General features: G+C 72.3%; 56 protein-coding genes (1 of these 56 running past the window's edge). 28 read left to right on the forward strand and 28 right to left on the reverse strand.

The genetic code is table 11. From position 1 onward, the window contains the following. Positions 1 to 929 (reverse strand): arginine deiminase (locus tag IEZ08_RS30565; RefSeq protein WP_189243493.1); only part of this gene is annotated, 929 nt, incomplete at its 3' end. Between the two features lie 185 nt (positions 930 to 1114). Between IEZ08_RS30565 and IEZ08_RS30570 the strand changes: the two genes are divergently transcribed. Continuing rightward, on the forward strand, positions 1115 to 2086 hold the full coding sequence (locus IEZ08_RS30570; RefSeq protein WP_068923874.1) for a LysR family transcriptional regulator: 972 nt from the start codon (positions 1115 to 1117) through the stop codon (positions 2084 to 2086). 188 nt (positions 2087 to 2274) lie between these two features. Continuing rightward, the gene (locus tag IEZ08_RS30575; protein ID WP_189243494.1) at positions 2275 to 5502 is read left to right on the forward strand and encodes a M28 family peptidase; all 3228 of its coding nucleotides are present in this window, start codon (positions 2275 to 2277) and stop codon (positions 5500 to 5502) included. Positions 5503 to 5607: 105 nt separating this feature from the next. Here IEZ08_RS30575 and IEZ08_RS30580 read toward each other — a convergent pair whose 3' ends face one another. Together IEZ08_RS30580 and IEZ08_RS30585 are read right to left on the reverse strand one after the other, a co-directional pair. Next, positions 5608 to 6480 (reverse strand): SMP-30/gluconolactonase/LRE family protein, encoded by an 873-nt coding sequence (locus tag IEZ08_RS30580; RefSeq protein WP_189243495.1) that lies wholly within the window; start codon positions 6478 to 6480, stop codon positions 5608 to 5610. 80 nt (positions 6481 to 6560) lie between these two features. Further along, positions 6561 to 7721, reverse strand: a complete 1161-nt coding sequence (locus IEZ08_RS30585; RefSeq protein ID WP_189243496.1) for a saccharopine dehydrogenase family protein — start codon at positions 7719 to 7721, stop codon at positions 6561 to 6563. A 184-nt stretch (positions 7722 to 7905) separates the two neighbouring features. Here IEZ08_RS30585 and IEZ08_RS30590 point away from each other — a divergent pair, with 184 nt between their 5' ends. The 4 genes from IEZ08_RS30590 to IEZ08_RS30605 all read left to right on the forward strand — a co-directional run bounded on the left by IEZ08_RS30590 (position 7906) and on the right by IEZ08_RS30605 (position 14271). Continuing rightward, a complete protein-coding gene (locus IEZ08_RS30590; RefSeq protein ID WP_189243497.1) occupies positions 7906 to 8520 on the forward strand; it encodes a hypothetical protein in 615 nt (204 codons plus the stop codon). A 57-nt stretch (positions 8521 to 8577) separates the two neighbouring features. Next, entirely contained in the window at positions 8578 to 11217 is a 2640-nt protein-coding gene (locus tag IEZ08_RS30595) for an ATP-binding protein (RefSeq protein ID WP_189243498.1), read from the forward strand. A 280-nt stretch (positions 11218 to 11497) separates the two neighbouring features. Then, entirely contained in the window at positions 11498 to 11839 is a 342-nt protein-coding gene (locus IEZ08_RS30600) for a histone-like nucleoid-structuring protein Lsr2 (RefSeq protein WP_068923880.1), read from the forward strand. A gap of 245 nt (positions 11840 to 12084) precedes the next feature. Continuing rightward, a complete protein-coding gene (locus IEZ08_RS30605; RefSeq protein WP_189243499.1) occupies positions 12085 to 14271 on the forward strand; it encodes a class I SAM-dependent methyltransferase in 2187 nt (728 codons plus the stop codon). Between the two features lie 36 nt (positions 14272 to 14307). Here IEZ08_RS30605 and IEZ08_RS30610 read toward each other — a convergent pair whose 3' ends face one another. Further along, complete coding sequence (locus IEZ08_RS30610; RefSeq protein WP_229803684.1) at positions 14308 to 15075, reverse strand: alpha/beta fold hydrolase; 768 nt, start codon at positions 15073 to 15075, stop codon at positions 14308 to 14310. A gap of 66 nt (positions 15076 to 15141) precedes the next feature. Between IEZ08_RS30610 and IEZ08_RS30615 the strand changes: the two genes are divergently transcribed. From IEZ08_RS30615 to IEZ08_RS30630, 4 genes are all read left to right on the forward strand, one after another. After that, positions 15142 to 15615, forward strand: a complete 474-nt coding sequence (locus IEZ08_RS30615; protein ID WP_068923882.1) for a MarR family winged helix-turn-helix transcriptional regulator — start codon at positions 15142 to 15144, stop codon at positions 15613 to 15615. Positions 15616 to 15770: 155 nt separating this feature from the next. Continuing rightward, positions 15771 to 16277 (forward strand): cation:proton antiporter regulatory subunit, encoded by a 507-nt coding sequence (locus IEZ08_RS30620; RefSeq protein WP_373294390.1) that lies wholly within the window; start codon positions 15771 to 15773, stop codon positions 16275 to 16277. Positions 16278 to 16285: 8 nt separating this feature from the next. Beyond that, positions 16286 to 17446: a cation:proton antiporter gene (locus IEZ08_RS30625; RefSeq protein ID WP_068923883.1), complete on the forward strand. Its 1161-nt coding sequence runs from the start codon at positions 16286 to 16288 to the stop codon at positions 17444 to 17446. A 40-nt stretch (positions 17447 to 17486) separates the two neighbouring features. Continuing rightward, entirely contained in the window at positions 17487 to 18443 is a 957-nt protein-coding gene (locus IEZ08_RS30630; RefSeq protein WP_229803704.1) for a hypothetical protein, read from the forward strand. A 31-nt stretch (positions 18444 to 18474) separates the two neighbouring features. Here the strand turns inward: IEZ08_RS30630 and IEZ08_RS30635 are convergent, their stop codons facing one another. Further along, positions 18475 to 18882 carry a RidA family protein gene (locus IEZ08_RS30635; protein WP_068923885.1) on the reverse strand — a complete coding sequence of 136 codons (408 nt, stop codon included), beginning with the start codon at positions 18880 to 18882 and terminating at the stop codon, positions 18475 to 18477. Between the two features lie 72 nt (positions 18883 to 18954). Here IEZ08_RS30635 and IEZ08_RS30640 point away from each other — a divergent pair, with 72 nt between their 5' ends. Beyond that, positions 18955 to 19620: a TetR/AcrR family transcriptional regulator gene (locus IEZ08_RS30640; protein WP_189243501.1), complete on the forward strand. Its 666-nt coding sequence runs from the start codon at positions 18955 to 18957 to the stop codon at positions 19618 to 19620. 82 nt (positions 19621 to 19702) lie between these two features. On the opposite strand, the gene IEZ08_RS30645 is transcribed toward IEZ08_RS30640, so the two are convergent. Then, positions 19703 to 20065: a DUF2203 domain-containing protein gene (locus IEZ08_RS30645; protein ID WP_229803685.1), complete on the reverse strand. Its 363-nt coding sequence runs from the start codon at positions 20063 to 20065 to the stop codon at positions 19703 to 19705. 213 nt (positions 20066 to 20278) lie between these two features. Between IEZ08_RS30645 and IEZ08_RS30650 the strand changes: the two genes are divergently transcribed. Continuing rightward, positions 20279 to 20626, forward strand: coding sequence for an STAS domain-containing protein (locus IEZ08_RS30650; RefSeq protein ID WP_068923887.1), 348 nt, complete (start codon positions 20279 to 20281; stop codon positions 20624 to 20626). A gap of 79 nt (positions 20627 to 20705) precedes the next feature. Here IEZ08_RS30650 and IEZ08_RS30655 read toward each other — a convergent pair whose 3' ends face one another. After that, on the reverse strand, positions 20706 to 20942 hold the full coding sequence (locus IEZ08_RS30655; protein ID WP_068923888.1) for an HGxxPAAW family protein: 237 nt from the start codon (positions 20940 to 20942) through the stop codon (positions 20706 to 20708). A 393-nt stretch (positions 20943 to 21335) separates the two neighbouring features. Between IEZ08_RS30655 and IEZ08_RS30660 the strand changes: the two genes are divergently transcribed. Continuing rightward, positions 21336 to 21518: a hypothetical protein gene (locus tag IEZ08_RS30660; RefSeq protein WP_068923889.1), complete on the forward strand. Its 183-nt coding sequence runs from the start codon at positions 21336 to 21338 to the stop codon at positions 21516 to 21518. Between the two features lie 103 nt (positions 21519 to 21621). Next, a complete protein-coding gene (locus tag IEZ08_RS30665) occupies positions 21622 to 21813 on the forward strand; it encodes a DUF5302 domain-containing protein (protein ID WP_068923890.1) in 192 nt (63 codons plus the stop codon). Between the two features lie 115 nt (positions 21814 to 21928). On the opposite strand, the gene IEZ08_RS40560 is transcribed toward IEZ08_RS30665, so the two are convergent. Continuing rightward, positions 21929 to 22831, reverse strand: coding sequence for an NAD(P)/FAD-dependent oxidoreductase (locus IEZ08_RS40560; protein ID WP_068923891.1), 903 nt, complete (start codon positions 22829 to 22831; stop codon positions 21929 to 21931). Positions 22832 to 23037: 206 nt separating this feature from the next. Between IEZ08_RS40560 and IEZ08_RS30675 the strand changes: the two genes are divergently transcribed. Together IEZ08_RS30675 and thrS are read left to right on the forward strand one after the other, a co-directional pair. Further along, positions 23038 to 24603, forward strand: a complete 1566-nt coding sequence (locus tag IEZ08_RS30675) for an amidohydrolase family protein (protein WP_084780167.1) — start codon at positions 23038 to 23040, stop codon at positions 24601 to 24603. 231 nt (positions 24604 to 24834) lie between these two features. Next, positions 24835 to 26109 carry a threonine--tRNA ligase gene (thrS, locus tag IEZ08_RS30680; RefSeq protein ID WP_189243503.1) on the forward strand — a complete coding sequence of 425 codons (1275 nt, stop codon included), beginning with the start codon at positions 24835 to 24837 and terminating at the stop codon, positions 26107 to 26109. 33 nt (positions 26110 to 26142) lie between these two features. On the opposite strand, the gene IEZ08_RS30685 is transcribed toward thrS, so the two are convergent. Both IEZ08_RS30685 and IEZ08_RS30690 read right to left on the reverse strand, forming a co-directional pair. Next, the gene (locus IEZ08_RS30685; RefSeq protein WP_189243504.1) at positions 26143 to 26769 is read right to left on the reverse strand and encodes a S8 family serine peptidase; all 627 of its coding nucleotides are present in this window, start codon (positions 26767 to 26769) and stop codon (positions 26143 to 26145) included. Beyond that, on the reverse strand, positions 26736 to 27335 hold the full coding sequence (locus tag IEZ08_RS30690; RefSeq protein ID WP_068923893.1) for a S8/S53 family peptidase: 600 nt from the start codon (positions 27333 to 27335) through the stop codon (positions 26736 to 26738). Before IEZ08_RS30690 ends, IEZ08_RS30685 begins: the two co-directional genes overlap by 34 nt. Before the next feature lie 154 nt (positions 27336 to 27489). Between IEZ08_RS30690 and IEZ08_RS30695 the strand changes: the two genes are divergently transcribed. Then, positions 27490 to 27684: a hypothetical protein gene (locus tag IEZ08_RS30695; protein ID WP_068923894.1), complete on the forward strand. Its 195-nt coding sequence runs from the start codon at positions 27490 to 27492 to the stop codon at positions 27682 to 27684. Positions 27685 to 27792: 108 nt separating this feature from the next. Here the strand turns inward: IEZ08_RS30695 and IEZ08_RS30700 are convergent, their stop codons facing one another. From IEZ08_RS30700 to IEZ08_RS30720, 5 genes are read right to left on the reverse strand one after another with little or no spacing between them, the layout of a single operon-like run. Beyond that, positions 27793 to 29205: an ABC transporter substrate-binding protein gene (locus IEZ08_RS30700; RefSeq protein ID WP_229803688.1), complete on the reverse strand. Its 1413-nt coding sequence runs from the start codon at positions 29203 to 29205 to the stop codon at positions 27793 to 27795. A 2-nt stretch (positions 29206 to 29207) separates the two neighbouring features. After that, a complete protein-coding gene (locus IEZ08_RS30705; RefSeq protein ID WP_229803690.1) occupies positions 29208 to 30230 on the reverse strand; it encodes a branched-chain amino acid ABC transporter permease in 1023 nt (340 codons plus the stop codon). A 46-nt stretch (positions 30231 to 30276) separates the two neighbouring features. Continuing rightward, positions 30277 to 31155 carry a branched-chain amino acid ABC transporter permease gene (locus IEZ08_RS30710; protein WP_068923895.1) on the reverse strand — a complete coding sequence of 293 codons (879 nt, stop codon included), beginning with the start codon at positions 31153 to 31155 and terminating at the stop codon, positions 30277 to 30279. Between the two features lie 6 nt (positions 31156 to 31161). Beyond that, a complete protein-coding gene (locus tag IEZ08_RS30715; RefSeq protein ID WP_084780171.1) occupies positions 31162 to 31941 on the reverse strand; it encodes an ABC transporter ATP-binding protein in 780 nt (259 codons plus the stop codon). Further along, positions 31938 to 32699: an ABC transporter ATP-binding protein gene (locus IEZ08_RS30720; protein ID WP_068923896.1), complete on the reverse strand. Its 762-nt coding sequence runs from the start codon at positions 32697 to 32699 to the stop codon at positions 31938 to 31940. Before IEZ08_RS30720 ends, IEZ08_RS30715 begins: the two co-directional genes overlap by 4 nt. 222 nt (positions 32700 to 32921) lie before the next feature. On the opposite strand from IEZ08_RS30720, the gene IEZ08_RS30730 reads away from it, so the two are divergent. Together IEZ08_RS30730 and IEZ08_RS30735 are read left to right on the forward strand one after the other, a co-directional pair. After that, positions 32922 to 35987 (forward strand): helix-turn-helix transcriptional regulator, encoded by a 3066-nt coding sequence (locus tag IEZ08_RS30730; RefSeq protein ID WP_229803691.1) that lies wholly within the window; start codon positions 32922 to 32924, stop codon positions 35985 to 35987. Positions 35988 to 36201: 214 nt separating this feature from the next. After that, positions 36202 to 37107, forward strand: coding sequence for an alpha/beta hydrolase family protein (locus IEZ08_RS30735; protein ID WP_068923897.1), 906 nt, complete (start codon positions 36202 to 36204; stop codon positions 37105 to 37107). A 39-nt stretch (positions 37108 to 37146) separates the two neighbouring features. Here the strand turns inward: IEZ08_RS30735 and IEZ08_RS30740 are convergent, their stop codons facing one another. After that, complete coding sequence (locus IEZ08_RS30740; RefSeq protein WP_084780177.1) at positions 37147 to 38112, reverse strand: DMT family transporter; 966 nt, start codon at positions 38110 to 38112, stop codon at positions 37147 to 37149. 74 nt (positions 38113 to 38186) lie between these two features. Here IEZ08_RS30740 and IEZ08_RS30745 point away from each other — a divergent pair, with 74 nt between their 5' ends. Then, positions 38187 to 39101: a LysR family transcriptional regulator gene (locus tag IEZ08_RS30745; protein WP_068923898.1), complete on the forward strand. Its 915-nt coding sequence runs from the start codon at positions 38187 to 38189 to the stop codon at positions 39099 to 39101. Positions 39102 to 39104: 3 nt separating this feature from the next. On the opposite strand, the gene IEZ08_RS30750 is transcribed toward IEZ08_RS30745, so the two are convergent. Genes IEZ08_RS30750 through IEZ08_RS30760 form a run of 3 tightly spaced genes read right to left on the reverse strand, consistent with a single transcriptional unit; the run spans position 39105 to position 40440 of the window. Beyond that, the gene (locus IEZ08_RS30750; RefSeq protein WP_084780179.1) at positions 39105 to 39584 is read right to left on the reverse strand and encodes a VOC family protein; all 480 of its coding nucleotides are present in this window, start codon (positions 39582 to 39584) and stop codon (positions 39105 to 39107) included. Beyond that, complete coding sequence (locus IEZ08_RS30755) at positions 39581 to 40087, reverse strand: SRPBCC family protein (protein WP_229803693.1); 507 nt, start codon at positions 40085 to 40087, stop codon at positions 39581 to 39583. The genes IEZ08_RS30750 and IEZ08_RS30755 overlap by 4 nt, the downstream gene beginning before the upstream one ends. Beyond that, positions 40084 to 40440 carry an ArsR/SmtB family transcription factor gene (locus tag IEZ08_RS30760; protein WP_068923899.1) on the reverse strand — a complete coding sequence of 119 codons (357 nt, stop codon included), beginning with the start codon at positions 40438 to 40440 and terminating at the stop codon, positions 40084 to 40086. Before IEZ08_RS30760 ends, IEZ08_RS30755 begins: the two co-directional genes overlap by 4 nt. A 146-nt stretch (positions 40441 to 40586) precedes the next feature. On the opposite strand from IEZ08_RS30760, the gene IEZ08_RS30765 reads away from it, so the two are divergent. Then, entirely contained in the window at positions 40587 to 41243 is a 657-nt protein-coding gene (locus IEZ08_RS30765; RefSeq protein ID WP_229803695.1) for a hypothetical protein, read from the forward strand. Here IEZ08_RS30765 and IEZ08_RS30770 read toward each other — a convergent pair. Continuing rightward, positions 41231 to 41905: a response regulator gene (locus IEZ08_RS30770; RefSeq protein ID WP_189243505.1), complete on the reverse strand. Its 675-nt coding sequence runs from the start codon at positions 41903 to 41905 to the stop codon at positions 41231 to 41233. The two genes, IEZ08_RS30765 and IEZ08_RS30770, sit on opposite strands and share 13 nt — an antisense overlap. After that, positions 41902 to 43029 carry a sensor histidine kinase gene (locus IEZ08_RS30775; RefSeq protein ID WP_068923901.1) on the reverse strand — a complete coding sequence of 376 codons (1128 nt, stop codon included), beginning with the start codon at positions 43027 to 43029 and terminating at the stop codon, positions 41902 to 41904. The genes IEZ08_RS30770 and IEZ08_RS30775 overlap by 4 nt, the downstream gene beginning before the upstream one ends. Positions 43030 to 43255: 226 nt before the next feature. On the opposite strand from IEZ08_RS30775, the gene IEZ08_RS30780 reads away from it, so the two are divergent. Continuing rightward, on the forward strand, positions 43256 to 43696 hold the full coding sequence (locus IEZ08_RS30780) for a DUF6223 family protein (protein ID WP_068923902.1): 441 nt from the start codon (positions 43256 to 43258) through the stop codon (positions 43694 to 43696). A gap of 53 nt (positions 43697 to 43749) precedes the next feature. Here the strand turns inward: IEZ08_RS30780 and IEZ08_RS30785 are convergent, their stop codons facing one another. Further along, positions 43750 to 44235: a VOC family protein gene (locus tag IEZ08_RS30785; RefSeq protein ID WP_068923903.1), complete on the reverse strand. Its 486-nt coding sequence runs from the start codon at positions 44233 to 44235 to the stop codon at positions 43750 to 43752. 86 nt (positions 44236 to 44321) lie between these two features. Further along, positions 44322 to 44864, reverse strand: coding sequence for a bifunctional GNAT family N-acetyltransferase/class I SAM-dependent methyltransferase (locus tag IEZ08_RS30790; protein ID WP_068923904.1), 543 nt, complete (start codon positions 44862 to 44864; stop codon positions 44322 to 44324). A 143-nt stretch (positions 44865 to 45007) separates the two neighbouring features. On the opposite strand from IEZ08_RS30790, the gene IEZ08_RS39935 reads away from it, so the two are divergent. After that, positions 45008 to 46027, forward strand: coding sequence for a DUF3152 domain-containing protein (locus tag IEZ08_RS39935; protein ID WP_229803697.1), 1020 nt, complete (start codon positions 45008 to 45010; stop codon positions 46025 to 46027). Positions 46028 to 46080: 53 nt separating this feature from the next. Here IEZ08_RS39935 and IEZ08_RS30800 read toward each other — a convergent pair whose 3' ends face one another. Next, entirely contained in the window at positions 46081 to 47193 is a 1113-nt protein-coding gene (locus tag IEZ08_RS30800; RefSeq protein WP_189243506.1) for a LacI family DNA-binding transcriptional regulator, read from the reverse strand. A 164-nt stretch (positions 47194 to 47357) separates the two neighbouring features. Here IEZ08_RS30800 and arfA point away from each other — a divergent pair, with 164 nt between their 5' ends. Genes arfA through IEZ08_RS30820 form a run of 4 tightly spaced genes read left to right on the forward strand, consistent with a single transcriptional unit; the run spans position 47358 to position 52010 of the window. Further along, positions 47358 to 48863 carry an arabinosylfuranosidase ArfA gene (gene arfA, locus IEZ08_RS30805; protein ID WP_189243507.1) on the forward strand — a complete coding sequence of 502 codons (1506 nt, stop codon included), beginning with the start codon at positions 47358 to 47360 and terminating at the stop codon, positions 48861 to 48863. Between the two features lie 3 nt (positions 48864 to 48866). Next, positions 48867 to 50207 (forward strand): ABC transporter substrate-binding protein, encoded by a 1341-nt coding sequence (locus IEZ08_RS30810; protein WP_068923908.1) that lies wholly within the window; start codon positions 48867 to 48869, stop codon positions 50205 to 50207. A gap of 31 nt (positions 50208 to 50238) precedes the next feature. After that, entirely contained in the window at positions 50239 to 51177 is a 939-nt protein-coding gene (locus tag IEZ08_RS30815) for a carbohydrate ABC transporter permease (protein ID WP_068923909.1), read from the forward strand. Beyond that, positions 51174 to 52010, forward strand: coding sequence for a carbohydrate ABC transporter permease (locus tag IEZ08_RS30820; protein WP_068923910.1), 837 nt, complete (start codon positions 51174 to 51176; stop codon positions 52008 to 52010). Before IEZ08_RS30815 ends, IEZ08_RS30820 begins: the two co-directional genes overlap by 4 nt. 15 nt (positions 52011 to 52025) lie before the next feature. Here the strand turns inward: IEZ08_RS30820 and IEZ08_RS30825 are convergent, their stop codons facing one another. Then, positions 52026 to 52460 carry a GNAT family N-acetyltransferase gene (locus IEZ08_RS30825; RefSeq protein WP_068928863.1) on the reverse strand — a complete coding sequence of 145 codons (435 nt, stop codon included), beginning with the start codon at positions 52458 to 52460 and terminating at the stop codon, positions 52026 to 52028. A gap of 83 nt (positions 52461 to 52543) precedes the next feature. Then, the gene (locus tag IEZ08_RS30830; protein WP_189243508.1) at positions 52544 to 53350 is read right to left on the reverse strand and encodes an SAM-dependent methyltransferase; all 807 of its coding nucleotides are present in this window, start codon (positions 53348 to 53350) and stop codon (positions 52544 to 52546) included. A 145-nt stretch (positions 53351 to 53495) separates the two neighbouring features. Between IEZ08_RS30830 and IEZ08_RS30835 the strand changes: the two genes are divergently transcribed. Further along, positions 53496 to 53939 carry a nitroreductase family deazaflavin-dependent oxidoreductase gene (locus tag IEZ08_RS30835; RefSeq protein ID WP_068923912.1) on the forward strand — a complete coding sequence of 148 codons (444 nt, stop codon included), beginning with the start codon at positions 53496 to 53498 and terminating at the stop codon, positions 53937 to 53939. A gap of 12 nt (positions 53940 to 53951) precedes the next feature. Here IEZ08_RS30835 and IEZ08_RS30840 read toward each other — a convergent pair whose 3' ends face one another. Beyond that, positions 53952 to 55289, reverse strand: coding sequence for an MFS transporter (locus IEZ08_RS30840; protein ID WP_229803699.1), 1338 nt, complete (start codon positions 55287 to 55289; stop codon positions 53952 to 53954). A 222-nt stretch (positions 55290 to 55511) separates the two neighbouring features. After that, positions 55512 to 56219, reverse strand: partial view of an N-6 DNA methylase gene (locus IEZ08_RS30845; RefSeq protein ID WP_229803700.1) — the end only. It continues 1239 nt past the right edge of the window; the window shows 708 of its 1947 coding nt (coding positions 1240-1947); its start codon lies off the right edge, out of view — the gene reads right to left on this strand; its stop codon occupies positions 55512 to 55514.

Here is a 56219-nt window from a genome sequence, read left to right on the forward strand (position 1 = left end):
GTGTCGCCCGGCTCGATCGTGTAGGACGGCAGCATGCCCAGACCGGCGAACTTGGTGAAGACGTCGACGTCCACCTGCGTCATGACCGTGTCCAGGTGCATGAACGCCCGCGTCTTCGGCAGGTTCAGCGCGACGATCCGCTCCGCCGCTCCCCGGGAGAACAGGCTCATGGCCAGCATCTCCACGGCCTGCGGCTGGGTGCGCTCGCTCATCCCGACCAGGACGGCGCCGCGCCCGATGACCAGCACGTCCCCGCCCTCGATGGTGGCCGGGGCGGCGGCCATGCCGGGCATCCACACGTGGTAGCCGCCCTCGGTGTCCGGCCGGTCGTAGCCGGAGGCGAACATCGGGTGGTAGCGGTAGATCGCCTCGTAGTTGACCGTCTCGCGCCGGCGGGCCTTCTTGCGCATGGCGTTGATGGACACCCCGCCGTAGATCCAGCAGGAGGTGTCCCGGGTGAACAGGTGGTTGGGCAGCGGCGGCAGCACGAAGTCGTCGGGACCCATCGCGTGGAAGACCACGCTCTCGGGCTCGCAGCCCAGTTCCATGACCTCCCGTTTGGTGATGCCGCCGGTCAGGAACCGCGCCAGCATGGCGGTGTCCAGGCTGTCCAGGGTGTTGCGGATGGCGTCGGTGGCCATCGGCCCGAGCCCGCGCTCGTCGACGCCGCCGTCGAGGATGTGCTTGCGGGCCTCGGGGATGTCGACCGTGGTCCGGAGCAGGTCCGACAACATGTGCACGGTGATGCCGCGGTCCCGCAGCACCTGCTGCCATTCTTCGTGCTCCTCCACCGCGCGCTGCACCCACAGCACCTCGTCGAAGAGCAGGTCGTCCTTGTTGGACGGGGTCAGCCGCTTGAGCGCCAGATCGGGCCTGTCCACGATGACCTGCCGGAGCCGGCCGACCTCGGAGCCGACGTGGAAGGTCATCGTGCCCCTCCAGTGGTTCGCATCCTCTTCCTCCGCCTCCCGCTGCCGAAGACCGTCCAGAGGTCACGTCCCCTCCCCCGGCGGCTCTAATCCCGTGGGCCACGGCGGTCCGGACGGGCCCGGCAGCGGCGGCGCCGCGAAAGTTGGGCCTTACCGGAAAGAACCTTTACTATTAGCCTCTCGGTGTGGATCTCGAGATTCGTCACCTCCGGGCGATCTGCGCCATAGCCGAGGCCGGCAGCATCTCCAGGGCCGCGGTCGGCCTCAAGATGTCCCAGCCCGCCCTCGCCGCGCAGCTCCGGCGCATCGAGCGCATGTTCGGCGGCGCGCTGTTCGAACGGGGACGCGACGGCGCCCGTCCCACCCAGCTCGGCGAGTGGGTGCTGATGCGGGCGCGGTCCCTGCTCCCCGCCTTCGACGAACTGCGGCGCGACGGCATGCGCTACGCCGGGCGGACGGCCGAGCGGCTCACGATCCGGGTCGGCTGCATGTCCAGCCACCTGGCGATCAGCGTCATCTCCTGCCTGGGCGACCTGTTCGCCGACGCCGACATCGTGGCGCGCACCGAGGAGGCCATGGACCTGCTGCCCGGCCTGCTGGAGTCCCAGCGGCTGGAGCTGGCCACCCTCGGCGACTATCCCGGCCACGAGCTCTCCCCTCCGCCGGGGGTGGCCTACGCCGGCATCGCCGACGAGCCCATCTTCGTCGGGCTGGCCGCGTCCCACCCGCTGGCCGCGCGGGAGGAGATCGAGCTGCGGGACCTCGCCGGCGAGGACTGGAGCATGCACGCGCTGGCCGAGGCGGGACACCGCGAGCATTTCTGGACGGCCTGCGCCGAGCAGGGGTTCGAGCCCCGGGTCGCCTACTCCGCCGACCTCAGCCTCGCCGTCGACCTGATCGCCTCGGCCCGGTGCGTGGGCATGTTCCAGGCGACCAGCAAGGGCTACGCCGGGATCGCCATCCGCCCGCTGGCCGGGACCCCGCTCCGGTTCCGTCACCTGCTCGGCTGGACCGAGCAGGGACCGGTCGCCCCGCACGCCGCCGAACTCGTCCGGGCGGTCACCCGGTCCTACTGGGCCGAGGTACGGCAGGCCCCCGTCTACGCCGCCTGGCTGGACCGGCACGGCCCGCTCGGCGACAGGCCGCGCCACCCGTGATCCATATGACGGCGTTATGGAATTTCGTGGGGTATCCGGCTCCGTACCCGGACTGTCAGCTTTGGTCCAGCCCAAACCGTCGGGGGAAGGCCGGCCGGTCACGCGGCGCAGTGGCGTGACCGGCCGTTCTCCCTCGGGCTCCTTGTATCCCTCAACCCCCCAAGGGACATCGAGAGGAGTCACCCCGAGTGAACCCCAAGGCCAGGCTGGGCGCGGTCGCCGTACTGACGGCCGCCGCCCTGACCACCACCTCGGTCGTGAGCGCCACAAGCGCCACCGCGACCCCGGCCGGCACCGGCTCCCGGGCCCCGGCCGCGCAGGCGTTCGCCCCACCGGACCCCGAATCCCGCACCCGCGCGCTCAACAACGCCCACAGCGCCCTGATCGTCGAGGCGGACGCCCTCTTCGCGGGCGCGGACGACGAGTTCCGGCTCAAGGAGAGCACCTCGGGCCCCGGCGGCCTGCAGTTCCTGAACTACACCCGCACCCACCGCGGGCTGCCGGTCTACGGCGGCGACGTGGTCGTCACCACCGACAAGACCGGCCGCCAGGTGGGCCTCGTCGACACCGCCCAGACCGTCAGGCTGAAAGTGAACACCACCGCGAAGGTGACCGCGGACGCGGCGGCCGTGACGGCCCGCGGGCAGCTGGCCTCCGTCGAGAGCGTGAGCACTCCCGTCCTGCTCGTGCACGCCGCCACGGACAGGCCGCGGCTCGCCTGGGAGGTGGTGGTCACCGGCCAGGGCGAGAAGGCCCCGAGCGTGCTGCACGTCTTCGTGGACGCCAGAACCGGAGCCGTCATCGACTCCTGGGACGAGGTCCGCGCCGGCACCGGCCACGGTTTCTACAACGGCGCCGGGCTGAACATCACGACCTCCGGTTCCGGCGGTTCCTACTCGATGACCGACACCACCCGCCCGGGTCTGCGCTGCGGCGGCCAGAACGGCTCGGCCTACACCGGCACCGACGACAACTGGGGCAACGGCCAGGGCACCAACCTGGAGACCGCCTGCGTCGACGCGATGTACGCGGCGCAGAAGGAATGGGACATGCTCCGCGAGTGGTTCCAGTACAACGGCTTCAACGCGGCCGGCGGCGCCTTCCCCGCCCGCGTCGGCCTGAACCAGGTCAACGCCTTCTGGAACGGCTCCTACACCAACTTCGGCCGCAACCAGGCCAACACCCAGCAGGCCACCCCGATCGACGTGGTCGCCCACGAGTACGGCCACGCGATCTACCAGTTCGCCGGGACCGACGGCGCGGGCGGCGGCAACGAGGCCGGCGGCCTGAACGAGTCCACCGGCGACATCTTCGGCGCGCTGACCGAGCACTACGCCAACAACCCCAACGACCCGCCGGACTACCTGGTCGGCGAGGAAGTGAACCTGGTCGGGCAGGGTCCGATCCGCAACATGTACAACCCGGGCGCGCTGGGCGATCCCAACTGCTACAGCTCCTCCATCCCCAACACCGAGGTGCACGCCGCGGCCGGTCCGCAGAACCACTGGTTCTACCTGCTGGCCGAGGGCACCAACCCGCCCGGCAAGCCGGCCAGCACGGTCTGCTCCGGCCCGGCCACGCTGACCGGCATCGGCATCCAGAAGGCCGGCCAGATCTTCCTCGCCGGCCTGGCCATGAAGACCGGCGGGTCCCGGACCCACGCCCAGGCGCGCGTCCACACCCTGACCGCCGCCCGGCAGTTGTTCCCGGGGAGCTGCGCCGAGTTCAACGCGACCAAGGCGGCCTGGAACGCGATCAACGTCCCGGCGCAGAGCAACGAGCCGGCCTGCCAGACGCCCGGCGACGACTACTCGGCCTCGATCGCCCCGTCCTCGGCGAACGTGGAGCCGGGCCAGTCCGCCACCGCCACCATCAGCACCACGGTGACCGGCGGCAGCGCCCAGTCCATCACCCTGCGGGCGGGCACCCTGCCCTCCGGGGTGACCGCCACCTTCACCCCGGCCGTCATCACCGCCGGGCAGTCCTCCACCCTGAGGTTGTCGACCACGTCGGGCACCCCTACCGGGACCCACGCGATCACGATCACGGCCGACGGCGCGAGCGCGGACAAGCAGCTCGGCTTCAGCCTGGTCGTGGGCGGCGGAGGCCCGGGTGGTGAGGCTCCGGACATCCCGGTCGCCAACGTCACCGCGCACCTGAACCAGCTGCAGTCGATCGCCTCCGGCAACGGCGGCAACCGGGCCTCCGGCACCGCCGGTTACACCGCCTCGCTCAACTACATCAAGGGCAGACTGGACGCGGCCGGCTACCAGACCCGGACCCAGTCCTTCACCCTGAGCGGCCGGACCCACACCAACCTGATCGCGGACTGGCCCGGCGGCCCGGCGAACCAGACCGTGATGCTCGGCGCCCACCTGGACAGCGTGCCGGCCGGGCCGGGCGTCAACGACAACGGTTCGGGCTCGTCCACCCTCCTGGAGGTCGCCCTCGCCGTGTCCGCCGAGCGGCCCACGCTCACCAAGCACGTACGCTTCGCCTGGTGGGCCGCGGAGGAGTCGGGTCTGAACGGTTCGACCTACTACGTCCAGAACGGCGGGGCGGCCGGGGTCGAGGCGTACCTCAACTTCGACATGACCGGCTCGCCGAACCCCGGTTACTTCGTCTACGACGACGACCGGACCATCGAGGGGCACTTCAAGGAGTTCTACGCATCGATCAACGTCCCGACCGAGATCGAGACCGAGGGTGACGGCCGCAGCGACCACGCCCCGTTCAAGAACGCGGGCGTGCGGGTCGGCGGCGTGTTCACCGGCGCGTCGAACATCAAGACCTCCGCCCAGGCCGCCAAGTGGGGCGGGACCGCGGGCCAGGCGTTCGACCGCTGCTACCACTCCGCCTGCGACACCACGGGCAACGTCAACGCCACCGCGCTCGACCGCAACGCCGACGCCGCCGCCCACGTCCTGTGGAGGCTCGCCGCCGGGGACACCCCGCCGCCGGTGGACGACTACTCGATGTCGGTGAGCCCGTCCTCGGCCACGGTCCAGCCGGGACAGTCCGCCTCCGCCACGCTGAGCACCACGGTCACCTCCGGAAACGCGCAGAGCGTCGCGCTGAGCGCCGCCGGTCTTCCCGCCGGCGCCACGGTGACCTTCAGCCCGGCGACGATCACCTCGGGGCAGTCGTCCGCGGTGACCGTCACCACCTCGGCGGGCACTCCCCCGGGCACCTACACCGTCACGCTCAACGGCGACGGCGCCGCCGCCGACCGGTCGGCCTCCTTCACCCTCACCGTCGGCGGCGGGCAGGGCGGGACCGACTGGGAGGTGTGGAAGCAGTACGCCGCGGGCGACACCGTGACCTACGACGGCGTCGGCTACCGGTGCCTGCAGGCGCACACCTCACTGCCGGGCTGGGAGCCGCCGAACGTCCCGGCCCTCTGGCAGCGGATCTGATCCGGCCTGATCCGGTGGAACCGGTACGGCGGGCGGGCATGGCCGCCCGCCGTACCTCACCCGGGGTGGCGCGGGGCGGCCTCTCCCGCACGTCGCAGGACAGGCTTACGGCAGCGGCGGAAGGTCCATGGAGATGACGTGGAACGGAGCGGCCGGTTCGGCTCTGGTGAGCTGGGAGTTGACCACGAGCAGCCGTCGTCGCGCGAGTGCGATCGTCGTCGGGGTGTCGAACCGGGGGTCGTCCCACTTGCCCACCGGAACGGCCTTCCGAGCGGCGGCGTCCAATGCCACGGCGGCGAGGGAGAAGACGATCGTGCCCTCGCGGGTCTCGTTGACCACGCCGAGAAGCAGGCGATCGCCGAGCAGGAGAAGCCCGTCCGCGCAGAAGCCGCAGCCCTCGGGCAGGTGGACCTGCTCGACCGCGCCGGAAGCCGTCTCCACTCGCCACAGCGTCCCTGTGCCCTGCGCGGCGACCAGCAGCGCCGTTCCGTCGGCTGTGGCGGTGATCCCGTTGAGGAAGGCGTTCGCTCCGGCGCTGGAGAGGTCGGCGAAGACCTCCGGTTCGCCGATGGCCTGCGGCGTGGCGCCCAGGGGGAGCCGCCAGAGCACGGGGCGGGCCGAGTCGGTGACGAAGGCGGCCCCGCCCACGGTCCACACGTCGTTGAGGAGGGTCTTCGCCGCCGGGACGGTGCGCCGGGCGACCAGGGCGGAGTCGGCCATGTCGTAGACGAACAGGTGGCCCGTCTCACCGCCGCACGCGACCAGCCATTGATCCCGGTGCACGGCCATACCCAGAACGCAGGTACGGGCGTCTTTCCCGGGGGGCTGCCAGACCTGGGCCAGTTCGTCGTCGAGAGAGCCGCGGAAGATCGTGCCGTCGGCGATGCTCCCGGCGTAGAAACCGTGGGCGGAGCTGTATGCGATGCCTTCCGGCAGGACTCTCTCACCGGGCAGCGTGTACGCCGAGATGATCGCCACGGAAGCCATCCTAGGCATGCCTCGTCGATCGTGAGAGCCCGGTGAGAATGTCGACCGGTATGACTCCGGCTCCCTCCAGATCAGGCTTTGGGGCCGCCCAGCACCCGGAAGGTGATCCCCGCCCGGCGCAGGCGCTCGATCAGCGCGTCGCCCATGGCCACGGCGGTGGTCACCTGGCCCGAGACCTCCGGCAGGTCGTCGAAGGCCAGGCAGAGCGCCGACTCGCCGAACATCTTGGCGGTCTCGTCGTATCCGGGGTCGCCGCCCGCGACCTCTGTGACGACGCGCTCGCCGCCGCCGCGCCCGTCGAAGGTGACCTTGAACCAGCTCGCGGCCCGCTGCTCGGGGGTGGGCCCGGAACCGGGCAGGACCCGGCCGAGCAACCACGAGCGCGCGGGAGGGATCTGCGCGAGGACGGCCAGCGCCCCGGCCCCGGCGGCCAGGCCGAGGGCGCCGCCCAGGTGCTTGACGGCCATGTGGTGCCGGTAGACGAAGTGCGGGCCGTACCGCTCCAGGGCGCGGGCCGAGCGGGCGACGATCTGCGGATCGATCGTGGGCAGCGGCAGCGCCCAGCCGCCCACGTAGCGGAGCGTGCCGGGCCGCCCGGCGACCCGGCGCCCGGCGGGGCGCTCCTCGATCCGGCGCCGGTCGAGGGCGGCCCGCGCGGCCTGCGGAGCGCGGGACAGGGCCGTGACGGCCGAGTGCAGGGTCCCGCCCGACGGCCTGCCGTTCCCGCGAAGGTACCCGTCGACCTGGATCGGCACGTCCTCGGGCAGGAGGCCGACGGTGAAGTAGACGCCCAGGTCGTACGGGATCGAGTCGAAGCCGCAGGCGTGCACGATCTTCGCGCCGGTCTCCCTCGCCCTGGCGTGGTGCCGGGTGAACATCAGATCGACGAACTCCGGCTCGCCGGTGAGATCGGCGTAGTGGGTGCCCGCACGCGCGCAGGCGGCCACGAGCGGCTCGCCGTAGGACAGGTAGGGGCCCACGGTGGTGGCGATCACCCGCGTCCGCCGGGCGATGCCGTCCAGGGAGGCGGGGTCGCCCGCATCGGCGTGGAGCAGAGGCAGGCCGGGCAGGCCGATCCGCTCCCTGACCGCCTCGAGCTTGGCGGGGTCGCGCCCGGCCAGCGCCCAGCGGCAGCCGGGGCCGGCGTTGCGCGCGAGATACCCGGCGGTCAGGGCACCGGTGAACCCGGTGGCGCCGAACAGCACGATGTCATAGGGGCGGTCGTCAGGCATGGGCAGCGATCTCCTTCGGCGCCACGGGCTCTCCTCGGCTTCCTTGATCTCCCCCGGGCACCACATTGGCACGGGCGGGCGGCGGATGGGAACCCGGCCGGCGATCCGGCCGGGCGTCCGCCGAACCGTTCCGTCGCCGGATACGTCATGGTCGTTGGCGGCCGCGGCACTTCCAGGAGGTCTCATGCGTCGCGTTCTCGGTCCCGTCACCGGTCTCGTCGCCGGTCTCGCCCTCGTTTCCGCGGCCCCGGCCCCGGCCGCCGCCGCCCAGGCCGTTCCCGTCTCCGCGGCGGCCTGCCGTACGGACACCGCGGAGTGCGGGCGCGACCCGCTCATCTCCATCGCGGTGAAGGTGCGCGCCACGCCCGCGGTCCGCCCGGGGGACAGGGTCACCTACGTCATCGACTACTCCCAGACCTGGACGCCGTCCTTCGCGCCCTACCGGGGTGCCTTCTGGGTCGGGGGCCGGTTCCCCGAGGGAGCGCGCGGACCCTCCCGCGCCGTGCTCTACGACACGGCGGGAAAGCGCCTGGCCGTCCTGCCCTGCCGCCGGTACGCCGACGGGACCTGGTGCGACGCCCACGGCCCGATGCCGCACCGGGGGCGGGTCGTCATGTCCGCCCGGCTGCCCGCCCCGGCGAAGGGAACGGCCACGGCCGGGCGTGCGAAGCTCGGCTTCGACAGCTTCGAGGCGCTGGACGAGGCGGAGTACGCCCGGCACCGCGGCAGGAGGGAACTGCGGGAGAGGTTCTGCGAGTTCCGCTTCACCGAGTCCGTCACCACCAGAGTGCGCAGCTGATCACAGACGACATGTCAGGTTCGTCTCCCGCCTGCCGATGGGAGGTCCGTGTGGAATGTGATCAAAGGCGAGACCGGCCGGACCGTCCGGCCGTCCGGCGTGCTGGCCGTCCTCGCGGCGTTGCTGGTCGCGATCACCGGGACGGGCCTGTCCGTCGGGGCCGGCGTCGCGCTGCGGACCGTCCAGCAGCGTGCCGCCGACGAGGCCGTGAGCCGGCGGATGGAGCTGGCGGGCGCGGCGGTGGCCGCGGAGAGCGGCCGCTACGTCGACACGATGCGCATGATCGCCGCCTCGGCCGGGACGATACGGCCGCTGACGAGGACCGGGTTCACCCAGGCCGTGCAGCCGCTGGAGAAGATGGGCCTGATCGGCGCGACCTCGATCACATTCATGGTGGCCGCCACCGACGAGCAGATCCCCCGGCTGCGGGCGACCTGGCGCGACCGCGGAGCGGCGGACCTCGGGCCGGGCGTCACGGATCCCGGGCACGAGCGGGAGTACGAGCAGCAGCACGAGCACATCTTCCCCGTCTTCAACCACCCCCTGGCCGGGTTCGCCGCCCCGGCTGACGGCACCGCCCTGTCCCCGGCGGCCACTCAGGCCCTCATCGAGGCCCGCCACAGCGGCCAGGTCACGATCTCGGACAGCTATGTGCCGAGCCGGGACGCGCTGCTGCCGCCGCACCGGCAGCAGCGGTCGTTCGTGCTGGCCGCCCCGGTCCACGGACCGCCCCCGGCCGCCGGCTCGCCGCGGCCGTTCCTCGGCTGGATCCTGATGGAGGTACGCGGACAGGACTTCATCGGCGCCACCCTGCAGCACGTCACCCACGGCAGCGCCGACGTGCGGCTGCGCGCCCACCACAGCGACGGCACCGACGTGACGGTGACCACCCTGAAGGCCGCCGGTGACGGCACGCGCGACCTGCGCCGCACCGGTCAGGTACGCGTCGCCCAGCGCCACTGGCAGCTGGAGCTCTCCGCCACCAGCGCCCATCTGCCCGGGACGCACAGCGCCCTGCCCGTGATCGTGACCGGAGCGGGGGTCGTGGCGAGCGCGTTGCTGGCGGCGCTGACCTTCGCCCTGGCCGGCAGCCGGGCCCGGGCCCGGGCCCAGGTCGTCGAGGCCACCGCCGAGCTGCGCGCCGCCGAGGAGGCCTCCAGCCGCCAGGCCGCCCTGCTCTCGGCGGTCCTGGACAGTGTCAGCGACGGTGTGAGCGTCATCGACGAGCACGGCGCGTTCCTGCTGCACAACCCGGCCGCCAAGACGATCCTCGGCATCCCCTCCACCAACGACCGGATCGGCACCTGGCAGCGCCACTACGGCATCTTCACCGCCGACGGCGAGGATCCGTTCCCCACCGAGCAGCTGCCGCTGGTGCGCGCCCTGGCCGGCGAGTCGGCCGAGCAGGTGCCGATGATGATCCGCAACCTGGGGCATCCCGACGGGGTGATCATCTCGGTGTCGGCCCGGCCGCTGGACGCCGCCGCCGGGCAGGCAGGCGCGGTCGCGGTCTTCCACGACATCACCGCGGTACGCGAGCGCGAGGACAAGCTGGCCGCCACCAGCGCCGCTCTGCACGAGGAACTGGCCCGTCACGAGGCCGACCAGGCCGAGCTGCGCGCCACCCGCGACGAGCTGGTCGCCCAGAAGGCCTACCTGACCCAGATCCTGGACGCCATCAACGTCTCCGTGATGACCGTCGACACCGGCGGGCGGCTCGTGCACGGCAACCGCATCGCCCGCGCCGTCCTGCCGGCCGGTGACGCGCCGACCCTCACCGAGATCGCCGCGAAGCTGGACATGGCCTACCCCGACGACAAGCTCATGCCCGTGGAGGAAACCCCGCTGGCGCGGGCACTGCGCGCCGAGAAGGTCAACGCCGTGGAAGCCCTCGTGGCGGTACCCGACGGCACCCGGCGGGCCGTCATGGTGCACGCCCAGCCGCTGCACCATGACGGCCAGATCGTGGGCGCCGTCGCCTCCGCCTTCGACATCACCGCGCTGCGCGAGCGTGAGGCCGAGCTGGCCGCGTTCGCCGGCATCGTCGCCCACGACCTCAAACGCCCGCTGGCCGCGGTGCGCGGGTTCGCCGAGCTGGTGCACGAGAGCCTGTCCGACCAGGTGGGCCTGGACGAGCAGGTACTCCACCTGGAGCGCGTCGTGGCCGCCACCTGGCGGATGAGCCGGCTGATCGACGACCTGCTCACCTACGCCACCGCCCGTGACGCCCCCCTGGCCCTGGCTCCCCTCCGTCTGGGCACGCTGGTGCGCGAGGTCGTCGACGAGCACCTGGCCGCGGCCGCCGCCGTCCCGTCGGCCCCGATGCCGCAGGTGTACATCGGATCGCTTCCGGCCATCCGCGCCGATGCGGCCCTGATCCGCCAGCTGGTGGACAACCTGGTCGGCAACGCCATCAAGTACACGCCGCCGGGCCGGGCCGCCCACGTCGACGTCACCGCCCACCCCGCCGGTGACGGCTGGGTGCGCCTGGAGGTCACCGACCGCGGCATCGGCATCCCGCCGAGCGAGCACCAGGCGATCTTCGCCAGCTTCCACCGGGTCGCCACCGCCTACAGCGGCACCGGTCTGGGCCTGGCCATCTGCCAGCGCATCGCCGAACGTCACGGCGGCACCATCGCCGCCGGCGACAACCCCGGCGGCGGCGCCCGCTTCAGCGTCACCCTGCCGGCCGCCTGAGGGCATCCGGGGGCCGGGGAGATCCGGCGCCGGACGGAACCGGAGAACTCGGACGCCCCGCGCTCCCGCGGGGCCGGGCAGCGGAGAGGAAGGAATCACGGACCACCCGGCGCCGGGACGGTCCCGGTATGACTCGATATCAGAAGACGGAAGCTCCACCGCTTCTGGTAGACCTGCTTACCACACGCTTTTTGACATGCCGTAATATCTTCCCCTTCGAGGCGACGGCCGCCATGGGCCGCTAAAGTACGCATCAGCACATCACCATTTGGAGCATGACATGGCTAAGAAGGTCGTGGAGACTTTCATCGACGATCTTGACGGCGGCAAGGCGTCGGGAACCATTTCCTTCGCCATCGAAGGCGCCGCCTACGAGATCGACCTGAGTGACGAGAACGCCGACAAGCTGCGCAAGGCGCTGGCCCCCTTCATCAACGCCGCCCGGCCGGTCCGCCGCGAGCGGACCGAGCGTGGCCGCCGGGGCGGCGGGATCGCGAGCCGGGCCGTGGAGCGCGAGAAGAGCGCCAGGATCCGGGAGTGGGCCAAGTCCCGCGGTATGACCGTCAGCGAGCGCGGCCGGATCGCCTCCTCGATCGTGGAACAGTACGAGGCCGCCCATTAGGACATGCCGTGAGGCCCCCCCTTCCGCAGGGGGGCTCTTTTCTTTGGAAGCCCGTATTCGGCACAGGACATAAACCAACCGAAGAAGCGCCGGCGCACCGCCCCCAAAGGCTGCCGCAGGCGCTCGGCACGAGTTCCCGCGACCCTTCGCGACCGCCATCACCGAACAGCTCCGGGAGCGATTGACGCCGCCTGCGCCCTGAGACCACCTTGGTGGTAGCCAAGGACGGAAGGGGTTCACACGCGGTGGTCACCAACCCCCTCAGATCGGACGTCAGGCTTTTCGACCAGTACATGGCCGCCCTCGACGATGTCCTCACCGGCGAGGAGATCCGTTCAGCGGTGGAGGAACTGGCTGTCTCGATCGCCCGTATCCGTATAGAGATGGTGAGCAACGCCGGAAACATCCTGAGAACGGCCGACCGGGCGTTCACCACCTACGAACAGGCCTTCGCCCGCTATGGCACGCAAGCCAGCGAAGCGGGGCGCATGCTCACCCTGGTCCTGGGTCTGTTCGCGGTCGCCTGCGGGCTGGGCGGCCTGACCATGCTGGCGCTGGGCGTCTGGACGGCATGGGCATGGGCCGAGTCGGCCACGTGGGCCGGGTCGACGCTCCTGGTGGCCTCGGCCCTGGCCCTGATCGCCAGCAGGTTCAAGAGCACCCTGCTGGGCCATGGCATCATGACCACCGATCTGTCTGATGTCCGGTTGAACCTGGCGCGGGACAATCTGATCGGTGTCATCAGCGGGACCGCCCTCGTCTCCGAGGTCCGCAGTCGCATCAACGCGGCACGTGAGGACAAGTTCGCGCACGCCATGGCGGTGGTCAGCAGCCCAGGACTGAGCGAGGTGCACGACCGCTCCTACCACGTGTCCACCGGCGTCGCAGCCCGGCTCGACGGACTGCTCGATCGGCTGGCCGGAGCCAGCGTCGGAGTGGCGGGCCCCCGGGGAGCGGGAAAGTCGACGCTTGTGCGCCGCTACTGCGAGGATCTGCCCGGAGGCGGGCGGACGGACCTTCGGTGCATGGTCTCGGCCCCGGTCGACTACGTCGCCAAGGACTTCGTGCTCCACCTGTTCGGCGTGTTCTGCCGTAGCGTGATCCGGTACTTCACCAGAGAGCAGGCGAAACACCGGACGGACCGCTCGCTCCTCTTCTCCCGGGCACTCGGGTTCGTCCGCTGGCTGACACTGCGTTTCCCTCTCTACATCCTCGCCCCGGCCGCGACGCTCCACTGGCGGACCGAGATCGTCAACGCCACGGGTATTTCACTTATCGCGATCTGGGCCGTCGCGGGACCGGTGCTCATCGTCGGCATCGTGTCGGACGTGCTTCTCCTGGCGCGCACGTTATGGGCTTGGCGGCGGAATTCGCCCCGCAGGATCCCCGAGCTGGCCATCGCCGACGCCAAACGCAACCTTGACCGCTGCCGCCACCTGCAGACCCATTCGACCGGCTGGACGGGAACCGTACAACTGCCGGTGTCCGTCAGCGGCCAGGCCGTGCGCACCTTCGCCAGGGCCGAGCAACCGCTCAGCTACCCGGAGATCGTCGAGCAGTTCCGCGGCTTCGCCCGCCGTATCGCCCGGGTGATGCACCAGCGCGGCCACCGTGTGTGCATCGGCGTCGACGAACTCGACAAGATCGGCTCACCGGAGCAGGCCGAGCGGTTCCTCAACGAGATCAAGGGTGTGTTCGGCGTGCCCTACGTCTACTTCATCGTCTCGGTCTCGGACGACGCCCTGACCGCCTTCGAACGCCGGGGCCTTCCGCTCCGCGACACCTTCGACAGTTCCTTCGACGAGATCGTCAGGGTCGGCCCCCTGCCGTACGTGGAATCCCGGCGACTGCTCCACCGCCGGGTCATCGGGCTGACCGAACCGTACGTCGCGCTGTGCCACTGCCTGGCCGGAGGGCTGCCGCGTGATCTCATCAGGGCGGCCCGCCAGGTCATCGAGGCGGCCAAACATCCCGCACCAGAGAATGCCGACGAACTGGCGAGAACGGCTGCGGCCATCGTCGCCGGAGAGATCCACCGCAAGGCCGACGCCATGAACGCGGCGCTGCCCTCCGTCTATCAGGACCTACGCCGCTTCCTTCACGCAGTCGCCCGGGGCGAGTACGCCCGCAGCGCCACGCTGAAGATCCTCAACGAGCAGCCCGAGGCCGCGGCCGACGAACCCCCGGACGTCATCCAGCTACGCCGGGACTTCGCCACCTACGTCTACTTCTGCGCCACGATCGAGGAAGTCTTCGACGAACGTCTCGACGCGGGGCGCATGACCGCCGCCACGGCCGAGGAGAGCGGCCCGAGCTCCTTCGACGCCCTGGCCGCCGCCCGGTACGTCTTCGCCCGGGACACCCACCTCGCCTGGAACTCCATCAGCGGATTCCGTACCGCCTGGGGTCTGGAGGTCCGCCCGGCGCCCTGACCGGACCTCCGGGCGCGGACTCGGCGGTCGAGGGGTTCACACCGTGCGGAGGAAGTCCTCCAGGATCCCGTTGAAGACGTCCGGGCGCTCCATGTTGGGGTAGTGGGCGGTTCCGTCGATCGAGATCACACGACCGTCGGCGACGGTACGGGCGAGGCGTTCGGCCATGCCGATGTGGTCGGGGGAATCGAGAGCGCCGTTGACGGCCAGCACGGGAACGGTGATGTCGGCGGCGCGCTCCCAGGTGTCCCGTACCGGGATGAGATAGTCGGGTTCGTCTTTGGTGTGTTTGGACATGGTGCCCCGGGTCATCCGGCGCAGCCGGTTCACGACCTCGGGGTCGAGATCGCCGAGGGCGCGGTGCGGGCCCGCGGCGAAAAGCGTCAGCCCTTCGACCGAGGCCTCCAGATCGCCGGCGGTCATCGCCGCGTGCCACGCGGTCCAGACCCGGGTGGTCCAGGGGTCGGTGAAGTACGGTTCGCTGGTCCCGGCGCCGACGACGACCACGGCGCTGACCAGTTCCGGATGCTCCAGCGCGGTGTCGACCGCGGTCGAGGCCCCCATGGAGACTCCCGCCAGGATCGCGGGCCCGGTGTCCAGGTGGCGCAGGAGGGCGGCGAGGTCGTCGGTGCGCCGGTACGGTCCGGTGGCGTTGGCGGAGCGGCCGTGCCCGCGGGCGTCGGGCGCGATGACGCGGTACCGCGAGGCGAAGACGGGGATCTGGTCGTCCCACATGCCGTGGTCCAGGAAGCCTCCGTGCAGCAGGACGAGGGGTCGGCCGGTGCCCGTATCGGTCCAGAACATGTCATTCATGACAACCAAGGTGTCATTTTTGATGAAAGATGGCAACCCAGGTGTCATCATGGTGGGGTGAGTGAGGCAAGCCGCGCCCCGGCATCCGATGAACTGGCCGACCGGCTCATCGAGGTGTTCGATCTGGTGGGCCCGCTGTATCGCCGGGCCCAGCGCAAGGTGGAGCAGGACGCGCCCATCGAGGGGTTGTCGGTGGGGGTGCGGGCCGTACTCAACCTGCTGCGTGAGCACGGGCCCATGACCGTCCCCCAGATGGGCCGGGCCCAGGCGTTGAGCCGCCAGTTCGTGCAGCGCATGATCAATGACGCGGCCGCGCGCCGCCTGGTCGAAGCCGTGCCCAACCCGGCGCACAAGAGGTCCTCCCTCATCCGGCTGACCGAGGAGGGCCGCAACGCCATCGGCGCCGTGATCGACCGCGAGCGCGCGGTGCTGCGCCAGATCGACGGCGACCTCACCGAGGCCGACATCGCCGCCTGCGTCCACGTCCTCTCGCGCCTCCTCCGCCTTCTCGACGACGTCGACGTGGACTGAGAGACGAGACCCCGCGCCACTTCAACGATCCGGCGTCACTTCAACGATCAGGCGCCCGCCCGTCGCCGGACGCGCTTGCCCGCACCGTCCCGAATCGTCACGAGACGTGCTGTTGGTAGGTTCTTGGCAACGACCGAGATGCGGATGGGCGCTATATGAACGAGCGGAGGATCAGCGCGGTGGAAGTCGAGCAGACGGTGCTGCCGGGGATCGGGTTGCGGCACGAGTTCACCACACGGTCCGGGCGGCGAATCGGGATCGTCTCGCACCGCACCGGCCGCCGCGACCTGGTGATCTACGATCTCGACGACCCCGATCGGGCGTGCGAGACGGTGAAGCTGACCGACGAGGAGGCCGACACGCTGGTCGAGCTGCTGGGCGCCCCGCGCATCGTGCAGCGCCTCAACGCCCTGCACCGCGACGTCGAAGGGCTCGTCAGCCTGCAGCTGCCGATCCCGTCCGGCTCGCCCTACGCCGGGCGCCCGATGGGCGACGCCCAGGTGCGCACCCGCACCGGCGCCTCCATCGTGGCCGTGGTCCGCTCCGGCCAGGTCGTCGCCAGCCCGGGACCGGAGTTCCGGCTCACCGGGGACGACATCGTGGTCGTGGTGGGCAGCCCGGAGAGCACCGCCGCCGTCGCCGACATCTTCTCCCACGGATAGGCCGGCGAGTGCACCACACCGCAATCCTCTTCCTCGAGTTCGGTGCCGTCCTGCTCGGGCTGGGCATCCTCGGAGCTCTGGCCCTGCGTGTCGGCATCTCGCCCATCCCCCTCTACCTGATCGCCGGGCTGGCCTTCGGCACCGGCGGCATCGTCCCCCTGGCCACCAGCGAGGAGTTCATCGCCACCGGCGCCGAGATCGGCGTCGTCCTCCTGCTGCTCACCCTCGGGCTGGAGTACAACGCCGACGAACTGGTGACCAGCCTCAAGAGCAACGCCCCGGCCGGCCTGGTGGACCTGGTGCTCAACGCCGCGCCCGGCGCGATCTGCGCGCTGCTGCTCGGCTGGGGCCCGGTCGCCGCCGTGGCCATGGCCGGAGTCACCTACGCCACCTCCTCCGGCATCACCGCCAAGGTCCTGTCCGACCTGGGCTGGATCGGTAACCGCGAGACCCCTGTGGTGCTGTCGCTGCTGGTCTTCGAGGACCTGACCATGGCGATCTACCTGCCGGTGCTGACGGCCATGCTGGCCGGTCTCAGCTTCGCCGGCGGCGCGGTCACCGTGGGCATCGCGCTGGCCACCGTCAGCGTGGTGCTGCTGGTGGCGCTGCGCTTCGGGCGGTTCATCGAGGCGTTCGTGTCCAGTCCCAACTCCGAGGTGCTGCTGCTGAAGGTGGTCGGCCTGGCCCTGCTGGTGGCCGGGGCCGCCCAGCAGCTGCAGGTGTCGGCCGCGGTGGGGGCGTTCCTGGTCGGCATCGCCCTGTCGGGGGAACTGGCCCACGAGACCCAGGCGCTGCTGGCGCCGTTGCGCGACCTGTTCGCCGCGATCTTCTTCGTCTTCTTCGGCCTGCAGACCGATCCGGCGAAGATCCTGCCCGTGGCGGGGCTCGCCGCGTTGCTGGCCCTGACCAGCATGATCACCAAGCTGCTGACCGGCGTGTACGCCGCCCGGCGGGCGGGCATCGGCCAGGCCGGACGGGTCCGCGCCGGCATCGCGCTCATCCCCCGCGGCGAGTTCAACATCGTGATCGCCGGGCTGGCGGTGGCCGCCGGCGCCCACCCGGACCTGGGCCCGCTGGCCGCCGCCTACGTGCTCATCCTGGCCGCGTTCGGCCCGCTGGCCGCCCGGCTGATACAGCCGTTCATCGCCACCATCGCCAAACGCGCCTGACCACCGGCCGCACCCCGGATCTGGTAGGCATGGGCGGGTGATGCGATCCCTCGCCGTCCCGGCCGCCGTCCTCCTGGCCCTGGCCGCCGCTCCCGCGACGGCCGCGGCCTCTTCCGGCGGGGCCGGGGCCCCGTCCGCGGGGTCCGCGGACGGTCCCGGCAGGCCCGAGGTCCCGCCCGGGACGGCCGCCGGATACGTGGTCTTCGACCGGCAGGCGGGCAGGATCGTCGCGCACCGGTCGGCGCACCGGAAGTTCAGGTCCGCCTCGGTGGTGAAGATCCTGATCGCGATCGACTACCTGGAGTCCCACCCGAGCGTGCCCCGGCGGGACCAGGCACTGCTCCGGACCATGTTGCGGGTCAGCGACGACGCCGCCGCCACGGCGTTCTGGAACCGGGGCGGCCGGGGCAGGATCATCACACGCACGGCCCGGAAGCTGGGCCTGACCGACCCCGCTCCCCCGCCCGCCGACCTGCCCGGATTCTGGGGCTACACCTCGCTCAGCGCGCTGGACGTCGTCAGGACCTACCGCTACCTGCTCGACCGCGCCGACCGGAGGGTCGGCGACCTCATCCTCGGTCACCTGCGCAAGGCCGGGCGGTGCGGCTCCGACGGCTTCGACCAGTTCTTCGGGATCCCGCGCGGGGTGCCCGGCCCGTGGGCGGTCAAGCAGGGCTGGTCCGGGTACGGTTCCACGCCCCCGGTCCGCTGCGTCCGCGGGGCCGCCGCGTCGGGCACGACGACCGGGAGCACGACCGCGGCGACCACCGTGAGCACGGCGCGCGCCGGTACGGGAGCCGGCGGCCTCTCCGCCGCCGGGACGGGTCCGGTCCCCGATCTGGACCGTCCGGTGCTGCACACCACCGGCCTCGTCGGCCCGGGAGAACGATGGATCATGGTGCTGCTCACCGCCCATCCCGCGGGGACCGGCTGGCGGCGTTCCACCGACCGGACGACCAGGCTCGCCAGGGAGCTCTACCGCGGCGTCGCCTCCTGACCCGATGCGCCCCGGCTCCGCGGCCGCCGACTCAGTCGATGACCGCGGTGGCCTCGACCTCGACCAGCAGATCGGGTTCGCCCAGCGCCGCGACGCCCAGCAGTGTGATCGGCTTGACCGGGTCGGCCCCCAGCTTCGCGGCAGCCCGGGCGACGCCCTCTCCCAGCAGCGGCATCTTGTCGGGTGTCCAGTCGACGACGTAGACGGTCAGCTTGGCCACGTCGTCGAAGGATCCGCCGGCCGCGGCCAGGGCGGTGCCGATGTTGAGATAGGCCTGCTCGACCTGGGCGGCCAGATCTCCTTCGCCGACGCGCCGGCCCTCGGCGTCGCGGGCCACCTGACCTGCCAGGAACACCAGTTTCGACCCGGTGGCGATCGACATCTGGCGGTAGACCTCGGGTTTCGGCAGTCCGTCGGGGTTGAGCAGTGTCACGGTCATGTCCGCTCCTTGAGTCGGCGCAGGCGGTTCGGCATACGTCGAAAACATAGCAGCGTTATGTATTGTGGTGCCATGGTGAGAGTGAAGGACCCGGCGGTCCGCTCCCTGCTGATCGACCGGGCCGCACAACTGCTCGCCGCCCGGCAGCCGGTCACACTCCGCTCGCTGGTGGCCGGGACCGGCGTCTCGACCATGGCCGTCTACACCTACTTCGACGGCATGGACGGCCTGTGGAGCGCCGTGCGGCAGGAAGGGTTCACCCGTCTGGAGGCCCGGCTCGCCGCGGTCGCGCCGTCGGCGGATCCGGTACGGGACCTGGCCGCCCTCGGCGCCGCCTACCTGTCCAACGCCATGGCCGGCCCCGACCTCTACCGGGTCATGTTCGACGCCGCATTCGAGCTGGAGGACGCCGCGGCCGCGGACGGCACGCTGCACCATCTGGTCCGCGGCGTCGAACGGGCCGCGGCCGCCGGTCGTCTCCGCGACGACGTCGACCCGCTGGAGCTCGCCACGCAGAGCTGGACCGTCGGCCACGGGCTCGCGTCGCTGGTCGCGACCGGCCCTCTGCCCCGACAGGCGCTCGCCCACGGCGTGCCGCTGCTGACCGCCCTGTTCACCGGCGCGGGCGACGACCCCGGACGGTGCCGCCGGTCAGTCGAGCGCGGCTGGCGCCCTCTGACGTCCGGGCGCCGTTCCGCGTCCTGCGGTACGGCACCCGCGGACGTCCCGCCCGGATGACGACGGCTCACCCGTACGGGGGCACGACCACGACCGGGGCCGGCATCGCCGGTGCGGCGGCCGTCAGGGAAGGGGGCAGCCGTCAGGGAAGGGGGCGGCGACCGGCGAAACCGAGTTCGTCGCGGTGGTACCAGCCCAGCTCGCGGTCCCCTTCGAGCCAGCACAGCCGCACGGAGATCCCGTCGAGCACCGAGGGGAAGTCGACCAGCAGCGGCGCGATCCCCTTGACCTCGATGCCGTGCGCGCTGAACCAGCCGAGGATCTCGTCCAGGCGCGCCTCCAGCGCCTTGACCTCCGGCAGCCCGCCCCGCTCCGACTCTCCCCGGTCCCTGAGGTCCTGGGCGAGCTCCGCCAGATCACCGCGCATGCGCACGAACTCGTCGGCCCGTTCCCGCACGGCGGGCATCATCGCCCGCGCCTCCTCGACGGTGAAGATCCTGTCCACCCCTGCACCGTAGCGCCTGGACGCACCGGGCCGGAGGTCCCCCCACCACCGCTCCGCGTACTTCATGGTTCGGTGGATTCCATAGAATCCACCGAAAGTGGACACTTTCGGTCGTTCCCTCGAATCTCATCACCCCCCGGGGCGTTACCGGGTCCGCAGACCTGGTAGGACAGAGGCAGCCCGCCCTGCCACCCGCGGGCGGAGGAGTATGGAATGCCCCTTTTCACCGTCTCATCAGACGTGTACGACTCAGTGCTCGTCGTCCATGCCGACGGCGAACTCGACTACGGCCACGCCCCCGTTTTCCGCAGTGAGATGACCAGGGTCTGGGAGGCCGGGACCCCCGCGCTGGTCGTCATCGACGTCGCCGGGCTCACCTTCTGCGACTCCGCGGGGGTCGCGGAGCTCATCTGGAGCCTCCAGCGCAGCCGCGCCCTGAACACCAGGCTCGTCCTGGCCGGCGTGCACGGCACCCTGGAGCGGATCCTGGCCATCACCGGCCTGCGCTCGGCCTTCGAGGTCTCCCCGACCGTTGAGGAGGCCGTCCAGGGGACCTCCTAGCGGACCCGCTCGCCGAGCCGCCGGGCCCGCTCACGGTGGCGGACGGGAACGGCGGCCCGGCGTGACCGGGGACGGCGGTTCAGCTCTTCCGCTCGACCTTCTCCGCCCCGATCACGCGCGGCGCGTCCACGATCACGTCGGAGAAGATGTCGACGAGCAGGGCGATGACCCCACCCACCGCGATGACGCCCACGCCCGCCCAGACCAGCGGCCAGTTCGGACCGAGGCACAGCGCCACGCCGCCGAGTGTGAATCCCGCCAGGATGACGACCACCGCGAGCCAGGACTTGGGGCTCCCTGCGTGACTTCCGGCCATGACGTCTCCCTGTTCCTCTCAATATGGATCATCTATTCGCGTTGTTCGCGGCGGCGATCACGCGGGTCAGCGTCTGGCGGAGGCCTTGCGGTTCGGCAAGTTCCATGTGCAGCCGCCCCACGATCGTAGGCGGTGCCCACCTCGCCCCGCTCCGCAGGTCCGTCCTTACGGGGCGAGGGCGCCGGGCGGCGCCGGGCGGCGCCGGCCGGTTCCCGCCGCATGAGCAGCGGGGAGAGCGTACCCGAATCGAGGATGGGCAATCCGCCGGACGTGCCGGTCGGGAGCACTCCGACATGTCTCATATTTACATAAATTTCCGACACAGTAGGATTTTCTGGGTACAAACCGCTGTTATCCCAATAGTCCAGAACAATTCTCCGGTCGAGGAGCCCCATGTTCCACAGCAAGTCCATCGAGGAGCGGATCGCCGAGCGGCAGGCCGGGCGCGGTCCCCTCAAGGAGGGCGAGCACTTCGAGCACGGGCCGGCCAAGTTCCTGTTCATCTTCATCATCGGCTTCGTCGTCGTGGGCCACATCGCCGGCCTGCTTTTCCTGATGGCCCTGGGCCTCCACTGAGCCCCGGCCGGATCGGCCTCGCGTCCGGAACGAGATTTCGGACATGAGAGGATGATGATCCGGTTGGCCGGAGTTGGACTACCCGTCCGGATCAGGAGGTCACATGGCTGATGTCACGCCGGAGCCCGAGGGCGCCGAGGACGAGCTGAAGCGCAAGTTCCGTGAGGCTCTCGAGCGCAAGAAGCTCGCCCAGACGGAGGCGAACGCGGGCGGGCGGGGGAAGAACGCCTCGAAGATCCACAGCGCCCACGGCCCTGTCGGGGGCAAGCGTTCCTTCCGCCGCAAGAGCGGCTGAGAGCATCCGGGAGGCCACGCGCGACGGCGGGCCGGCGGGCGTGGCCTCCCGGTCCGTCCCGTCCCGGACCCGTCTGCCCGTCTTCCCGGCGGCCACCACCCCGTCCCGCCGGCGCCTACCGGCTCGTCTCGTCGGTGACGATCTGGAATGCGGCGGCGGATCCGGCGGCCACCGACTCGGCGGCGCTCTGCTCCTCGGTGGTGAGGTCCCCGGCGGCGTAGACGCCGGGGACGCTGGTGCGGTGGTACTCGTCCACCTTGACGTAGCAGTCGCCGTTCAGCGCCAGGCCCAGGCACTTCGCCAGCCGGGCGACCAGGGGGACCGGCCGCTGGTCGGGCTGCCAGAACAGGGTCTGGCGGGCGATGACCCGGCCGTCGTCCAGTTCGACCGCGCGCAGATCCCCGTCGGTGTGGTGCAGCCTGCGGATCTCGCCCTCGATCACTTCCGCCCCGTCGTCCCCGTCCGGCACGCCACCCGCCGGTCCCGCCTCACCGGTGAAGACGATCACGTTGTCGCTCCAGGCGGCGAATCCGGTGGCCGATTTCCGTGCGAACTCCGGGTCCGAGGTGACCACGCCCCAGGCGCGGTCACGGTTCTCCCAGCCCGCGCAGAGCGGGCAGTGCACGACCGTCCTGCCCCAGCACTCGCCGAACCCCTCCACCTCCGGGTGGACGTCGACCACTCCGGTGGCGAGCAGCACCCGCCGGGCCCAGACCCTGGCCCCGCTCTCGGCGGTCACGTCGAAGCCGCCCTCCGCGGCGTGCGCCACGTCGACGACGCCCTCCTCGCGCAGTTCCGCCATGCCGTAGGCGTCCAGGTCGGCCCAGGCGCGGCGGCGGTACTCGGCATGGCTCACCCCGTCCAGGCCGACGATGCCGTGGACTCCGTGGGAGGCGGCGTTGCGCGGCGGCCCCCCCGAGTCGAACACCACCGTGCGCCGCATGGACCGGCTGAGCGTCATGGCCGCGGTCAGCCCGGCCGGACCGCCCCCGATGATCGCGACATCGTAATGCTGCATGGTGGCTGTCTGCCCCGCAGCGGGCGGCCGTCACCCGGACCCTTCGGTAACAATTTTTGAGCACTGCTCATATTTATCTTGACCGGGGAGTTGACACGGCAGACCATGAGGCACCCGCTTCTCCGCGTACGCAGAGGTGCCCCATGGTCAAAATCCCCAGACCCAGATCCCTCGCCGTCGTGTTATCTCTCATCGGGGTCCTGACTATGGCGGCCACGGCCGCCATCGCCGCCCCGGCCCCTCCCGGCCCGGAGGTCGGCGCCGTCGGGGAGCCGCCGGGGAGCGCCGCCCCGGTCCGGGGGTTCGTCGACGGGCACTCCCACCTCATGTCGTACGAGGCGTTCGGCGGCATGCTGCTGTGCGGCAAGCCGTTCGACCCCGACGGCATCGAGCACGCCCTGACGGACTGCCCCGACCACTTCCCGAACGGCGAGGCGGCCTGGTTCGAGAACTTCACCCGGACCGGCTCCCCCGTCGGCACCCACGACCCGGTCGGCTGGCCGACCTTCCGCAGTTGGCCCGCCCACGACTCGCTCACCCACCAGCAGGCCTACCACAGCTGGGTCGAGCGGGCCTGGCGCGGCGGCCTGCGCGTCCTGGTCAACCACCTGGTCGCCAACCGGCAGCTGTGCGCGATCTACCCGCTCAAGCGCAACTCCTGCGACGAGATGGCCTCGCTGCGCCTCCAGGCGCAGCGCACCTTCGAGCTCCAGGACTTCATCGACGCCCAGGCGGGCGGCCCGGGGCGGGGCTGGTTCCGCGTCGTCCGCTCCCCCGCCGAGGCGCGGCAGGTGATCGCCGGCGGCAAGCTCGCGGTGATCCTCGGCGTGGAGACCTCCGAGCCGTTCGGTTGCCGCCAGACGCTGGGCGTCCCGCACTGCACCAGGGCGCAGATCGACCGGGGCCTGGACGAGATGTACGCCCTCGGCGTGCGCAGCATGTTCGTCTGCCACAAGTACGACAACGCGCTGTGCGGGGTGCGCTTCGACTCCGGCACCCAGGGCGTCATCGTCAACCTCGGAAACTTCCTGTCCACCGGAAGGTTCTGGACCGCCCGCACCTGCACCGGGCCCGAGCACGACAACACGATCGAGAAGGCCGGGGCGATCCCTCCCCCGCTCGACCGGCTGCTCCCCCGGGGCGTCGGACTGCCGCTGTATCCCCCCGCCCCGCACTGCAACACCAGAGGGCTGACCGGCCTGGGCGAGCACATGATCAGAGGCATGATGGCGCGCGGCATGATCGTCGAGATCGACCACATGAGCGTCAAGGCCGCCGACCAGGCCCTCGACCTGCTGGAGGCCGAGGGGTACGCCGGGGTGGTCTCCTCGCACAGCTGGACCGACCCGCGCTACCTCAGCCGGATCTACCGGCTGGGCGGCATGGTCACCGCCTACGGCCACCAGGCCGAGGAGTTCGCCGCCACCTGGCGGGAGAGCCGGCCGCTGCGGGCGGAGCTCGGGCGCCCCGGGTACGGCTACGGCCTGGACGCCAACGGCCTGGGCGCGCTGCCCTCGCCCCGCCCCGGCAACGCCTCCAACCCGGTGACCTACCCCTTCACCTCCTTCGACGGCGCGGTCACGCTCGACCGGCAGCGCACCGGGGAGCGGGTCTGGGACGTCAACGTCGACGGGGTCGCCCACTACGGCCTGGTCCCCGACTGGATCGAGGACATGCGGCTGGTCGCGGGGGACGAGCTCGTCCAGGACATGGCCGCCGGAGCCGAGGCCTACCTGCGCACCTGGGAGGCCGCGGCCTCACGGGCCCCGTGACGCGGCCCCACCGACCCCGCGGGGAGAGCCCCGGCGGGAAGGCGCCGGAAGGAAAGCACTGGCGCCGTCTCCGGGCGGTCGGATACCCTCACCGCATGAAGCGCGCCCACGTGACGACGACGCCGGAGACCGTCCCGGCGCGCTGACATCTGTCGTGAAACGAAGCCCCGGGCGAGCGCCCGGGGCTTCGTCGTTGGTCGCTCGCCTCCCGTCCGAAGCGAGGAGACCGCCATGCACGACCACCCCCGTCCCGACCACCGCTGTCCCGACCACCGCCGTCCCGGTCATGACCGGCCCGGGCGCGGCCGTCCCGACCACCGCCGTCTCGGCCGCGAGCTCGACCTGTTCGACACCGACCCGCTCATCGGCAGGGGCCTTCCGTTCTGGCTGCCGGCGGGCGCCGCCGTACGGCACGCCGTGGAGGGCTACGTGCGCCGGGCCGAGCGCCTCGCCGGCTACCGGCACGTCCACTCCCCCATCATGGGCAAACGTGAGCTGTACGAGATATCCGGGCACTGGGCGCACTACCGCGAGGACATGTTCCCTCCCATGATCGTCGGCGGCGAGGAGTTCGTGCTCCGCCCCAGCCTGTGCCCGCACCACGCGCTGGTCTTCCGCTCCCGGCCGCGCAGTCACCGGGACCTGCCGCTGCGCCTGGCCGAGCTGGGCGGCATGCACCGGGCCGAGCTGTCGGGGGTGCTCGGCGGGCTGTCCCGGGTCCGGGCCATCCAGCTCAACGACGGCCACGTGTTCTGCGCCGAGGAGGACGCGGGCCGGGAGGTGGCGGCGGCGCTGGCGATGATCGCCGAGGCCCACCGGGCGCTGGGCGTCACCGCCTCCGGGTACCGGCTCTCGCTCCGGGGCGACGGGGACAAGTACATCGACGACCCGGCCATGTGGGAACGGGCCGAGGTGATCCTGCGCGGGGCGCTGGAGGAGCGCGGCCTGCCGTACGAGGAGGCGGCGGGTGAGGGCGCCTTCTACGGACCGAAGATCGATGTGCAGATCACCGACCCGGCCGGGCGCGAGTCGACCCTGTCGACCGTGCAGGTGGACCTGTTCCAGCCGGGCCGGTTCGGACTGGAGTACATCGGCCCGGACCAGCGCATGCGCCGGCCGGTGATGGTGCACCGCAGTGTGGTCGGGAGCATGGAGCGGCTGATGGCCCACCTGATCGAGGTGTACGGCGGGGCCTTCCCGGCCTGGCTCGCCCCGGTCCAGGTGGTGGCGCTCCCGGTCTCGGACACCGAACGGCACGCGGCCGGGGAGTTCGTCAGGGCGTGTGAGGAGGCGGGGCTCCGGGCCGAGCTGTCGGGGCCGGAGGACGGCACCCTGGGGGCCCGGATCCGCGAGAGCAGGCTGGTGCCGTACCAGGCGGTGATCGGGCCGCGGGAGGCCGGGGCCGGGCAGGTCTCACTCCGCCTGCGCGACGGCTCCCGCCGGGAGCCGCTCCCCGCCTCCGAGGTGGTCGCGTGGTTGTCACGGGAGGCCGCGCCCCATCGGTGACGGCCTCCCGGACGACGGGGGATATCAAGGGATCTAAGGGCGTTCCTCCTCCCCCGCCAGGCCCGCCGCGCGCATCGCGGCGTGCAGCGGTTCCAGCAGCGCCGCCGCCTGCTCCTCCCGTGTCACCAGGGCGGGCAGCGGCCCGTACGGCGCGGCCACCGGCGCGTACGCCCCCACGGGGGCGACTCCGGCCGCGACCGCGGCGTCGGGCACCCCGGCGCCGACCCGCGACGGGTCCAGCTGCGGGAGCGGCCGGCAGGACGCTCTGATGATCTCGAAGAGCCGGTCGACCCGGACGCTGTCGCGCACCGCCTGGGAGCGGCCGGGCTCCGGCCGGAACATCGGGTGGTGGGCCAGCACCGGGGCGGCGACCGCGGCCACATGCGCCGCCGCGGTGGCCGTTCCGCCGCGGGGCCCGTAGCTGGTGGGCGGCAGCCCGGAGACGATCACCAGGCCGGGGGCGCAGCAGTCCAGCCCCGGCCCACCGGCGCTGAAGCGCGGCACGAAGACGCCCTCCGGCGTGGGCAGTCCGTCCAGGTGGACCAGGTCGGCGCTGTCCGGCGGGAACGTGCCCAGCCGGCCGAGCGCGCCCACCGCCAGTACGCCGGGCAGGGCGGCCGGGTAGGTCAGCGCTCCGCCGGAGTCACCGGCGGCGGCCACGCACACCACCCCGTTGCGGCGCGCTTCCTCGGTCTTGGCGGCGACCAGGGGGAGTGCCCGGGGAAACCGTAGGCGATCAGGGCGACGTCGATCCGCTGCTCGATGCAGTAGTCGAGGGCCTCCACCAGGTCCAGGGTCGTCCCCTCGGGCGCGACCCGGCACCCGTACACCTCCGCCTCGGGGGTCAGCCCCACCACGCCCGAGGCGATCACCGCGATCCGCACGCCGTGCCCGCGGTGGGTCGGGGGCAGCCGGTCGAATCCCATCGCCCGCGTCCCCCAGGAGTCGAGCTGCTGGTCGGGGAAGCCCGGGTGGGTCTCGGTGATCCGCAGGCAGGTCACCGTGCTGGGCGCGTCCACGTTCAGGAGCGGCTGGTTGACCATGGCCGGCCAGCAGCCCCGCGGCGGGCGCACCACCAGTGCCCGGACCGAGGCCAGGGCGTCCGGGGGCACGGCCAGCTCCGCCCGGCCCTCCGCCCCGGTGTAGGCGGTGAACGCGACGCCGTACAGGCTCACCTCCGCTCCCTCGGTCGGCCTCCCGCCGTCGTCGCGGACCTCGACGGCCACCGTGCGACGGCTCCGGCAATAGACCTGAAATGCCCGTGGAATCGGACAGAAAAGACCGGTAATGCCTAGCCGACGGTCCCGATCCCGCCTAGGTTCGTCAGGGGGACCACATAACACCACACAGTCAACCAGCTATGTGCCTGGGAAGTGCGTCATGCGCATTGTGCGATGGCCCGGCCCGCCGGTGGTTGTCAAGGTCAAAACTCGAGGCGTCCTCACCGTCGCCGTCTCCCCGGCCCTGACGGACCGGGAGATCCTCGATCTGGCCAGCCTTGTCCTGTCCGGCAGCGAATACCAGGGATTCCGCAGGGAGATCGGTCATACCCCGCCCGCCTCCGGGAGCACGTGAACACATATGCGAACACACCTACATATCCGTCGCGCGGACGAGTGAGAGCGAGGACCGGCCTGCGACAGGCCGGACGGAACACCGGCCGGCGGCCTGCCGACCGGGGCGTCAGCCTGCGGAGGAACCCGCGGGCGAGTCCTCGGAGGCCGTACGTACCGGACCGAACACGGCGCGGGTGTCGATGACCTTCCCGAAGGGCGCCCAGTGACCCTCCTCGAACCTGGCCAGCATCATCGACTCGATCGGAAAGCCGTCGCCGGGACCGGTGGACAGCGTGATCCCGGGGAGCAGGGTGTCGACGGGCACGTCGTCGAGGTTGCGGACCGCCTCGAGCAGCCCTTCGCGGGTGGGGCACTCCATCCGCCGGAGCGCCTCGACGAAGGCCTGCGCGACGGTCCAGCCGAACACGGTCTGCGGGGCGGCGGGATCGGCCTCGGGAGCGTAGCTCAGCAGGCTCCTGCGGTAGACCTCGACCGCAGGATCGTCCTCCCACTCCGGGTTCGCGGGGTCCTTCTGGTACACGGCGGACACGATCTCCGGCACCTTCCCCGTGTCCACGGTCTCCATCACGGCCGGGGACACGGCCACGCTGTTGAGGATGTGCAGGGGGTTCCAGGAGGTGACCGCGGCGTCGACGGCGAGCGCCTGGGCCCCGAACTTCGGGGTGGTGACGCTCAGCAGCACGTCGGCCCCGGAGGAGGCGAGGTTCGCCAGCTGTCCCTGCACCCCGGGGTCGGTGACCTCGTAGCTCTGCTCCGCGACGATCCGGACCTCGCTGCCGCGGATCGCGTCGGCGAAGCCGTCGCGCAGGTCCCTGCCGAAGTCGTCGTTCTGGTAGAGAACCGCCACCGTCGCCCACGGCATCGTCTCCTTCAGGTGCTGGGCGTAGACCCTTGCCTCGGCCACGTAGCTGGGCTGGTACCCGATGGTCCAGGGGTAGCCCCCGTCGGTCCCCCAGCGGGAGGCGCCGGTCGCCACGAAGACCTGGGGCACCCGCCGGCGGCCGGCGTAGTCGCGCACCGCGGCGGTCGAGGGCGTCCCGACCGTCTGGAAGATCGTGAACACCTCCTCCAGCTCGACGAGCCTGCGGACCTCCTCCACGGCTCTGGCGGGCTGGTAGCCGTCGTCGCGGACGAGGAACTCGATCTTCCTGCCGTCCACCCCTCCCCCGTCGTTGACGTGACCGAAGTAGGCCCGCACACCCGAGGCGATCAGCCCGTAGGCGGAGGCGGGCCCGGACAGGGGATAGATCCCGCCGACCTTGACGGTGTCCTCGGTGATACCCGTGACCTGTTGTCCCGCACAGGAACCGGTGGCCACGGCCTCGGGACCGCCGGTGAGGCGGCACCCGCCCAGCGGGAGCACCAGGACGAGCGCGGCGGCCATCGCCGCACCGCGGACCGCCGCACCGCGGACCGCCGGGCCGCGGGCCGCGCCGCGTGGCGTGCTCCGGGCCACCGCACGGGCCGCGCCGTACGACATGCCCCCGGTCACCGCACCGGTCCTGGTCCTTCCCCGCACGATCAGCCCCTCCCGAGCCGGCGCGCCACCCCGCCGGCCGCCATGCGCAGCAGCCCGGCCAGTCCGGTCGGCGCGAAACAGACGACCACGATGATCAGCAGTCCCGAGACGATGCCCGGGATCGCGTCCCCGGCCCGCTGCGCGGCGGCGGGGACGAACGTCACGAAGACCCCGCCCAGGAGCGGGCCGGCCAGCGAGCCCGGTCCGCCGATCACGACGGCGGCGAGCAGGACGATCGAGAGCGTCACGGTGAAGGAGTCAGGGGAGACGAACCCGACCACCCACGCGTAGAGCGTTCCCGCCACCCCCGCGTACATCGCGCTCCACCCGAACGCCAGTGCCCGGTGGGAGCCGGGCCGTACCCCCAGGATCTCGGCCGCGGCCGGATTCTCCCGGACCGCCGTCAGCGCCCGCCCGGCACGCGACTCCAGCAGGTTGCGGGCCGCGGCGAAGGCCACCGCCGCCACGGCGAGGACCAGGAGGTAGAGCCACTGGTCCTCGGCGAGCCCGGTCCAGGACGGCGGGGACGGCACGGGCACCGACAGCCCCATCGAGCCCCCGGTCACCGTCCCGAAGCGTTTGATCACCGGTGGGACGACCGCGGCGGTCACGAAGGTCACCACCGCCAGGTAGGGCCCGCTCAGCCGCAGGGCGGGCCGGCCGAGGGCGAGACCGAGGCCGAAGGTGACCAGCGCGGCCACCGGCAGGGCCAGCGGGTACGGCACGCCGAGCCGGCCCGTCATGATCGCCGCGATGTACGCGCCGATCGCGAGGAACGCCCCGTGCCCGAGGGACACCCGGCCGCCGTGCCCGACGACGAGGTTCAGCCCGAGCAGGGCGATCCCGTAGACGAGGACCATGGTCAGCTGGAAGACCCGGTACGGCTCCAGGACGAACGGGGCTGCGCAGGCGGCCACGGCCAGCGCCGCCAGCGTCGTCCGCTGCCAGGGCCACACCCGCCTGCGGTCCCCGGCCATCCGGCCGACCGCGAGCCTGCGGTGCCCGGTCTGCGCGACGGCGTTCACGCCGGTCCCCTCTCGCCCGTCGTTCCCGTGCCGCACCGCACCGCGCTCACCACTGTCCCGCCGTTCCCGCCGTTCCCGCCGGGCCGCGGCGGAGCACCAGGACCGCGACGATGACCAGCAGCGGCACGATCACCTTGAGGTCGGCGCCGACGAACGCCACATACGTCCCGGCCAGCGTCTCGGCCACACCGAGCCCCAGTCCCGCGACGACGGCCGCCACGGGGTCGCGGAAGCCGCCCACGACGGCGGCGGCGAAGGCGTACACCAGGACGCCTCCCATCATGTTCGGCTCCAGGAACAGCAGGGGGGCCACGAGGATCCCGGCGATCGCCCCGACGGCGGCGGCCAGCCCCCAGCCGAGGCCCAGCACCCTGCCGACCCGGACGCCGGACAGGCGGGCCGCCACCGGATCGGCCGCGACCGCCCGCATGATCAGCCCCGCGCCGGTGTGCCGGAAGAACGCGTGGAGCAGCAGCATCATGACGGCGACGACCCCGAGCACGCCCAGCGCGGAGAACCCGCTCTGCGCGCTGCCGAAGCTGAGCGCGGCGGGGAAGGGGTTGGGGAAGGAACGGACGGCGAAGGACCACACCAGGCCCGCGGCCGCGTTGACGAAGACCATCAGTCCCACCGTCACGGCCACCGGCGCCAGTTCCCGGTCGCCCTCGACCCGCCGGATGATCGAACGTTCCACCAGCATGCCGCCCACGAGCGAGACGGCGAGGGTGACCGGCAGCGCGGCCCAGAACGGCAGGCCCGCGTCGAGGAGCTGCCAGGCGACGTACGCCGAGAGCATGGCCAGCTCGCCCTGGGCGAAGTTGACGATCCCGTTGAAGCGGTGGACGAGCACCAGGGCCAGGGCGAGCCCGGCGTAGACGGCTCCCAGACTCAGTCCCTGCACGATCTGGAGCAGCAGTCCTGCCACCGCCGGTCACCTCCCCGGCCGGAAGAGGGAGGGACGGCGGCCGGCCTGCGGCCATCCCGCCGGGCCGCCCACGGTCAGGCGCCCCGACTCCATGACGAGGGCACGGCTGGTGAACTCCAGCGCCAGCCGCGCGTCCTGCTCGACCAGGAGCATCGCGACCCGGTCGTGGGAGCCGACCGCGCGGAGCACGTCGAACATCCTCCGGGTGGCGACGGGCGCCAGCCCCCGGGAGGGCTCGTCGAGCAGGAGCAGACGGGGCCGCGTCATCAGGGCGCGGCCGACCGCGAGCATCTGCTGCTCGCCCCCGCTCAGGCTCCCGGCGGGCTGGCTCAGGTGCGCCCGCAGGACCGGGAACCAGGCCAGGACACGGCGCATGTCCTCGGCCCGTTCGGCGGCGGGCCGCAGGTGCGCGCCGATCCGCAGGTTCTCCTCCACGGTGAGGGGGGCGAACAGGCCCCGGCCCTCCGGGACGTGCGCCACCCCCAGCCGGACGATCTCCTCCGGGGCCCTGCCGAGCAGCTCGGTCCCGTCCAGAAGGACCGATCCCCGGCCGCGTACCAGGCCGGACAGCGCCCGCAGCATGGTCGTCTTGCCCGCGCCGTTCGGTCCGAGGACGGCGACCATCTCCCCCGCGGCCAGTTCCAGATCGACGCCGTGCAGGACCCGCGCCGGACCGTAGCCCGCGCGCAGGCCGTGCACCCGCAGCAGGGCCGCTGGACCGTTCCCCGTCCCGGGCGGGGCTTCGAAGAGGGACCGCGGGTGATCCCCCGGGCCGTTCACGGTCATGGGGCGACTCCCAGGCACGCGTCGATGACGGCCGGATCGCGGCCGACCCGGTCCGGCGGCCCGTCCGCGATCTTCCTGCCGGAGTCGAGGCAGACGATCCGGTCGCACAGGCCCATCACGAACCCCATGTGGTGCTCGACGACGATGATCGCGGCACCGGAGGCGGAGTGCACGTCCTGGATGACGCGGCCGATGTCCGCCGCCTCGTCCTGGCCCAGGCCGCTGATCGGCTCGTCGAGCAGGAGCAGGCGGGGCCGTACGGCCAGCGCGCGGGCGATCTCGATCCGCTTCAGCGTCCCGTGCGGGAGGTGGGCGGCCGGGTGGTCGGCCAGCGGGAGCAGGTCCATGTGCTCCAGGATCCCGTCGGTGATCCGGCGGATCTGTTGTTCCTCCCGGCGGCTGCGGCCCAGCCGGAGCGCGGCCGCGCCGAACCCGGACCGTCCGTGGCGGTGGGCGCCGACCATGACGTTCTCGCGTACCGACAGCCCGGGGAAGAGGCCGAGGTGCTGGAAGGTCCGGGCGATGCCGCGCCGGGCGACCTCGTACGGGGCAAGCCCGCCCAGTTCCCCGGTCTCGAAGCGCATCCGGCCCGCGACGGGGTCACGCCGCCGGGTCAGGCAGTCGAACAGGGTGGTCTTGCCCGCCCCGTTCGGCCCGATCAGGCCGACCAGCTCACCGGGGCGGACCGTGAGATCGACCTCCGACAGGGCGGTGACGCCGCCGAACCGCACGGTCAGCCCGCCGATCTCAAGTGTCACCGTCTCTCCTCGGGAGGGCGTGGCCGGTCAGGGCAATGACGAGGGCCGGGTGGGAGAAGGGAAGTCTCCGGGCTCCGCGCCGGTGTGCGCATCGGTGAAATCACCGGTCTTGGAGACGTCCGCGCAGATGTCGACACCGGTCCGACACCGGCTCTTCTCAGTGGTGACACATCCGCGTAACACTGGGCCATGTCCTGCGCTTCTCCCGCCCCCCTGGCATCGATGCCGCATCTGCGCCCATCCGCGCCGCACACCCGCACACCGGTGCTCCACGGCCGCGCCGCGGAGCTGGACACGCTGCGCGGCCTCGCCGCCGGCGCCCTCCTCGGCGCGGGCGGCGCGCTGCTCCTGCTGGGCGCGCCGGGAACGGGCAAGTCCGCGCTGCTCGACGCCGTCGCCGAGGCCGTCACCGGAACCACCACCGGAGCCGCTTCAGGGACCGCTTCGGGGACCGCTTCAGGGACCACTTCGGGGACCACCGCCGACGCCGTCCCCGGCGGGGAGGAGACCGGCCGCTTCCTGGTGCTGCGGGCGCGCGGCACCAGAACCGAGGAGCACCTGCCGTACGCCGGGCTGCACGCCCTGCTCCGGCCGATCGCGGGCGGGACGGCACCGCCGCTGCCCCCCGCCCAGGCCGCGGTGCTGGCACGGGCGCTGGAGCTGGGCACGGCCGACGGCGGGCTGGCGTTGCCCGCCGCGGTCCTGTCCCTGCTGCGCGCCGTGGACCGGCCGATCCTGATCTGCGCCGACGACGTCCACCTCCTCGACGCGCCCAGCCGCGAGATCCTGTTCTTCGTGGCCCGGCGCCTGGCCGGGGAGCGGATCGCGATGCTGCTCACGGCCACGGAGAAGGCCGCCGAGGAGACCGCGGAGAACGCCACGGGAAATGCCGCGGGCGATGCCGCCGAGGGGGCTCCCGGGGGCGACGGCGCCTTCCCCGGTACCTCTCACGACGCCTCCCGCGCTGTCTCCCGCCCCGCCTTCCGCGGTGTTCCCGGCGGCATCCCCGGTGACGTCCCCACGCTCGTGCTCGGCGGGCTCGACGAGGAGGCGTCCCGGCGGGTGCTCACCGATCTGGCGCCGGAGATGACCGAGGACCTGCGCGCGTCGCTGGCGCAGACCGCCCACGGCAACCCGCTGGCCCTGCGCGAGCTCGTCGGCTCGCTGACCCCCGCGCAGCTGAGCGGCACGGCCGCGCCGCCGGAGACGCCCCCGCCCGGCGGGCGGCTGTGGCGCGCGCACGCCGAGCGGCTCTCCCGGCTGCCCCGCGACACCGGCAACCTCCTGCTGCTGATCGCGGCCGACCCGGAACTGGACACGGCCACGCTCCTGCGCGCCGCCGAGCCGGGATGCGCGCTCACCGCGCTGGAGGCGGCCGAACGGGCGGGGATCATCGTCCGGCTGCCCGAGGACCGCTACGACTTCCGGGAACCGGTGGTGCGGGCGGTGGTGTACGGCGACGCCCCGGCCGCCCGGCGGCGCGCGGCGCACCTGGCCCTCACGAGGCTCCTGAACCAGGAGCACCAGCGCCTGCGGCGGGCGTGGCACCGGGCGGCCGCGCTGGACGGGCCCGCCGAGCGGCTGGCCGACGAGCTGGTGGAGGAGCTGGCGGCCGCGCCGGCCGGCGGGCGGGGGGCGTTCCCCGAACCGTTCCGCGTCCTGGAGCGGGCCGCCGAGCTGACGACCCGTGGCGGCACCAGGGCGGCCCGCCTGGCCGCCGCCGCCCGGCACGCCTGGCACGCGGGGCTGCCGCAGCGCGCCCGGTCGCTGCTCAACCGGCTCAACCGGCTCAACTCCCTGACGATCTCCGAGGAGGTGCGGGGGCGCGCGGAGCTGGTCCGGGGCAGCCTGGAGCTGCGCAGCGGCAAGACCGGCAGCGCCTGCGACGAACTGCTGGCGGCGGCCGAGTGGCTGCTCGACCGGGACCGGGAGGAGGCCGTGCGCGCGCTGGTGCGGGCGAGCGAGGCCAGTTACATGGCCGGCGACACCCAGCGGTTCCTGTCCATCGTGCGGCGTTCTGCCGCGTTGCGGCGCCCGGACGACCCTCCCGTCACCCAGCTGATGTTCGAGTACCTGGAGGGCATCGCGGCGACCTTCCGCGGGCACCACCGGGACGCGGCGGCGCCGCTGCGCCGCGTACTGGAGCTGGCCCCCTCGGTGGACACCCCCTCCGTGCTGGTCTGGGCCTGCGTGTCCAGCCTCCTGCTGGGCGACGACGCCCAGGCGCTGAAGCTGTCCACCAGGGCCATGGAGACCGCGCGTGCCCAGGGGGCCGTCTCCACCGTGCCGCAGGTGCTGGAGTTCCTCATCCAGGCCGAGCTCTGGCTGGGCCGCTACGCCTCCGTGGCGGCCAACGCGATGGAGGGCCTGCGCCTGGCCCAGGAGACCGGCCGGCTCAACAGCGCGGCCCAGCACCTGGCCTGGCTCGCCCTGGCCGCCGCCGTGGAGGGCGACGAGGAGACGTGCCGGATCAGGGCCGGCAGCGCGATCGAGCTGGCCGACGCCCACGGCCTCGGCGTCGTCGGCGCGCTCGGCGGCTGGGCCCTGGCCCACCTCGACGTCGCCGCGGGCCGCCACGCCAACGCGGCCGGGAGATTGCGGGCGGTGGCCCGGGCCGACGGGACGGGCGGCCATCTCGTCATCCGGGTGATGGCGACGCCCCACTTCGTCGAGGCGGCGGCGCGGACCGGCGACCTCGAACCCGCGCGGGCGGCCCTGGCCGTGCTGGACCGCTGGGTGGCCAGCACCGGGAGCCCCGACCGGCTGGCGCTGGCGGCGCGCTGCCACGCGCTGCTGGCGGAGCCGGGAGAGAGCGAGGAACGTTTCCGTGAGGCGCTGGACCTGCACCACCGGGGCTCCTGCGCGTTCGAGACGGCCCGCACGCAACTGCTGTTCGGCGGGGCGCTGCGCCGCAACCGGCGGCCCGGCGCGGCCAGGGAGCATCTGCACGGCGCGCTGGAGACCTTCGAGCGGTACGGTGCCCGGCTCTGGGCCGAGCAGGCGCGCAGCGAGCTGCGGGCCGCGGGAGACGCGCCGCCCCGGCCGGGGGGTCACACCCTCGTGACCGGCACGGCGGCGCCGGCGGAGGCGGCGGAGTCCCCGGCGGTCCAGGCGCTCACGGCGCAGCAGCTGCAGATCGCCCGGCTGGTCGCGGACGGGGCCACCAACCGGGAGGTGGCCGCCCGGCTGTTCCTGAGCCCGCGCACCGTCGAGCACCACCTGCGCAACATCTTCTCCCGGCTCGGTATCCGCTCCCGGGTCGAGCTCACCCGGCTGCTGCTCGGCTGACATGTTCTATGGGGACACGTGCCGTTCTCGGGCGAAATGGGTGATTTCACCGATGCACTGAAGAACCTGACAGCGCGAAAGTATCTGCCGTCAACGTTCCGAGGGAACCGAGGCACCCCGGAGTCCCGCCGCCCCGGCGGCGCGCCGACGGGGACGGCCCTCCCCCTGCGGGGGTCGTCACCCGGTTTCCCTCCTACGGACAGGAGTACGTCACGTGCAGTCACACCCCCCGATCTCAGCAAGCCGCACGGCCCGGACGCTCGCCAAGCTGACCCTCGCGCTGGCTCTCGCCGCCGGGACCGGCGCGGTCGCCCCCGTCGCCGCCCACGCCGCCGTCGGGTACGAGCGCGGCCCCAACCCGACCGAGTCCATCCTGGCCGCCACCCGCGGCCCGTTCTCCGTCTCCGACACCAACGTCTCCTCGCTGGTCGTCAGCGGCTTCGGCGGAGGCACGATCTACTACCCGACCGACACCAGCCAGGGGACGTTCGGCGGCGTCGTCATCGCCCCCGGCTACACCGCGAGCAAGTCCAGCATGGCCTGGCTCGCCGAGCGGCTCGCCTCGCACGGGTTCGTGGTGTTCAACATCGACACCAACACGCGCTCCGACCAGCCCGACAGCCGCGGCCGGCAGATCCTGGCCGCCGCCGACTACCTGGCCGAGGACAGCAGCTCGACGGTCCGCAGCCGGCTCGACTCCAGCCGCATGGGCGTCATGGGCCACTCCATGGGCGGCGGCGGCACCCTCGCGGCGGCCGACAGCCGCCCGTCGCTGCAGGCGGCCATCCCCCTGACCCCCTGGCACCTCGACAAGACCTGGGGAGGCGTCCGGGTCCCGACGATGATCATCGGCGCCGAGAACGACTCGATCGCCTCGGTGAGCTCGCACTCCGAGCCGTTCTACAACAGCCTCTCCGCCGCCCCGGAGAAGGCCTACCTGGAGCTCAACGGCGCCAGCCACTTCGCGCCGAACAGCGACAACGACACCATCGCCAAGTACGCCATCTCGTGGATGAAGCGCTTCGTCGACGACGACCTGCGCTACGACCAGTTCCTGTGCCCCGCTCCGGGTCGCAGCACCACCATCGAGGAGTACCGCTCCTCCTGCCCCCACTCCTAGCGGACCGTCCCCGCGCGGGGATCGGATGATCACCGTCTGCTACACGGGGATCGCGTGATCACGGCGGCCGTCCTCCGGGGCGGCCGCCGTTCCGCGGTCGCGGCGGCCGGCCCGGGCCGGCCGGGCCTGCAGGACGGCGGCCGAGGACAGGACGAGCAGGCCGCCGGCGAGCTGCACCGGGGTGAGGAACTCCGCCAGGGTGAGGGCGGCCAGCGCTGTGGTGACGACCGGTTCGAAGGTCGACAGGATGGCCGCGGTGGAGGGGCCGGTGCGCCGCAGGCCCGCGAAGAAGGCGAGCATCGCCACGACGGTGGACACGACGGCGATGCACGCCAGCCAGAACCACCCCCGCGCGCCGAAGCCGAGGTCGACGCCGCCGGTGAGCAGGGCGCGGACGGCCAGGGTGAAGGTGGCTCCGGTCATCACCAGCGCGGAGAGCACGACCGGCGGCAGCCGGTGCACGACGGTGTCGGAGACCAGGATGTAGACGGTGTAGGTGATCGAGGTGCCGACGGCCAGGAGCGCGCCGAGCGGGTTGAAGTCCAGCCCGCCGCTACCGAGCAGGACGAGCAGCGTTCCGCAGGACGCGGCCACCAGCGCGGCGGCCCGGCCGGGCGTCAGGCGGTCGCGGCCGAGCAGGACGGCCGCCACGGTGACCAGGAGCGGATAGGTGTAGAAGATCAGGGACAGCAGCGAGGCGTCCACCAGTTCCAGAGCCGAGAAGTACAGGCTCGCCTGCGCGGCGTACCCGACCGCGCCCAGCCCGACGGCCGTTCCCAGGACGCCCGCGGTCACGCGGCCGGAATGCGGCACCGGAGCCGGGGACGGAGGGCTGTGGCGAAGACCCGGCCGCAGGAGCAGCAGAGCCGCCAGTACGGCGGCCGCCAGACCGAAGCGCACCAGCAGCAGCGCTTCGGGCGAGACGCCCGCGGAGTAGGCGAGCTTGCCGAAGATCGCCATGGCGCCGAAGCACGCCGCTGACACCAGACACAGTGCGGGACCCATGTCCCACAGGATCGTCGGCCACGACTCATCACGTCCAGCGATGATTGATGGACCTCATTCATTAGCATTTATGCATGGTTACGTTCGATCTCCACCGGCTCCGCCTCCTGCGGGAACTCGCGGAGCGCGGGACGCTGGCCGCGGTCGCGGCGGCTCTGGGGTACAGCCCGTCCGCGGTCTCGCAGCAGTTGAGCGTCCTGGAGAAGGAGACCGGCGCACGGCTGCTGGAGAAGGCCGGCCGCGGTGTGCGGCTGACCGACGCCGGACTCCTGCTGGCCCAGCACGCAGGAGTCCTGCTGGCGGCGGCCGAGGCCGCGACGGCGGACCTGGCGGCCCTGGGCGGCGAGGTCCGCGGCACCGTACGCGCTGGCGGCCTGCAGTCGGGAGCGCGCCGCCTGCTGATCCCCGCCGTGGCCCGCATGATGCCCGCGCACCCGCTGGTGCGCGTGGAGGTCTCCGAACTGGAGCTTGAGCAGGCGCTTCCGGGACTGCGGCTGGGAGCGGTCGACCTGGTCATCAGCGACGAGTACGACGGTCACCCGCGCCCCCGGCCGGCGGGGCTGCGCTTCATGCCGTTGCACGAGGAACCGCTCAAGCTGGTGCTCTCGCCGACGCATCCACTGGCCCGCCGGGAAGGGCCCGTCGCCCTGGCCGCGCTGCGCGAGGAGGCCTGGGTCGCCTCCGCCGCGGGCACCGGCCACCACGCCATGGTCGTGGGGACCTGCCGGTCCCTGGGAGGCTACGAACCCGATGTGCGGCACCGCTCCAACGACGCGGACATCCAGCTCGAACTCGTGCGCGCCACGGGGGCCGTCGGACTGCTGCCGGTCCTGACGTTGCCGGCGGCGGACGCGTCCCTGGCGATCCGTGACGTCGCCGAGGCCGAGATCCGGCGCCGCCTCGTCGCGGTCACCCGGGACGGCCCGACGGCCCCCGCGCTGAGGGCGCTCCTGAGGGCTGTGACCGACCAGGTGCGCGACGTCGGCTGACGTTCAGACACGCCAGGGCATGTGCTGGAGGGTCCAGGTGTTGCCGTCCGGGTCGGCGAAACGGGCGTAGTAGACACCGCCCAGGTCCTCGACCGGCTCCACGTCCGCGCCGCGCTCGATGAGTTCCGCGCGGGCCTTGTCGATGTCGCTCACCACCAGGTGCAGGCCGCGCAACGTGCCGGCCGGCATGTCGAGGGACTCGACGCCCTCGGTCAAAACGATCGAGCAGGCCGAGCCCGGCGGGGTGAGCTGGACGATGCGGACCCCGTCGGCGGGCCGCACGTCGACGTCCACGTGGAAGCCGAGGCGGTCGGCGTAGAAGGCCTTGGCCCGCTCGATGTCGGTGACGGGCACCGGGACGAGTTCGAGCAGGAACGCGCCGGGACGGACGGGCGGCGCGCTCTGGTCCACCGGGACGTCGGCGACGTCGGCCGGGATCTCGGTCTGCGCGGGCCGGGCCGGAGTGGACTGGGTGTCGGTCATCGCAACTCGCCTTTCAGGGTCATCTCGTCGAGCATCTCGGCGAGACGGTCGTACGCCTCGCCCGCGCCGCGTTCCATGGGGGTACGGAGCACGCCGTCGCGGATCTCCCGCGAGGGGTAGCGCACCGTGGTGGTCATCTCGGTCCGGCCGTCCCGCTCGCCGAAGACGGTCGTGACGAGAGCCTCGCCCTCCTCCCAGCCGTCGTGGATCTCGCTGTGGACCAGCCGGCCGGGCGCGTCGACCTCGTGGTAGGTCCCGCCGAGGCCCATCTCGGCGCCGTCCGGCCCGCGCGACACGAAGCGCCAGGCGCCGCCCGCACGCAGGTCGACCTCGCAGACGACGAGATGCCAGCCGCGCGCGCCGTGCCAGCGCCGCAGCAGTTCGGGACGGGTGAAGGCGTCGAAGACGAGCCGGCGGGGTGCGGCGAAGGTCCTGGTGAGCAGGAGACCGGTGCCGGACAGCGCCCGTACCGTCAGGCCTTCGCCCTGCTCCCGCGACGTCACGGGATGTCCCGCTCGGTGGCGTCCGGCCCGTTCTGATTGAGTTCGCCGAGCAGAGCGTCCAGCTTCTGGTAGCTCTCCTCCCAGTAGGAGCGGTAGTTCGCCAGCCAGTCCACGGCGTCCTTGAGCGGGGCGGCCTCCAGCCGGCAGGGCCTGCGCTGCGCGTCGCGCCCGCGGGAGACCAGTCCGGCCCGTTCCAGCACCCGCAGGTGCTTGGAGATGCCCGGCTGGGTCATCGCGAACGGCGCGGCCAGTTCGGTCACCGTGGCCTCGCCCTCCCTCAGCCGGGCCAGGATCGCCCGCCGGGTCGGGTCGGCCAGTGCGGCGAACGTCGCGTCCAGAACATCGGCAGCCATGTTCATTACCTTTCGGATTTATAACCAGATGGTTTTATATCGTGCCGGGTTCGATCATGTCAAGGAACCGGCCCGGGTGCCCCGGACGAGAACGCCCAGCGAGCCGGTGCAAGGCGTGTACAAGTGGGCTCCGGCATCGTGGAGCCATGAGGAAGAACCGCCGTGGAGGCACGAACAGGCTCCGCCGGTACGGCACGAGCCGGGGTCACGCCGGAGGCGCCGGCGAAAACACGGGCACCGGCGTCGGCGAGGCGCGCACCGGACAGACCGGCGACCGTCCGGCCGCGGCCGCCGTCTCCACGAAGCGGGCCCCCGGGCCGATCGGGATGATCGTGCTGATTCTGCTGTGGGCGGGCGCGTTCCTGGTGCCGATCCCCCTGTCCGTGCCGGGCATCCGGCTGGCGGCGGGCGGCGTCGGCACACCCGGGACGCTCACCGTGGAGGTGTGCGTGCACATCAGCCGGAGCGACGACGACTGCGAGGGCACGTTCGTGCCCGACGACGGCGGCCCGGCGCTCAGGGTCTCCGCCCCGCCCCACCTGGAGGCGGGCGACGAGATACCGGCTCAGCTCACTCCCGAGGGCGACCGGGCGGCGCAGGCGGGACTGCGCGGCGTGCTCGGCTCACTGATCCTGCCCTTCCTGTGCGTCGGAGGGCTCGGCTTCCTGCCGTACGTCATCCTCTACTCGGCCTCCCGCGCCACCCGCCGCCACCTGCGCACGGCGGCGATCGCGGGCGGGGTGGCGACCGCCGTCTCAGCAGCGGGCATGGCCGCCGGGCTCATCGCGGTCTACTCCACCTGACCGGAACCGCGCGGGGTCACCAGGCCGGACTCGTAGGCGAGGACCACCAGCTGGGCGCGGTCCCGGGCGCGGAGCTTGGCCATGGCCCGGTTGACGTGGGTTTTCGCGGTCATCGGGCTGATCACCATGTGGTCGGCGATCTGGTCGTTGGACAGGCCCCGCGCGACCAGGGCGACGGCCTCGCGTTCCCGCCCGGTCAGCTCCTCCAGTCCGGTTCCGGCGCCGGCGGGGAGCGGCTGGGCGACGTACCGGCTGATCAGTTTTCGGGTGATGGACGGGGCGAGCAGCGCGTCACCGCGCGCGGCGACGCGTACGGCGTGCAGGAAGTCCTCCGGCACGATGTCCTTGACGAGGAACCCGGCCGCGCCGGCGCGCAGCGCGCTGAAGACGTATTCGTCGAAGCCGTAGTTGGTCAGGATGACGACGTGCACTCCGGCCAGGGCCGGGTCCGCGGCGATGCGCCGGGTCGCCTCGATGCCGTCGGCGACCGGCATCTGGATGTCGATGAGCGCGACGTCGGGCAGGTGTTCCCTGGCGAGGGCGACCCCCTCCTCCCCGTCACCGCCCTCGGCCACCACCTCGATGTCGTCTTCGAGGTCGAGGAGCGCGCGGAATCCACTGCGGATGAGCGGCTGGTCGTCGACCAGCAGGACACGGATCACGGCGTCTGCTCCACCGGCAGTTCGGCGTGGACGGTGAAGCCTCCCCCGCCGCGCGGCCCGGCCCGCAGCCGGCCGCCCAGGGCGGCGACCCGTTCGCGCATCCCCAGCAGCCCGGCGCCGGGCACCGGGGCGGTGCCCGTGGCGGCCCCGCCGTCGTCGTCGATGCGTACGTCGAGGGTGCCGGGCCGGTAGCCGATCCGGACCGACGCGGTCGCGGCGGAGGCGTGCCGGGCGGCGTTGGTCAGCGACTCCTGGACGATCCGGTAGACGGTCCGGCCCACCGCGGCCGGAACGTCGTGTCGTCGCCCCTCGATCGTCAGCGTCGCCTCCAGGCCGATGGCACGGGCCCGTTCCACCAGCTCCGGGAGGTGGTCGAGCCCACGCGGCGGGGCCGTGCCGTCATCGCGCAGCGCCTGCAGGGTCGCGTGCAGTTCCCGGGTCGCCTCACGGCCGGCCTCCTGGATCGCCAGCAGGGCCTCCGGCACGTGCTCACCACGCCTGCGGGCCACGTGGACGGCGACTTCGGCCTGCACCTTGATGATCGAGATCTGGTGGGTGAGCGAGTCGTGCAGCTCTCGCGCGATGTGCAGCCGCTCCTCGTCGGCGCGGTGCCGCGCGGCCTCCTCCCGGGAGCGCTCGGCTTCCTCCGCCCGCCGCTCGGCCTGCCGCAGCGCCTCCCCCGCGGCCCCGGCCGCGATCAGCCAGGCCAGTTCGAGAGCGCCTCGCGCCTGCGCGAACGCCTCACCCGTGTCGTGCAGGCCCGACGCCAGGGCCGCGAGGGGAAGGGCGGCCAGCATGGTCACGCTCGCCGCCACCGCGACGGCGCGGTGTCCCGCCCGTACGGCGGCGTACACCGCGAACAGGTACGCCACGGCGGGCACGTCGGAACCGGCCGCCTGGTACCCCACCGCGCACAGTCCGGTGACGGCCAGGACGGGCACCGGAGCCCGGCGGCGCGCGGCCAGCGCCAGGCCGCCGGCCACGAGCAGCGCGTAGCCGGGCAGGCCGGGCTCCGTGGCGGAGTCCCGCCCGGACAGCCCGGTGACCAGCGACGCCGCCGCCACGCCGACGGCGATCATCCAGTCGCCGGCACCGGCCGGAACACCGAACCGTCCTGCTCCCATGCGCGAACCCTAGCCGGATGTCCGCGCGGGCGGCTCCTGCGCACGGATGACCGGCCGCCTACCGCGCACGCGGTACCTCCACGGCTCCTACGGCGTCCGCGGCAGCCGGCTGCGGCACCGGCGGCAGCGTGAATCGTCTGCGTCCGCGGGACGACCGGCGGCGGTTCCGGCGGGCAGGATCGGGCGACATCAGCCGTAGGAGAAGTCGCAGGAGAAGGAGCGCCTCATGTCCGTCCGTCATCTGCTCGCCGCCACCGCCCCGGCCGCCCTGTCCGGAGGGCTCGGGCCCGCCGCGCCGGCGGTCGCGCGCGTCCTGGCCCAGCCGGACCCCGTCGGCGCCTACGCCCTGACCTCCGGGCGGCTGTGGTCCCTGGTGGCCGCGGCGCTGGGGCTGGCCGGCGTCGTCGTCGGCGGGCTGGCGCTGGCCCGCGCCACCGGCCGTATCGGGACCGGCGCCGGGAGGAGGGGATCCGTCGCGGCCCTGGCGGCGGGGCTGATCGGCGCGGTCGTCGGCGGGCTCGTCGTGGCCGCCGCCGAGGGCGGCCCCGGCACCGGCTACGGAATAGTCGGGGGCTATCTGGCCCTGGCGGTGGGGCTGATCGCCATGGCCCTCGGCGGCCTGGCGCTGGCCCGCTCCCGCCGCAAGAGAGCCCCGGCCGTCTCTTGAGCCGCTGCCGTGCCCTCCGGATCCAGCAGAAGCCGGTGGAGAGCCGCGGACGGTCACCCGGTGGCGGCCAGGCGGCGCCGGAGCTCGTCCTCCGGAACGTCTTCGATGTGGGTCAGGAACACCCAGATGTGGCCCGAGGGGTCCTTGAGGATGACCGTGCGGTCGCCGTGGAACATGTCCTTCGGCGGCTGGAGGATCTCGGCTCCGGCGGCCTCGGCGCGCTCCGCCAGGCTGTCGACGTCCGGGACGAAGACGTGCAGCGTGACGGATGTGCCGCCGCCGAGTGAGGCCGGCGCGGCGAAGGCCGCGGCCTCCGCCTCGTCCACGCTGGCGTCGCCCAGCATCAGGACCGACCGGCCGATGCTGATCTCGGCGTGCAGGACCCCGCCGCCCGGAGCGTCGACCCGGAAATCCTCCCGGGCACCGAACGCCCGCCGGTAGAAATCGATCGCCGCGGCGGCGTCGTCGACCATGATGTGCGGGACCACGGCGTAGTGGTAACGCTCGGGGATCTCGGTCGGGGCAGTCTGCTCGGTCATGTCGGACCTCCTGGAGAGGACACCGCCGGCCGGTCCGGCGGTTCCAGGAGGACCCTAAAAGCTCAAGTTTGGTTCAGGTCAACCGCTCAGATCAGCAGCCGGTAGAACCGCCAGAAGCCGAAGTCCTCGATCGGCAGGACCTCGACGTCCCGGAAGCCCGCCTCGGCGGCGTAGCGGCGCAGCGTGTCCGGGCGCATCACGGTGCCGGTGGCCGCCGAGGGCTGATGGGCCATCCCGTCCGGCAGGCAGACGAGCAGGCTGAAGCCGTACAGCAGCCGCTCGGTGTCGTCGGCCGGGGCGGTGAGGGACTCCGCGGCGGCCTCGTCCATGACGACGACCGATCCGCCGGGCTTGATCGCCCGCCGGATCGCGGCCAGGGTCTCCACCGGCCGGGACATGTCGTGCAGGCACTCGAAGGCGAAGACCGCGTCGTGGCCGCCCTCGGCGGCGCGGGCCGACAGCGCGTCCAGGAGCATCCGGCCGACGCCGCGTCCCCGGTGGTCGTCCACCACGGAGAACGCCGCCTCGGCGGTGTCTCCCCGGCCCGCGGCGACCACGTAACGGCCGATGCCGACGGCCCGCGTCCCCGCGGTCGCGACCACGGGCGGCGGCGCGGCGACAGTGATCATGAGAACCTCCGGAGACGGGTGGATTCGATGGATTCCGCCACCATCGGCGGTCCGGCTGTCGGAGGCCTTGCAGCCCGCTGTCATCCGGATGGAACCGTCCGGAGTTCCTCCTGTTGAAGGTGGGGCAATAGGGTTGGGACGCTATGACCGGGAACATAGATAATCGTCTGCGCAAGCCCTATCTGTGGCTGCTCGGCTTCGGTGGTACGGCCACGCTCCTCATCAGCGGCAGCACCGCCGTGAACGGCCCGGTCACCACCCCGCCCCCGCCGGCCCCCACCGTGCTGGCCCAGCCCACGACCCCGCCCACGCTCACCCCGGCGGTGACCCCGGCGGTGACCCCGGCGGTGACCCCGGCGGTGACCCCGGCGGTGATCCCGACGATGTCCCAGCCGGCGGTGACCACGGCGACGTCCCAGCCGACGACCACGCCCCACGTGACCAGCGCGCCCCAGATCGCGATCACCCCTCAGGCGACGATCACCTCCCAACCGGCGGTCACCCCCCGGATGACGGCCGCGCCCCAGCCGACGACCGCCCCCACCCCGCCGCCCGGCCCGGAGGCCGGGACTCGGCAGGCACGCCTGTTCACCAACGGGCGGTGGCAGCCGGAGAAGGTCCGGGTGCCCCGCTCCGGGAGCGGCCGCTACCGGGTCGTCCCCGGTCAGGCCCGGCCGCCCCGGGGCAAGGGGAAGGTCGTGCGCTACATCGTCGAGGTCGAGCGCGGCCTCCCGTTCGACCGGGAGGAGTTCGCCCTGCAGGTGCACCGCATCCTCAACGACCCCCGCGGCTGGGGGTTCCGCTTCCACCGGGTCTCGCGAGGGCCGGTGGACATCCGCGTGTCGCTGTCCAGCCCGGCGATGACGGACCGCCGCTGCCTGCCGCTGCGCACCCTCGGCCTGCTGTCCTGCTGGAACGGCGGGCGGGCGGTCATCAACGCGATGCGCTGGAACGAGGGCGCGCCGGGCTACCGCGGCGACGTCGCCTCCTACCGGGAGTACGTCATCAGCCACGAGGTCGGCCACGGCCTGGGCCACGGCCACGTCTCCTGCCCCGGCCGGGGCAGGCGCGCCCCCGTCATGCTCCAGCAGACCAAGTCCCTGCACGGCTGCCGCCCCAACCCCTGGCCCTTCCCCGAACGCGGTCCGCGCGCCCTCGGGTGAGAATGGTCTTGATACGGGCCACCGGCACGCCCGTCAGGGCGGTGGTGTCCCGTTCAGCGACCCGAGGCGGCCGGTGGCGGCACGGTGCTCTCGCGGACCATGAGCCGGTAGCCGGCCCGCAGTTCCCTCGGGGCGTGGGCGCGGCCGTCGATCCGCTGCTTGAGCAGGTCCACCGCGATGTGCGCCAGCTGGCTCTTGTCCGGGGCCACGGTGGTCAGGGTCGGCGTGCTGTAGCGGCCGTCCTCGATGTCGTCGAGCCCGGCCAGCGCGATGTCCTCGGGCACCCGGAGCCCGGAGGAGAGGATGGCCCGCATCGCCCCCAGGGCCAGCAGGTCGTTGAAGCAGAACACCGCGTCGGGCCGCTCCCCCGCGCCGCCCGTGCCTCCCACGCCCCCCGCGTCCCCGATGCCCCCCGCGTCCTCGATGCCCCCCGCGTCCTCGGTGCCCCCCGCGTCTCCGGTGCCCCCGGTGAGCAGCGCGGTCATCGCCGCGAACCCGTCGGCCCGGTGGTAGCGCTCGACCGTGGCCACGATCTCCGGCAGCCCGTGCGCGGCCATCGCCTGCCGGTAGCCGGCCAGCCGGAGCGGCGCGGTACCGCTGATGGAGCTGTCCTGCGCACCGAGCGCGGCGATGCGGGTGCGGCCCAGGCCGATCAGGTGCTCGGTGATGTCCCGGGCCGCCCGTACGTTGTCGATGGCCACGTGGTCGGCCGGGCCGTCATGGATGCGCTCGCCCAGCAGTACCAGGGCGGTGTCGTCGGTGCGGGCGGCGAGCTCGTCGGCGCCGATCGCGATGGGGCTGAAGATGAGCCCGTCCACCCGGTGGTCGCGCACCCCGTCGAGGATCTGCCGTTCGCGCTCCAGGCGCCCGTCGGTCTGCTCGATGACCACCAGCCACCGCTGCTCGGCCGCGGCGTCGATGACGAACCGGGACAGCTCGGCGAAGTAGGGGGCGTCGAGCTCGGGCAGGGCCAGGGCGATCACCCCGGTGCGCCCCTGCCGCAGGTTGCGGGCCGACAGGTTGGGCCGGTAGTCGAGCCGGGCCAGCGCCTCCTCCACCTTGGCCCGGGTCGCGGGTGAGACGTGCGCGTACCCGTTGACGACGTTGGAGACGGTCTTCACCGACACCCCCGCCAGGACCGCGACATCACGCAGGCTCGTTCCCACCCGCTCTCACCTCCTTGGCCGTACGGCTGCCGCGAGCCGTACACGATTCGACGGGGTCGATCGTAACGCCCCGGTATCGACCTGCGCGCAGCCCGTTTACAACGTTGGAACAACGTTGTAGAAACTGCCTACCCGTAATGCCGCGTTAACAGAGAGGTCGTGTCTTGGCGACCAGCGCTCGTCTCACCCTTGACCCCTCCTTCCGGATCGCCCCGGTGGAGCCCCGGCTGTTCGGCTCGTTCGTCGAGCACATGGGCCGCTGCGTCTACACCGGCGTCTTCGAACCCGGGCACCCGCTGGCCGACGCCGACGGCTTCCGCACCGACGTGCTGGAGCTGACCCGGGAGCTCGGCGTGACCCTGGTCCGCTACCCCGGCGGCAACTTCGTCTCCAACTACCGCTGGGAGGACGGCGTCGGCCCCGTCGAGGACCGCCCCGCCCGGCTGGACCTGGCCTGGCGGAGCCTGGAGGGCAACGCCTTCGGGCTCAACGAGTTCATGGCGTGGGCGGCGAAGGCGGGCGTGGAGCCGATGATGGCGCTCAACCTGGGCACCCGGGGCGTGGCCGAGGCCCTGGAACTGGTGGAGTACGCCAACTACCCCGGCGGCACCCGCCTGTCGGACCTGCGCCGGTCGCACGGCGTGGACAAGCCGCACGACGTGCGGCTGTGGTGCCTGGGCAACGAACTGGACGGCCCCTGGCAGATGGGCCACAAGACCGCCCGGGAGTACGGCCGGCTCGCCGCGGAGACGGCCCGCGCGCTCAAGCGCTTCGACCGGGACCTGTCCCTGGTGGCCTGCGGCAGCTCCAACAGCGGCATGCCGACCTTCGGGTCGTGGGAGGCCGAGGTCCTGGAGGCCACCTACGAGATGGTCGACTACATCTCGCTGCACGCCTACTACGACCCGTCCGACGGCGACGCCGACTCCTTCCTGGCCAGCGGCGCCGACATGGACCACATGATCCGCTCGATCGCCGCCACCGCCGACCACGTGGGCGCGAAGCTGCGCAGCCGCAGGCAGATCAAGCTCTCCTTCGACGAGTGGAACGTCTGGTACCAGAGCCGCTTCCACGGCGAGTCGTCGCTGGAGTGGGCCGAGCACCCCCGGCTGATCGAGGACGACTACGACGTCACCGACGCGGTCGTGGTCGGCAGCCTGCTCATCACGCTGCTGCGCAACGCCGACCGGGTGGGCGTCGCCTGCCAGGCCCAGCTGGCCAACGTGATCGCGCCGATCAGGACCGAGCCGGGCGGCCCGGCCTGGCGGCAGACCGTCTTCCACCCGTTCGCGCTGACCGCCCGGCACGCCCGCGGCGAGGTGCTGCGGGTGGAGCCGGAGTGCCCGACCGTCTCCACCGCCAGGTACGGCGAGACCCCCGCGATCTGGGCCACCGCCACCCACCGGGAGGCCACCGGGGAGATCACGCTGTTCGTGGTCAACCGCGACCGGCGCAACCCCTGCGCCCTCGACGTCACCCTGCCGGCGGGCCTGGCCCCCGTGGAGCACCTGGAGCTCGCCGACGAGGACCCGTCGGCCACCAACACCGCCGCCGATCCCGACCGGGTCGTCCCCCGCCCCGGCACCGGCCTCCGCCTGGACGGCCGCCGGGCCACTCTTACCCTTCCCCCAGTTTCGTGGAGTATTGTCCGCTTTGCCCCCCAGGAGTAAGACATGACCAGCCCTCTCTCCCGCCGCTCCTTCCTCACGCTGTCCGGCGCCGCCGGCCTCACCGCCGCCCTGGCCGCCTGCGGCGGCGGCACGAAGATCGGATCGGGCTCCACGGCCCCCGCCTCGGCCGCGCCGACGTTCTCCGGCGGCGAGTACACCGGTCCCAAGGTGACCCTCGACTACTGGAACGGCTTCACCGGCGGCGACGGCCCGCACATGCGGACCATGCTGGACTCCTTCAACAAGGAGTTCTCCGGCCGGATCGAGGTCCGCAACGTCACCCGGCGCTGGGAGGACCTCTACCCCGCGATGCCCACCGCCATCACCGCAGGCAAGGGCCCCGACGTGGCGATCATCCACAACGACTGGATCGGCACCTTCGCCGCCCGCCGGACGCTCGTCCCGCTGGACGACGTGGTCGGCGCGCTGGAGCTGACCGAGGCCGACTTCATCCCCGCCGTGTGGAACGCCGGCGTCTACGACGGCAAGCGCTACAGCGTCCCCCTCGACGTGCACAGCCTGGCCGACTACTGGAACAAGAAGCACCTGGAGAAGATCGGCCTGTCGGAGGCCCCCGCTGACAAGGAGTCCTACGAGAAGGCCCTGGCCGACCTCAAGGACGCCGGGATCGCCAACCCGTTCTGGATGCCGAACAAGTGGCCGGCGCACCTGATGTTCATGAGCCTGCTCTGGCAGCACGGCGGGCAGCTCTACAGCGAGGACGGAGCCAAGGCGCTGTGGGGCGCCGAGCAGGGCGAGCAGGCGCTGGCCTGGATGGTGGAGCAGATCGACAAGGGCTACAGCCCGGCCAAGGTCGCCATCGACACCCAGTACGCCGCCTTCAAAAACGACAAGGTCAGCTTCACCTGGGACGGCATCTGGCAGATCAACGACCTGAAGACCAACGCGAAGTCCCTGGAGTGGGGCCTGTCCCCGGTGCCCAACATCGGCGGCACCCCGGCGGTGTGGAGCGCCTCCCACAACTTCGTGCTCACCTCCCAGGCGGGCAAGGACCCGAACAAGGTGCAGGCCGCGAAGTTCTTCATCGACTACATGAGCCGCCAGTCCGTCGAGTGGGCCAAGGCCGGGATGATCCCGGCCCGCAACTCCGCCCGCCAGGACCCCAGCGTCGCCGACCTGCCCCAGGTGCGCATGGCCGAGGACGTGAGCATCTTCCACTTCCTGCCCGCGCTGCCGGGCGTCGGCGACGTCCAGTTCAAGGCCCTGGAGCTCGCGGTGGCCAAGGCCGTGCTCAAGGACGCGAGCCCCGCCGACGCCCTGAAGGAGGGCGTGGCCACCGCCGACAAGCTCCTGGCCGACAACAAGCGGAAGTACGGCCAGTGATCACCGTGCGGCCGAGCCCCGGGAGGCCCCGATGAGCCTTCTGACCCGGCAGAAGAGCCCGTCCGGGGCGGCGGAGCCCGCCGCCCCGGCGGGGACCGCGCGGAGGATGCGGTGGTGGACGCCGTACGCCTTCCTCGCGCCCTACCTCACGCTGTTCGCCGTCTTCATGGTCCTGCCGATCGGCTTCGGGTTCTGGACCAGCCTGCACGAGTGGGACATCAACCTCCCGGCCAAGCCGTTCGTCGGGCTGGACAACTACGCCGACCTGTTCGACCCGGCCGGCGTGGACGGCGGGCGGTTCTGGACGGCGATGCGCGCCACCGCGATCTTCACCCTGTTCTCGGTGCCGCTGCTGATCGTGCTGCCCCTGCTGGTGGCGCTGCTGATGAACGGCCGTTTCCGGGGGCGCAACCTCTACCGGGCCGTCTACTTCGCGCCGTACGTGCTGGGCGTGGCGGTGGTCGGATTCCTCTGGCGCTTCCTGCTCGACGGCAACATCGGCCTGGTCAACCACTATCTCGGCCTCGACGTGCAGTGGACCACCGACGAGCCGCCCGTCTGGGTCGCCCTGGTCGGGGTGACCGTGTGGTGGACGCTGGGACTGAACGCGGTGATCTTCCTGGCCGGACTCCAGGACATCCCGCGTGAGCTGCACGAGGCGGCGATGGTCGACGGGGCCTCGGCCTGGCGCCGGTTCCTCGCGGTGACCCTGCCGGGCCTGCGGCCGGTCACCGTGTTCGTGGTCAACGCCACGATCCTGGCCTCGGCCAACATGTTCGGCCAGTCCTACCTGATCACGGCGGGCGCCCCGGCGGACCGGACCAAGACCGCGATCTACCTCATCGCCGAGACCGGCCTGCGCCAGTTCGACATGGGCACCGCCTCGGCCATGAGCTTCATCCTCGCGGCCTTCCTGATGGCGGCCAGCGCCCTGGTCTTCGGGGCCTTCAGAGACAGGAGCCGGCGATGACCCGTGACACCCGCGGCCTGCGCCGCGCGCTGCTCCACCTGGTCCTGGCGGTGGTGGCCGCGCTGTACCTGAGCCCGCTGGTCTACATGGTCTCCACCTCGTTCAAGACCCGCGAGGGCGCCGGGTCCACCGATCCCCAGTGGATCCCGGACCCGCTCACCGCCGACGCCTACCGGGAGATCCTCAACAGCGCGGACAGCCCGATCCTCACCTGGTTCGTCAACAGCCTCGCCGCCGCCACCGGCCACGCCGCGCTGGTGCTGGTCACCGCGGCCCCGGCCGCCTACGCGCTGGCCCGGCTCCGCTTCCGGGGCCGCAACACGATCTTCACCGTGGTCGTGGCGACGCTGTTCGTGCCGCCGGTGGTGCTGCTGATCCCCAACTTCCTCATCGTCAACGAGCTCGCGTGGGTCGACAGCCTCCCGGCGGTGATCGTCCCGGCGGCGGCGGGCGCGTTCGGGGTGTTCTTCCTGCGGCAGTTCTTCCTCACCCTGCCCGGCGAACTGGAGGAGGCCGCCGAGCTGGACGGCTGCAACCGCTGGCAGATCTTCACCTCCGTGGTGCTGCCGCTGGCCCGCCCCGCGCTGGTGACGCTGTTCCTGCTGTCGTTCCTCACCAACTGGAACGACTTCCTGTGGCCGATCTACGTCCTGCTCAGTCCCGAGTCCCTGACCCTGCCGGCGGGTCTGGGCAACTTCCAGGGCGCCAACAACATCCGCTACGACCTGCTGATGGCCGGAGCGGTGATCGCCAGCTTGCCGGTGATCGCGCTCTACCTCGTCGCCCAGCGCTGGGTGATCGAGGGCATCTCCCGCTCGGGCCTCAAGGGCTGAGGACGCCGGGACGCGTCACAGGGCCTTGCCGAAGCAGAAGAACCGCTCGGGCGTGTGAACATACTTGCCGTAGTGCGGGATCGGCTCGTAGCCGGAGCTGCGGTACAGGTTGACCGCCTCCGGCTGCAGGTAGCCGGTGGTCAGCCGGAGCGCCGTGTTGCCCTGCGCCCTCGCCAGGTCCTCCAGTGCGCTCAGCAGGGAACGGGCGACGCCCCGGCCGCGGTGCTCCGGCACGACGTACATCCGCTTGACCTCGCCGGTCGCGGGGTCCACCGGCTGCACGGCTCCGCACCCCACGGCCCTGCCGTCGACCACCGCGACGAGGAAGCGCGCCCCGGGGTCCACCCCGGAGCGCCCCTCGGCGCCGTACTTGGCGACCAGCTCCGCGAAGGCGGCGTCCACCAGGGCGGAGAGTGCCTCGTCGGCCAGGGGGCGTTCCTCGATCAGCATGGTGATCATTTTAGGGGCGTCCGTACGGCCGCGCGAGGCGCGCCCTTCGCGGAGCCGTACGGGGCGGGCCGGAGCGCGGGGTCTCAGGACTTGCGGCCGACCCCGGCCAGGATGTCGAGACGGGGGCCGTCCCACCGGTCCTCGGGCTCCCGGTCCGGCCGCCATGACGCGACGGGAACCAGGCCGGGCTCGACCAGGTCGAACCCGTCGAACAGCCGGCGGATCTCCTCGGGAGAGCGGTTCGCCGCCTGGGAGGTCGCCCGGTCGTAGACCGCCTGCGCCTTCTCCTCGTCCTCGGGCCTGACGCCACCGCTGCCGTGCGAGATCACCAGATAGCTGCCCGGGGCCATCCGGTCGCGGAAGCTCGCGACGATGCCGTGCGGGTCCTCGGCGTCGGTGATGAAGTGCAGGACCGATACGAACAGGACGGCGACCGGCTCGCCGAAGTCGATGAGCTCCAGCAGCCTCGGGTCCTCCAGGATGGCCTGCGGCTCGCGCATGTCGCCCTGGACGATGGCCGTGGTGCCGTCCGTCGCCAGCAGCGCGCGGCCGTGGATGAGGACGATCGGGTCGTGGTCCACGTAGACGACCCGGGCCTTGGGGTCGACGCGCTGGGCGACCTGGTGGACGTTCTCCTGGGTGGGCAGGCCCGCGCCCAGGTCGAGGAACTGACGGATCCCGGCCTCGGCCAGGAAGCGGACGGCCCGCCCGAGGAAGGCGCGGTTCTCCCTGGCCATCACCGGCGCCTCGGGGAGCGCGGCGCGCACCAGCTCGGCGGCCTCGCGGTCGGCGGCGAAGTTGTCCTTGCCGCCGAGCATGTAGTCGTAGATCCGGGCGGTGCTGGGGATCGAGACGTCGATCCCGGCCGGAGGGCGTGGCTGATCGGTCACGAAAGTTGATCATAGTGAGCGCCGGGCCGCACCGGGAGGACTCCCCTCCCCGCGCTCCACCGAATTGAGGTTTTCCTGATATTTCCGGACACCGTCTGACCTCCGCTCCGCCTAGGGTGAGAGATCGACCGGATGGGGAGGGCCGATGGAACGGCGGGACGACGAAGAGGTGCTGGACAGCCCGACGGGCTGGGTGGCCAAGCACGTCCGCGACTACGTCGCCTCGGACGGCGCCAGGGGGCACCTCTACCACGGCATCCCGACCCTGCTGCTGACCACGCGGGGGCGGAGGTCCGGGAAGCTGCGCCGTACCGCGCTGATCTACGGCGAGGACGGCGACCGCCATCTGCTGGCGGCCTCCAACGGAGGGTCCGCCGGGCACCCGGCCTGGTATCTCAACCTGACCGCCGACCCGGACGTCCACGTCCAGGTCGGCCCGGAGCGGTTCGCGGCGCGAGCCCGTACGGCCACCGCCGAGGAGAAGGCCGCACTGTGGCCGATCATGGTGAAGCTCTTCCCGACGTACGCCCGCTACCAGGCCATGACAGCCCGGGACATCCCCCTCGTCATCCTCGAACGATCGGAGTGAGGCCCGTCGCCGTCAGGCGCCGGGCTCCGCGCGGGCGGACTCCAGCACCCGCGCGGCGTCGCGCTCGAAGAAGCCGCGGGCGGAGAGGCTGAGCAGGCCGCCGAGCACCATGGGCACGATCAGCACGTACATGGCGGTGACCAGGGAACCGCTCCGGTCGGAGGCGATGCCCACGGCCAGCGGCCCGAACGCCGAACCGGCCGCCAGGAGCAGCTGCAGGACGGCGAAGCCGAGCCCGCGCGAGGCGGCGGCGACCACGTCGGCGAGGGAGGCGGTCATGTTGGGGATGGCCGTCGCGGACAGGAACGCCGACAGCAGCAGCAGCACGACGAACACGGTCAGCGAGTCCATGGCGATGGCCAGGCCCTGGACCAGCGAACCCAGGGTGATGCCGACGCCGCCGACGAGCAGCCGGCCGCCCTTGCGCGTGCCGTGCACGCGCCGGCCCAGCCACGCGCCGACCAGGGTACCGCCCACCACTCCGGCCACGGTGATCAGGCCGGCCAGGGAGCCGGCGGCGGCGGTGTCGACGCCGAACTTCCGGACCATCAGGGTGGGCAGCCAGAAATGGATCCCGGCGAGACCGAGGGTGAGCAGCATCAGCCCGACGCTGACCACGGTGAGGGTGGGAATCCGCAGGACCTCGCGGAACTGGCTGCCGAACCGGAGGCGGTCGGACAGCCGCTCGGCGACGCCGGCGACCTCGGCGGAGCGCGGCGCGGACGGCCCGGGGACGGGAACCGGCTCCTCGGATCCGCGGGCGACCACCCGGTCCAGGAACCCGCGGGAGGGCTCCCGCAGCCACCAGACGAGCAGGGCGGTCAGCACCCCGGGGATGGCCATGATCATGAAGGCGGTGCGCCAGTCTCCGAAGGCCTTGCCCAGCACGCCGCCGAGCGCGGTGCCGAACCCGCCGAGGTAGGTGGTGAGGCGGACCAGCCCGTACGCCTTGGCCCGCGTGACCGGGGGGTAGTAGTCGGCGATCAGGCTGCCGGAGGCGGGGTTGTCGATGCTCTCGGCCGCCGCCAGGAAGACCCGCATCGCGTAGAACACGGCGAACCCGGTGGCCAGTCCCGACCCCAGGGTGGCCAGTCCCCAGCAGAAGACGACGACGGCGATGATCCGGGTGCGGCTGTACCGGTCGGCCAGGTACCCGGCGGGCAGGGTGACGACCGCCGCGGCCAGCGCGGAGGCGGCGGGGATGGACCCGGCGACCGTGTCGCTGATCCCCCACTCCGCCTGGATGTACGGCAGCAGGCCGGACAGCAGGTTGTGCTCGATCCGGTCGACCAGCCCGACCAGGAACAGCACCGCCAGGGGCGCCCACCCGTAGGGGGCGTGATCCTTCACGCTGATCCCCCGCCGCGGAGGCGCTCCCAGCCCCCGGCGCGGCGTTCCCCGGACTCCGTGTTCCCCGGTGACGACCTCGGCCAATGCACTCTCCTGCGCTGGGGTGCCGGAAGGCACGCGACGTGCGGGCCCACACCAGAAGGAAGCTCTAAAACTTCGTTCTAGTAGGTGCCCATAAAGTGCCATAAATCACATCCGTTTTACAGAGGCAGTCAGTAGCGGTCAGAGGACATCCCGTGACGGGCCTGGCCCTGCCTCCGGATCCGGCTGGAGTTTCCCGCTGGCGAGGCCGTCGAGCGCGAGACGGCTCAGCAGTTCCCCCGCCGCGCCCGCCCGGCGCAGCGCCTCCTCGAAACGTTCCAACCTCTGGAAGGCCCGCCCGTACCGCCGCTGCTCGGCGAGCGGCAACCGGGGCAGCTGCGTACGGCGCACGTCCACGCGGGCGGCCCCCGGCGCCGAGCCGGCCGGCTGCCGGGCCGAGGCCCTGAGGAACCCGGCGACGAAGTGGGGGTCGAAGAGCTCCGGGTCGAGCCGGATGAGGACCAGCTGGGGGCCGAGCGCGGTCTTCTCCTCGATCACTCTCGCGGCCGGCGTCCGGGTGGAGAGGGAGGTGACGACGTCGCCCGGTTGCGCGACGACCAGGCCGGGCCCGCCGGTCCCCCGGCCGGTCGCGGCCCGCCCCAGCACCACGTCCTGGGCGGTCAGCACCGCCAGCTCCCCGGGGCCGGGCTCCGTCCGCAGCGGACCCGGGACGATCTGCAGACTCCCCGCCCGCGCCAGCTCGCCCAGAGAGATCATGGAGAAGGGATCGCGCGGCGACTCGCTTCCCGTGGGCAGCAGGCCGGTCAGCTCGGCGGTCGCGCTCAGCAGCTCCTCCCGGGCCCCGGCCATCCCGCCGGGGCTGGTCACCGGCCTGACCAGGTAACGCCC

It is taken from the genome of Planobispora rosea (assembly GCF_014648175.1).
Taxonomy (GTDB): Bacteria; Actinomycetota; Actinomycetes; order Streptosporangiales; family Streptosporangiaceae; genus Planobispora; species Planobispora rosea.

Coding starts and splice junctions, on each gene's coding strand:
- IEZ08_RS30650 (WP_068923887.1), top strand. CDS start 20,279: ATGCCCCTTTTCACCGTCTCATCAGACGTGTACGACTCAGTGCTCGTC.
- IEZ08_RS30780 (WP_068923902.1), top strand. CDS start 43,256: ATGTCCGTCCGTCATCTGCTCGCCGCCACCGCCCCGGCCGCCCTGTCC.
- IEZ08_RS30675 (WP_084780167.1), top strand. CDS start 23,038: ATGGCGGCCACGGCCGCCATCGCCGCCCCGGCCCCTCCCGGCCCGGAG.
- IEZ08_RS30835 (WP_068923912.1), top strand. CDS start 53,496: ATGGAACGGCGGGACGACGAAGAGGTGCTGGACAGCCCGACGGGCTGG.
- IEZ08_RS30715 (WP_084780171.1), bottom strand. CDS start 31,941: ATGACCGTGAACGGCCCGGGGGATCACCCGCGGTCCCTCTTCGAAGCC.
- IEZ08_RS30760 (WP_068923899.1), bottom strand. CDS start 40,440: ATGGCTGCCGATGTTCTGGACGCGACGTTCGCCGCACTGGCCGACCCG.
- IEZ08_RS30790 (WP_068923904.1), bottom strand. CDS start 44,864: ATGATCACTGTCGCCGCGCCGCCGCCCGTGGTCGCGACCGCGGGGACG.
- IEZ08_RS30630 (WP_229803704.1), top strand. CDS start 17,487: ATGCGATCCCTCGCCGTCCCGGCCGCCGTCCTCCTGGCCCTGGCCGCC.
- IEZ08_RS30815 (WP_068923909.1), top strand. CDS start 50,239: ATGAGCCTTCTGACCCGGCAGAAGAGCCCGTCCGGGGCGGCGGAGCCC.
- IEZ08_RS30825 (WP_068928863.1), bottom strand. CDS start 52,460: ATGCTGATCGAGGAACGCCCCCTGGCCGACGAGGCACTCTCCGCCCTG.
- IEZ08_RS30665 (WP_068923890.1), top strand. CDS start 21,622: ATGGCTGATGTCACGCCGGAGCCCGAGGGCGCCGAGGACGAGCTGAAG.
- IEZ08_RS40560 (WP_068923891.1), bottom strand. CDS start 22,831: ATGCAGCATTACGATGTCGCGATCATCGGGGGCGGTCCGGCCGGGCTG.
- IEZ08_RS30600 (WP_068923880.1), top strand. CDS start 11,498: ATGGCTAAGAAGGTCGTGGAGACTTTCATCGACGATCTTGACGGCGGC.
- IEZ08_RS30695 (WP_068923894.1), top strand. CDS start 27,490: ATGCGCATTGTGCGATGGCCCGGCCCGCCGGTGGTTGTCAAGGTCAAA.
- IEZ08_RS30585 (WP_189243496.1), bottom strand. CDS start 7,721: ATGCCTGACGACCGCCCCTATGACATCGTGCTGTTCGGCGCCACCGGG.
- IEZ08_RS30820 (WP_068923910.1), top strand. CDS start 51,174: ATGACCCGTGACACCCGCGGCCTGCGCCGCGCGCTGCTCCACCTGGTC.
- IEZ08_RS30660 (WP_068923889.1), top strand. CDS start 21,336: ATGTTCCACAGCAAGTCCATCGAGGAGCGGATCGCCGAGCGGCAGGCC.
- IEZ08_RS30810 (WP_068923908.1), top strand. CDS start 48,867: ATGACCAGCCCTCTCTCCCGCCGCTCCTTCCTCACGCTGTCCGGCGCC.
- IEZ08_RS30635 (WP_068923885.1), bottom strand. CDS start 18,882: ATGACCGTGACACTGCTCAACCCCGACGGACTGCCGAAACCCGAGGTC.
- IEZ08_RS30740 (WP_084780177.1), bottom strand. CDS start 38,112: ATGGGTCCCGCACTGTGTCTGGTGTCAGCGGCGTGCTTCGGCGCCATG.
- IEZ08_RS30745 (WP_068923898.1), top strand. CDS start 38,187: ATGGTTACGTTCGATCTCCACCGGCTCCGCCTCCTGCGGGAACTCGCG.
- IEZ08_RS39935 (WP_229803697.1), top strand. CDS start 45,008: ATGACCGGGAACATAGATAATCGTCTGCGCAAGCCCTATCTGTGGCTG.
- IEZ08_RS30730 (WP_229803691.1), top strand. CDS start 32,922: ATGCCGCATCTGCGCCCATCCGCGCCGCACACCCGCACACCGGTGCTC.
- IEZ08_RS30750 (WP_084780179.1), bottom strand. CDS start 39,584: ATGACCGACACCCAGTCCACTCCGGCCCGGCCCGCGCAGACCGAGATC.
- IEZ08_RS30610 (WP_229803684.1), bottom strand. CDS start 15,075: ATGTTCTGGACCGATACGGGCACCGGCCGACCCCTCGTCCTGCTGCAC.
- IEZ08_RS30655 (WP_068923888.1), bottom strand. CDS start 20,942: ATGGCCGGAAGTCACGCAGGGAGCCCCAAGTCCTGGCTCGCGGTGGTC.
- IEZ08_RS30775 (WP_068923901.1), bottom strand. CDS start 43,029: ATGGGAGCAGGACGGTTCGGTGTTCCGGCCGGTGCCGGCGACTGGATG.
- IEZ08_RS30620 (WP_373294390.1), top strand. CDS start 15,771: ATGAACGAGCGGAGGATCAGCGCGGTGGAAGTCGAGCAGACGGTGCTG.
- IEZ08_RS30640 (WP_189243501.1), top strand. CDS start 18,955: ATGGTGAGAGTGAAGGACCCGGCGGTCCGCTCCCTGCTGATCGACCGG.
- IEZ08_RS30590 (WP_189243497.1), top strand. CDS start 7,906: ATGCGTCGCGTTCTCGGTCCCGTCACCGGTCTCGTCGCCGGTCTCGCC.
- IEZ08_RS30765 (WP_229803695.1), top strand. CDS start 40,587: ATGAGGAAGAACCGCCGTGGAGGCACGAACAGGCTCCGCCGGTACGGC.
- thrS (WP_189243503.1), top strand. CDS start 24,835: ATGCACGACCACCCCCGTCCCGACCACCGCTGTCCCGACCACCGCCGT.
- IEZ08_RS30785 (WP_068923903.1), bottom strand. CDS start 44,235: ATGACCGAGCAGACTGCCCCGACCGAGATCCCCGAGCGTTACCACTAC.